This is a genomic window from Siminovitchia sp. FSL W7-1587 (genome assembly GCF_037963795.1).
In the GTDB taxonomy this organism is placed as follows: Bacteria; Bacillota; Bacilli; order Bacillales; family Bacillaceae_C; genus Siminovitchia; species Siminovitchia thermophila.
Genome location: NZ_CP150169.1, coordinates 2,191,514 through 2,241,833 on the forward strand (window position 1 = coordinate 2,191,514; position 50,320 = coordinate 2,241,833).

At 40.8% G+C, this 50,320-nt stretch carries 84 protein-coding genes and 1 pseudogene (2 of these 85 cut by a window edge); 12 read left to right on the plus strand and 73 right to left on the minus strand.

The genetic code is table 11. The features are described 5' to 3' along the window. The 4 genes and pseudogenes from NST31_RS10055 to NST31_RS10070 form a co-directional block, all read right to left on the minus strand. On the minus strand, positions 1-610 hold the 5' portion of the coding sequence (locus NST31_RS10055) for an ISL3 family transposase (protein WP_253191846.1). The gene continues 545 nt to the left of window position 1, outside the view; the window shows 610 of its 1,155 coding nt (coding positions 1-610); the start codon lies at positions 608-610; its stop codon lies beyond the left edge, outside the window. A 230-nt stretch (positions 611-840) separates the two neighbouring features. Further along, positions 841-906 (minus strand): annotated as a pseudogene (gene rpsI, locus NST31_RS10060) (30S ribosomal protein S9); the annotation flags it as partial. Between the two features lie 150 nt (positions 907-1,056). Beyond that, complete coding sequence (locus NST31_RS10065) at positions 1,057-1,335, minus strand: YolD-like family protein (RefSeq protein ID WP_339165344.1); 279 nt, start codon at positions 1,333-1,335, stop codon at positions 1,057-1,059. Positions 1,336-1,356: 21 nt separating this feature from the next. Next, positions 1,357-1,692, minus strand: a complete 336-nt coding sequence (locus NST31_RS10070) for a YolD-like family protein (RefSeq protein ID WP_339165345.1) — start codon at positions 1,690-1,692, stop codon at positions 1,357-1,359. A gap of 357 nt (positions 1,693-2,049) precedes the next feature. Between NST31_RS10070 and NST31_RS10075 the strand changes: the two genes are divergently transcribed. The 5 genes from NST31_RS10075 (at position 2,050) to NST31_RS10095 (ending at position 4,205) form a co-directional block, all read left to right on the plus strand. Further along, positions 2,050-2,274, plus strand: a complete 225-nt coding sequence (locus NST31_RS10075; protein WP_077114133.1) for a type II toxin-antitoxin system HicA family toxin — start codon at positions 2,050-2,052, stop codon at positions 2,272-2,274. 75 nt (positions 2,275-2,349) lie between these two features. Next, the gene (locus tag NST31_RS10080; RefSeq protein ID WP_253191977.1) at positions 2,350-2,670 is read left to right on the plus strand and encodes a toxin-antitoxin system HicB family antitoxin; all 321 of its coding nucleotides are present in this window, start codon (positions 2,350-2,352) and stop codon (positions 2,668-2,670) included. A 21-nt stretch (positions 2,671-2,691) separates the two neighbouring features. Beyond that, positions 2,692-2,895 carry a hypothetical protein gene (locus NST31_RS10085; protein WP_339165519.1) on the plus strand — a complete coding sequence of 68 codons (204 nt, stop codon included), beginning with the start codon at positions 2,692-2,694 and terminating at the stop codon, positions 2,893-2,895. A 120-nt stretch (positions 2,896-3,015) separates the two neighbouring features. Beyond that, positions 3,016-3,909: an ATP-binding protein gene (locus tag NST31_RS10090; protein WP_339165347.1), complete on the plus strand. Its 894-nt coding sequence runs from the start codon at positions 3,016-3,018 to the stop codon at positions 3,907-3,909. Continuing rightward, positions 3,903-4,205, plus strand: coding sequence for an STAS-like domain-containing protein (locus tag NST31_RS10095; RefSeq protein ID WP_339165348.1), 303 nt, complete (start codon positions 3,903-3,905; stop codon positions 4,203-4,205). The genes NST31_RS10090 and NST31_RS10095 overlap by 7 nt, the downstream gene beginning before the upstream one ends. 36 nt (positions 4,206-4,241) lie before the next feature. On the opposite strand, the gene NST31_RS10100 is transcribed toward NST31_RS10095, so the two are convergent. The 5 genes from NST31_RS10100 to NST31_RS10120 all read right to left on the minus strand — a co-directional run bounded on the left by NST31_RS10100 (position 4,242) and on the right by NST31_RS10120 (position 6,932). After that, on the minus strand, positions 4,242-5,186 hold the full coding sequence (locus tag NST31_RS10100; RefSeq protein ID WP_339165349.1) for a site-specific integrase: 945 nt from the start codon (positions 5,184-5,186) through the stop codon (positions 4,242-4,244). Beyond that, positions 5,183-5,695 carry a hypothetical protein gene (locus tag NST31_RS10105; RefSeq protein ID WP_339165350.1) on the minus strand — a complete coding sequence of 171 codons (513 nt, stop codon included), beginning with the start codon at positions 5,693-5,695 and terminating at the stop codon, positions 5,183-5,185. Before NST31_RS10105 ends, NST31_RS10100 begins: the two co-directional genes overlap by 4 nt. 5 nt (positions 5,696-5,700) lie before the next feature. Beyond that, complete coding sequence (locus NST31_RS10110) at positions 5,701-6,087, minus strand: hypothetical protein (protein ID WP_339165351.1); 387 nt, start codon at positions 6,085-6,087, stop codon at positions 5,701-5,703. A 100-nt stretch (positions 6,088-6,187) separates the two neighbouring features. Continuing rightward, positions 6,188-6,478, minus strand: coding sequence for a hypothetical protein (locus NST31_RS10115; protein WP_339165352.1), 291 nt, complete (start codon positions 6,476-6,478; stop codon positions 6,188-6,190). Positions 6,479-6,533: 55 nt separating this feature from the next. Then, a complete protein-coding gene (locus NST31_RS10120) occupies positions 6,534-6,932 on the minus strand; it encodes a hypothetical protein (RefSeq protein ID WP_339165354.1) in 399 nt (132 codons plus the stop codon). Between the two features lie 144 nt (positions 6,933-7,076). Here NST31_RS10120 and NST31_RS10125 point away from each other — a divergent pair, with 144 nt between their 5' ends. Next, positions 7,077-7,274: a helix-turn-helix transcriptional regulator gene (locus tag NST31_RS10125; protein ID WP_339165355.1), complete on the plus strand. Its 198-nt coding sequence runs from the start codon at positions 7,077-7,079 to the stop codon at positions 7,272-7,274. A gap of 155 nt (positions 7,275-7,429) precedes the next feature. Here NST31_RS10125 and NST31_RS10130 read toward each other — a convergent pair whose 3' ends face one another. The 50 genes from NST31_RS10130 to NST31_RS10375 all read right to left on the minus strand — a co-directional run bounded on the left by NST31_RS10130 (position 7,430) and on the right by NST31_RS10375 (position 37,473). Beyond that, positions 7,430-8,320, minus strand: a complete 891-nt coding sequence (locus tag NST31_RS10130; RefSeq protein WP_339165356.1) for an N-acetylmuramoyl-L-alanine amidase — start codon at positions 8,318-8,320, stop codon at positions 7,430-7,432. Positions 8,321-8,368: 48 nt separating this feature from the next. Continuing rightward, positions 8,369-8,758 (minus strand): phage holin family protein, encoded by a 390-nt coding sequence (locus tag NST31_RS10135; protein ID WP_339165358.1) that lies wholly within the window; start codon positions 8,756-8,758, stop codon positions 8,369-8,371. 42 nt (positions 8,759-8,800) lie between these two features. Next, entirely contained in the window at positions 8,801-10,798 is a 1,998-nt protein-coding gene (locus tag NST31_RS10140) for a phage tail protein (RefSeq protein WP_339165360.1), read from the minus strand. A 12-nt stretch (positions 10,799-10,810) separates the two neighbouring features. Continuing rightward, entirely contained in the window at positions 10,811-12,277 is a 1,467-nt protein-coding gene (locus tag NST31_RS10145; protein ID WP_339165362.1) for a serine hydrolase, read from the minus strand. A 62-nt stretch (positions 12,278-12,339) separates the two neighbouring features. After that, complete coding sequence (locus NST31_RS10150) at positions 12,340-13,272, minus strand: phage tail domain-containing protein (protein WP_339165363.1); 933 nt, start codon at positions 13,270-13,272, stop codon at positions 12,340-12,342. Beyond that, complete coding sequence (locus tag NST31_RS10155; protein ID WP_339165364.1) at positions 13,269-16,280, minus strand: tape measure protein; 3,012 nt, start codon at positions 16,278-16,280, stop codon at positions 13,269-13,271. Before NST31_RS10155 ends, NST31_RS10150 begins: the two co-directional genes overlap by 4 nt. 82 nt (positions 16,281-16,362) lie before the next feature. After that, on the minus strand, positions 16,363-16,605 hold the full coding sequence (locus NST31_RS10160) for a hypothetical protein (RefSeq protein ID WP_339165366.1): 243 nt from the start codon (positions 16,603-16,605) through the stop codon (positions 16,363-16,365). 80 nt (positions 16,606-16,685) lie between these two features. Then, on the minus strand, positions 16,686-17,075 hold the full coding sequence (locus tag NST31_RS10165) for a tail assembly chaperone (protein WP_339165368.1): 390 nt from the start codon (positions 17,073-17,075) through the stop codon (positions 16,686-16,688). Between the two features lie 51 nt (positions 17,076-17,126). Continuing rightward, on the minus strand, positions 17,127-17,645 hold the full coding sequence (locus NST31_RS10170; protein ID WP_339165370.1) for a phage major tail protein, TP901-1 family: 519 nt from the start codon (positions 17,643-17,645) through the stop codon (positions 17,127-17,129). Between the two features lie 11 nt (positions 17,646-17,656). Continuing rightward, complete coding sequence (locus NST31_RS10175; protein WP_339165371.1) at positions 17,657-18,049, minus strand: hypothetical protein; 393 nt, start codon at positions 18,047-18,049, stop codon at positions 17,657-17,659. A gap of 26 nt (positions 18,050-18,075) precedes the next feature. Then, positions 18,076-18,414 carry an HK97-gp10 family putative phage morphogenesis protein gene (locus NST31_RS10180; RefSeq protein WP_339165373.1) on the minus strand — a complete coding sequence of 113 codons (339 nt, stop codon included), beginning with the start codon at positions 18,412-18,414 and terminating at the stop codon, positions 18,076-18,078. Further along, entirely contained in the window at positions 18,404-18,715 is a 312-nt protein-coding gene (locus NST31_RS10185) for a hypothetical protein (RefSeq protein ID WP_339165375.1), read from the minus strand. Before NST31_RS10185 ends, NST31_RS10180 begins: the two co-directional genes overlap by 11 nt. After that, on the minus strand, positions 18,715-19,038 hold the full coding sequence (locus tag NST31_RS10190) for a phage head-tail connector protein (RefSeq protein WP_339165377.1): 324 nt from the start codon (positions 19,036-19,038) through the stop codon (positions 18,715-18,717). The genes NST31_RS10185 and NST31_RS10190 overlap by 1 nt, the downstream gene beginning before the upstream one ends. Continuing rightward, positions 19,031-19,210 carry a hypothetical protein gene (locus NST31_RS10195; protein WP_339165378.1) on the minus strand — a complete coding sequence of 60 codons (180 nt, stop codon included), beginning with the start codon at positions 19,208-19,210 and terminating at the stop codon, positions 19,031-19,033. The genes NST31_RS10190 and NST31_RS10195 overlap by 8 nt, the downstream gene beginning before the upstream one ends. 14 nt (positions 19,211-19,224) lie before the next feature. Continuing rightward, positions 19,225-20,154 carry a phage major capsid protein gene (locus NST31_RS10200; RefSeq protein WP_339165379.1) on the minus strand — a complete coding sequence of 310 codons (930 nt, stop codon included), beginning with the start codon at positions 20,152-20,154 and terminating at the stop codon, positions 19,225-19,227. A 14-nt stretch (positions 20,155-20,168) separates the two neighbouring features. Beyond that, the gene (locus tag NST31_RS10205; RefSeq protein WP_339165381.1) at positions 20,169-20,783 is read right to left on the minus strand and encodes a DUF4355 domain-containing protein; all 615 of its coding nucleotides are present in this window, start codon (positions 20,781-20,783) and stop codon (positions 20,169-20,171) included. 8 nt (positions 20,784-20,791) lie between these two features. Further along, a complete protein-coding gene (locus tag NST31_RS10210) occupies positions 20,792-20,950 on the minus strand; it encodes a hypothetical protein (protein WP_339165383.1) in 159 nt (52 codons plus the stop codon). An 81-nt stretch (positions 20,951-21,031) separates the two neighbouring features. Next, positions 21,032-21,262 (minus strand): hypothetical protein, encoded by a 231-nt coding sequence (locus NST31_RS10215; RefSeq protein WP_339165384.1) that lies wholly within the window; start codon positions 21,260-21,262, stop codon positions 21,032-21,034. Then, on the minus strand, positions 21,263-22,180 hold the full coding sequence (locus tag NST31_RS10220; RefSeq protein WP_339165385.1) for a phage minor capsid protein: 918 nt from the start codon (positions 22,178-22,180) through the stop codon (positions 21,263-21,265). Further along, entirely contained in the window at positions 22,173-23,636 is a 1,464-nt protein-coding gene (locus NST31_RS10225) for a phage portal protein (RefSeq protein WP_339165387.1), read from the minus strand. The genes NST31_RS10220 and NST31_RS10225 overlap by 8 nt, the downstream gene beginning before the upstream one ends. Before the next feature lie 13 nt (positions 23,637-23,649). Beyond that, positions 23,650-24,864 carry a PBSX family phage terminase large subunit gene (locus NST31_RS10230; RefSeq protein ID WP_339165520.1) on the minus strand — a complete coding sequence of 405 codons (1,215 nt, stop codon included), beginning with the start codon at positions 24,862-24,864 and terminating at the stop codon, positions 23,650-23,652. Positions 24,865-24,889: 25 nt separating this feature from the next. Beyond that, positions 24,890-25,648: a phage terminase small subunit gene (terS, locus tag NST31_RS10235; protein ID WP_339165388.1), complete on the minus strand. Its 759-nt coding sequence runs from the start codon at positions 25,646-25,648 to the stop codon at positions 24,890-24,892. Between the two features lie 51 nt (positions 25,649-25,699). Continuing rightward, on the minus strand, positions 25,700-25,975 hold the full coding sequence (locus NST31_RS10240; protein WP_339165390.1) for a hypothetical protein: 276 nt from the start codon (positions 25,973-25,975) through the stop codon (positions 25,700-25,702). A gap of 164 nt (positions 25,976-26,139) precedes the next feature. After that, a complete protein-coding gene (locus NST31_RS10245; RefSeq protein WP_339165392.1) occupies positions 26,140-26,589 on the minus strand; it encodes a DNA-binding response regulator in 450 nt (149 codons plus the stop codon). Between the two features lie 208 nt (positions 26,590-26,797). Further along, a complete protein-coding gene (locus NST31_RS10250) occupies positions 26,798-27,103 on the minus strand; it encodes a hypothetical protein (protein WP_160706702.1) in 306 nt (101 codons plus the stop codon). Positions 27,104-27,107: 4 nt separating this feature from the next. Beyond that, positions 27,108-27,281, minus strand: coding sequence for a DUF3954 domain-containing protein (locus NST31_RS10255; protein ID WP_339165395.1), 174 nt, complete (start codon positions 27,279-27,281; stop codon positions 27,108-27,110). A gap of 1 nt (position 27,282) precedes the next feature. Continuing rightward, complete coding sequence (locus tag NST31_RS10260; RefSeq protein ID WP_339165396.1) at positions 27,283-27,609, minus strand: hypothetical protein; 327 nt, start codon at positions 27,607-27,609, stop codon at positions 27,283-27,285. Further along, positions 27,602-27,802, minus strand: a complete 201-nt coding sequence (locus NST31_RS10265) for a hypothetical protein (RefSeq protein ID WP_339165397.1) — start codon at positions 27,800-27,802, stop codon at positions 27,602-27,604. The genes NST31_RS10260 and NST31_RS10265 overlap by 8 nt, the downstream gene beginning before the upstream one ends. Further along, positions 27,786-28,157: a hypothetical protein gene (locus NST31_RS10270; RefSeq protein ID WP_077114101.1), complete on the minus strand. Its 372-nt coding sequence runs from the start codon at positions 28,155-28,157 to the stop codon at positions 27,786-27,788. Before NST31_RS10270 ends, NST31_RS10265 begins: the two co-directional genes overlap by 17 nt. 21 nt (positions 28,158-28,178) lie before the next feature. Further along, complete coding sequence (locus NST31_RS10275) at positions 28,179-28,415, minus strand: hypothetical protein (protein WP_077114100.1); 237 nt, start codon at positions 28,413-28,415, stop codon at positions 28,179-28,181. A gap of 101 nt (positions 28,416-28,516) precedes the next feature. Next, complete coding sequence (locus NST31_RS10280) at positions 28,517-28,678, minus strand: hypothetical protein (RefSeq protein WP_171974059.1); 162 nt, start codon at positions 28,676-28,678, stop codon at positions 28,517-28,519. 530 nt (positions 28,679-29,208) lie between these two features. Beyond that, a complete protein-coding gene (locus NST31_RS10285; protein WP_077114099.1) occupies positions 29,209-29,625 on the minus strand; it encodes a RusA family crossover junction endodeoxyribonuclease in 417 nt (138 codons plus the stop codon). After that, positions 29,626-29,769, minus strand: coding sequence for a hypothetical protein (locus NST31_RS10290; protein ID WP_339161754.1), 144 nt, complete (start codon positions 29,767-29,769; stop codon positions 29,626-29,628). Further along, entirely contained in the window at positions 29,762-30,067 is a 306-nt protein-coding gene (locus tag NST31_RS10295) for a MazG-like family protein (RefSeq protein ID WP_339165522.1), read from the minus strand. The genes NST31_RS10290 and NST31_RS10295 overlap by 8 nt, the downstream gene beginning before the upstream one ends. A 149-nt stretch (positions 30,068-30,216) precedes the next feature. Then, entirely contained in the window at positions 30,217-30,528 is a 312-nt protein-coding gene (locus NST31_RS10300; protein WP_339165400.1) for a hypothetical protein, read from the minus strand. Next, a complete protein-coding gene (locus NST31_RS10305; RefSeq protein WP_339165402.1) occupies positions 30,515-30,850 on the minus strand; it encodes a hypothetical protein in 336 nt (111 codons plus the stop codon). Before NST31_RS10305 ends, NST31_RS10300 begins: the two co-directional genes overlap by 14 nt. Next, the gene (locus NST31_RS10310) at positions 30,847-31,068 is read right to left on the minus strand and encodes a hypothetical protein (RefSeq protein ID WP_339165403.1); all 222 of its coding nucleotides are present in this window, start codon (positions 31,066-31,068) and stop codon (positions 30,847-30,849) included. The genes NST31_RS10305 and NST31_RS10310 overlap by 4 nt, the downstream gene beginning before the upstream one ends. A 10-nt stretch (positions 31,069-31,078) precedes the next feature. Beyond that, positions 31,079-31,267, minus strand: coding sequence for a hypothetical protein (locus NST31_RS10315; protein ID WP_339165405.1), 189 nt, complete (start codon positions 31,265-31,267; stop codon positions 31,079-31,081). Beyond that, positions 31,264-31,446, minus strand: a complete 183-nt coding sequence (locus tag NST31_RS10320; protein ID WP_339165407.1) for a hypothetical protein — start codon at positions 31,444-31,446, stop codon at positions 31,264-31,266. The genes NST31_RS10315 and NST31_RS10320 overlap by 4 nt, the downstream gene beginning before the upstream one ends. Further along, entirely contained in the window at positions 31,439-32,224 is a 786-nt protein-coding gene (locus NST31_RS10325; RefSeq protein WP_253191973.1) for an ATP-binding protein, read from the minus strand. The genes NST31_RS10320 and NST31_RS10325 overlap by 8 nt, the downstream gene beginning before the upstream one ends. Next, entirely contained in the window at positions 32,208-32,948 is a 741-nt protein-coding gene (locus NST31_RS10330; protein ID WP_339165409.1) for a hypothetical protein, read from the minus strand. Before NST31_RS10330 ends, NST31_RS10325 begins: the two co-directional genes overlap by 17 nt. A 234-nt stretch (positions 32,949-33,182) precedes the next feature. Continuing rightward, complete coding sequence (locus tag NST31_RS10335) at positions 33,183-33,755, minus strand: YqaJ viral recombinase family protein (protein ID WP_339165411.1); 573 nt, start codon at positions 33,753-33,755, stop codon at positions 33,183-33,185. Then, on the minus strand, positions 33,739-34,386 hold the full coding sequence (locus NST31_RS10340; RefSeq protein WP_339165413.1) for a DUF1071 domain-containing protein: 648 nt from the start codon (positions 34,384-34,386) through the stop codon (positions 33,739-33,741). Before NST31_RS10340 ends, NST31_RS10335 begins: the two co-directional genes overlap by 17 nt. After that, positions 34,367-34,564 (minus strand): hypothetical protein, encoded by a 198-nt coding sequence (locus tag NST31_RS10345; RefSeq protein WP_339165414.1) that lies wholly within the window; start codon positions 34,562-34,564, stop codon positions 34,367-34,369. The genes NST31_RS10340 and NST31_RS10345 overlap by 20 nt, the downstream gene beginning before the upstream one ends. A gap of 58 nt (positions 34,565-34,622) precedes the next feature. Further along, positions 34,623-35,174 (minus strand): NUMOD4 domain-containing protein, encoded by a 552-nt coding sequence (locus tag NST31_RS10350; RefSeq protein ID WP_339165415.1) that lies wholly within the window; start codon positions 35,172-35,174, stop codon positions 34,623-34,625. 12 nt (positions 35,175-35,186) lie between these two features. Beyond that, the gene (locus tag NST31_RS10355) at positions 35,187-35,387 is read right to left on the minus strand and encodes a hypothetical protein (RefSeq protein ID WP_339165416.1); all 201 of its coding nucleotides are present in this window, start codon (positions 35,385-35,387) and stop codon (positions 35,187-35,189) included. A 108-nt stretch (positions 35,388-35,495) separates the two neighbouring features. Further along, positions 35,496-35,771, minus strand: coding sequence for a hypothetical protein (locus tag NST31_RS10360; RefSeq protein ID WP_339165417.1), 276 nt, complete (start codon positions 35,769-35,771; stop codon positions 35,496-35,498). Next, positions 35,762-36,025 carry a helix-turn-helix transcriptional regulator gene (locus NST31_RS10365; RefSeq protein ID WP_339165419.1) on the minus strand — a complete coding sequence of 88 codons (264 nt, stop codon included), beginning with the start codon at positions 36,023-36,025 and terminating at the stop codon, positions 35,762-35,764. The genes NST31_RS10360 and NST31_RS10365 overlap by 10 nt, the downstream gene beginning before the upstream one ends. Positions 36,026-36,423: 398 nt before the next feature. Beyond that, positions 36,424-37,221, minus strand: coding sequence for a phage antirepressor KilAC domain-containing protein (locus tag NST31_RS10370; protein ID WP_339165420.1), 798 nt, complete (start codon positions 37,219-37,221; stop codon positions 36,424-36,426). Positions 37,222-37,230: 9 nt separating this feature from the next. Then, the gene (locus NST31_RS10375) at positions 37,231-37,473 is read right to left on the minus strand and encodes a helix-turn-helix transcriptional regulator (RefSeq protein WP_339165422.1); all 243 of its coding nucleotides are present in this window, start codon (positions 37,471-37,473) and stop codon (positions 37,231-37,233) included. 170 nt (positions 37,474-37,643) lie between these two features. Between NST31_RS10375 and NST31_RS10380 the strand changes: the two genes are divergently transcribed. From NST31_RS10380 to NST31_RS10405, 6 genes are all read left to right on the plus strand, one after another. Further along, entirely contained in the window at positions 37,644-37,994 is a 351-nt protein-coding gene (locus tag NST31_RS10380) for a helix-turn-helix transcriptional regulator (RefSeq protein WP_339165423.1), read from the plus strand. A gap of 42 nt (positions 37,995-38,036) precedes the next feature. After that, positions 38,037-38,708 (plus strand): minor capsid protein, encoded by a 672-nt coding sequence (locus tag NST31_RS10385; protein ID WP_339165425.1) that lies wholly within the window; start codon positions 38,037-38,039, stop codon positions 38,706-38,708. A gap of 30 nt (positions 38,709-38,738) precedes the next feature. Continuing rightward, positions 38,739-39,515 carry an SHOCT domain-containing protein gene (locus NST31_RS10390; RefSeq protein WP_339165426.1) on the plus strand — a complete coding sequence of 259 codons (777 nt, stop codon included), beginning with the start codon at positions 38,739-38,741 and terminating at the stop codon, positions 39,513-39,515. 71 nt (positions 39,516-39,586) lie between these two features. Continuing rightward, on the plus strand, positions 39,587-40,189 hold the full coding sequence (locus tag NST31_RS10395; RefSeq protein WP_339165427.1) for an ImmA/IrrE family metallo-endopeptidase: 603 nt from the start codon (positions 39,587-39,589) through the stop codon (positions 40,187-40,189). Further along, complete coding sequence (locus NST31_RS10400; protein WP_339165429.1) at positions 40,189-40,569, plus strand: hypothetical protein; 381 nt, start codon at positions 40,189-40,191, stop codon at positions 40,567-40,569. Before NST31_RS10395 ends, NST31_RS10400 begins: the two co-directional genes overlap by 1 nt. Before the next feature lie 62 nt (positions 40,570-40,631). Further along, entirely contained in the window at positions 40,632-41,774 is a 1,143-nt protein-coding gene (locus NST31_RS10405; RefSeq protein WP_339165430.1) for a site-specific integrase, read from the plus strand. Between the two features lie 89 nt (positions 41,775-41,863). On the opposite strand, the gene rpsI (NST31_RS10410) is transcribed toward NST31_RS10405, so the two are convergent. From rpsI (NST31_RS10410) to map, 14 genes are all read right to left on the minus strand, one after another. Beyond that, the gene (gene rpsI / locus NST31_RS10410; protein WP_077111582.1) at positions 41,864-42,256 is read right to left on the minus strand and encodes a 30S ribosomal protein S9; all 393 of its coding nucleotides are present in this window, start codon (positions 42,254-42,256) and stop codon (positions 41,864-41,866) included. A gap of 22 nt (positions 42,257-42,278) precedes the next feature. Then, positions 42,279-42,716: a 50S ribosomal protein L13 gene (gene rplM / locus NST31_RS10415; protein WP_077111581.1), complete on the minus strand. Its 438-nt coding sequence runs from the start codon at positions 42,714-42,716 to the stop codon at positions 42,279-42,281. A 160-nt stretch (positions 42,717-42,876) separates the two neighbouring features. Continuing rightward, entirely contained in the window at positions 42,877-43,629 is a 753-nt protein-coding gene (gene truA, locus NST31_RS10420; RefSeq protein WP_077111580.1) for a tRNA pseudouridine(38-40) synthase TruA, read from the minus strand. Between the two features lie 18 nt (positions 43,630-43,647). Beyond that, entirely contained in the window at positions 43,648-44,445 is a 798-nt protein-coding gene (locus NST31_RS10425; protein WP_077111579.1) for an energy-coupling factor transporter transmembrane protein EcfT, read from the minus strand. Further along, positions 44,442-45,314, minus strand: coding sequence for an energy-coupling factor ABC transporter ATP-binding protein (locus tag NST31_RS10430; protein ID WP_077111578.1), 873 nt, complete (start codon positions 45,312-45,314; stop codon positions 44,442-44,444). The genes NST31_RS10425 and NST31_RS10430 overlap by 4 nt, the downstream gene beginning before the upstream one ends. After that, entirely contained in the window at positions 45,290-46,129 is an 840-nt protein-coding gene (locus tag NST31_RS10435; RefSeq protein ID WP_077111577.1) for an energy-coupling factor ABC transporter ATP-binding protein, read from the minus strand. The genes NST31_RS10430 and NST31_RS10435 overlap by 25 nt, the downstream gene beginning before the upstream one ends. A gap of 468 nt (positions 46,130-46,597) precedes the next feature. Next, entirely contained in the window at positions 46,598-46,960 is a 363-nt protein-coding gene (rplQ, locus tag NST31_RS10440) for a 50S ribosomal protein L17 (protein ID WP_077111576.1), read from the minus strand. A gap of 48 nt (positions 46,961-47,008) precedes the next feature. Then, a complete protein-coding gene (locus tag NST31_RS10445; protein WP_077111575.1) occupies positions 47,009-47,953 on the minus strand; it encodes a DNA-directed RNA polymerase subunit alpha in 945 nt (314 codons plus the stop codon). 160 nt (positions 47,954-48,113) lie between these two features. Continuing rightward, positions 48,114-48,503: a 30S ribosomal protein S11 gene (gene rpsK, locus NST31_RS10450; protein WP_077111574.1), complete on the minus strand. Its 390-nt coding sequence runs from the start codon at positions 48,501-48,503 to the stop codon at positions 48,114-48,116. A gap of 22 nt (positions 48,504-48,525) precedes the next feature. Continuing rightward, on the minus strand, positions 48,526-48,891 hold the full coding sequence (gene rpsM, locus NST31_RS10455; RefSeq protein WP_077111573.1) for a 30S ribosomal protein S13: 366 nt from the start codon (positions 48,889-48,891) through the stop codon (positions 48,526-48,528). Positions 48,892-48,909: 18 nt separating this feature from the next. Continuing rightward, positions 48,910-49,023 carry a 50S ribosomal protein L36 gene (gene rpmJ, locus NST31_RS10460; RefSeq protein WP_048601043.1) on the minus strand — a complete coding sequence of 38 codons (114 nt, stop codon included), beginning with the start codon at positions 49,021-49,023 and terminating at the stop codon, positions 48,910-48,912. 33 nt (positions 49,024-49,056) lie between these two features. After that, positions 49,057-49,275, minus strand: a complete 219-nt coding sequence (gene infA / locus NST31_RS10465; protein ID WP_077111572.1) for a translation initiation factor IF-1 — start codon at positions 49,273-49,275, stop codon at positions 49,057-49,059. Beyond that, positions 49,253-49,588 (minus strand): KOW domain-containing RNA-binding protein, encoded by a 336-nt coding sequence (locus NST31_RS10470; RefSeq protein ID WP_077111571.1) that lies wholly within the window; start codon positions 49,586-49,588, stop codon positions 49,253-49,255. The genes infA and NST31_RS10470 overlap by 23 nt, the downstream gene beginning before the upstream one ends. A gap of 15 nt (positions 49,589-49,603) precedes the next feature. Then, positions 49,604-50,320: the 3' portion of a type I methionyl aminopeptidase gene (gene map / locus NST31_RS10475; protein WP_077111570.1), read on the minus strand. Its footprint extends 30 nt past the window's final position; the window shows 717 of its 747 coding nt (coding positions 31-747); the start codon falls outside the window, past its right edge; its stop codon occupies positions 49,604-49,606.

Sequence of the window (50,320 nt, forward strand, 5' to 3'; positions counted from 1 at the left end):
CAATAACTGGCTTCCCCAACGCCTTTCGGACAGCTGCTTTAAAAGAAGGGCTCATATCCATAATGACCACTTCCACATTGGTTCCATGTTTTTGGAGATAATCCTTGATGGTCTTCTTTTTTCGGTTTGGCAAGATATCAATCGGTTCCTTTGTCTCCCCGTCAGCAATAATCAATTGATATTTTCCTTCCTTTGTATCTCCCTTGTACTCATCGATGGCGATCACCCTGGGCAGTTCTTGAACCTCTGTCATTTCCTTTACGGCCAAACGATCAAACCTGCGCATGACAGTTGATACGGAGACACCAAACTGCTGGGCAGTTTCCTTAAATGTCTTCGCTTGCACGATCCGAACGGATACTGCCTGATTCCACTCGATAGAAAGCCGTTGATATCGATGAACAAAAGGATTGTCCTCCGCAAATCTCTTCCCGCACGAACAGGCATAGCGGCGCTTTTTGTAGAAGAGGTACGTCAACCGTTCAAACCACTTTAAATGTTTGATCTTTTGGATCCGGTAATCATGAATTTTCTTAGTCCTTTCCCCACAGCTGGGACACTTATGTACCTTGACAGCCATTTCTACATGAAGCGCAATACGATCTTCCATTTTCTCCACTTTTGTGATCCATACATCTTCAAGGCCGGGGATTTTTATGGTAAAATTCACTTGCACGCAACTCCAATCTTTTCTTGTTTCTAGGCAATTCAAGTATAAAAGAATTGGATGTTTGCGTGTATATTTTTATGTGCAAATTATGTGGAAACCCCAACATTTAGTATAGAGCCTTTTTAATGAAAAAGCCTTCTTGGAATCGACATCCAAGAAGGCCATGGGTTTTAACGTTTTGAGAATTGCGGTGCACGACGAGCAGCTTTAAGACCGTATTTTTTACGTTCTTTCATTGCATGTTTATATTAGATAGTATATTTTTATATCAAGTGTATTTTCAAGGTCATACTCGTAAAATTAAATACATCATTTTATATGTGTTGATATAATTTATATGGTCAATTTGTGGTCAATATAAAACCCCTCACCTCAGAGGGGTTTCGTCATTTCACATCGACGATGATATTCACGCTTATTTTAATGTCGTCTATCTCTCCAATGTCCATGGTGAGCATCCTTGTATTAGGATTCCCCGACTTGATTACACCAGTGAATTTTTCAAATCTTTTGTTTCTGTAAGTAGTGATCGTGACCGTAGTTCCATATTCGATGGCATCTTCGATCTTTTCTCCGATTTCGATTAAATCAAACTCTGTAAGCTTTGGACCACTTGACGATGACTTTTTTGTAGTTTTTGGTGGTTTTGGTACTGCCAATGACATGATTATCAACCTCCATAATTTTTAATTTGAAAACTCGACACCGACAATTGAATCAAACTTAACCATTTGAACATTTTCGTATATATCCACAACGTGGACCATCTTCTTAACTTCATTAATATAATGAAGGATTCCCTCCACTTCCTCGAAAAATCCATCGATCCAAAGTGTAAACACAATTGGCAACCGATATTCAATCGCCGTATGTAACACTTCATTGATCTGCTCCCATCCCTGTTCATCCAGTTGGGGCTTTTTTACGCGTTCCATATCAATTTCAAGCTCTTTAAGCATCTGGACTTGTTCTGGCATCATAAACCCCTGCCACTTGATATTACCGCGATCTTTAATATCCATCACGCTCCCCTCCTTTGTCTAACCGGGGCTACAGATAATATGTTGGCCATGTTAAACGTGCGGAATTGTCTCTTGTGATAGCAGTAGGCTTTGACTGCGGAATCAGATAAAGAAATCACTTTTATCATGCGTTGAGACAATTGATTATTGTTGTTTATGTAGATCATTTCAAGTTTTTGTCCTGATCCCGCTGCACGCTTTAACAAGTTTTTCATATTCTCACCCCGAACGTTAGTTTGTATTTATTATATAAGAACACCCGTTCTTAATTCAACAGGAAATTTTTACGAAAAACACCATAAAATGCTTGCTTAATAGTACCATATATGATACTATAATAATGGAAGGAGGGAACAAATGGCGAGGGTTGAAAAGCTCATCGAAAAGATGAGAAACCGCCCTAACGGAATAAGGTTTAATGAGATCGTCAAAGTCCTTGAATCTAACGGATACATAATGGTGAGAATTAGAGGCTCACACCATCATTTCCGAAACGAGTACGGAGACGTCATCACGATACCTAAGCACAATCCGGTTAAGGCGGTTTATGTGGAAGATGTTTTAAAAAGGATTGGGGAGTAGGTTCCCCTTTCCTACCATCTATTATAGACAACTCCTCGCCTGTTTAAAATGGTAAAAAAAGATGTTAGTTATTACATGGAGTTACCTTATTCAATCGTTATTAAAAAGATTAACGATGGCAGCGGCCAGTATTATTTTGCCGATGTGCTGGAATTAGATGGCTGCCACAGCCACGGAGATACCGCTGAAGAAGCATACAAAAATGCCCGTGAGGCTATGGAGGGATGGCTTGAAACAAAACTGGAACACGGCGATCCCGTTCCAGAACCACGTGAGGATTACAGTGGGAAAATCAATCTTCGCATGCCAAAATCCTTGCATCAAAAACTGGCCATGTTAGCGGAGCATGAAGGCGTTAGTCTAAATCAATACATGCTGTATAAACTTAGTCAGTAGAGGAGTTTTTAAAAAATGAAAATTAAAATCGGCCCCCGTAAACCCAGCCTTAAAAAGCGTATCAGCGCCCGGACGAGTATCAAAAGACAGGTCGTCCATCGTGCCGGGCTTAAGATGCCGCGTGGGTATGGGTGGATAAGGAATCCTAAACGGTACGTCTATAATAAAGCTTACCAGCGTACTACATTTGATATATTTAAGTTAATAAAGAAGCTGTTTAAGTGAAAGCCCGGCCAGCGCCGGGCTTGTTTTTTAAAAAATAAATAAGAAGGGAAAAATGGACCATTTGTAGAATAGGCTATATGGCACATAAAATAACAGAATATTTAGGGGGACAATATAAAAATGGAAGTTGTTTTACCACCAAGATTTACCCGTCATTCTATGTATAGGCTTTTAAACGAAGTAATAGACAATGACTTGCATCCCAAAGCTCGTGAGATTCGCTTTAATTTCTGTGATTTATCTTTTATTGAGCCTGCGGGAATAACAATTTTAAGTAATTTATTTGAATGGCTACGCAAACAAGGTGTAAGGTCTAAAGTAATTTATCCTACAAACATAAACAAGGGGAAAAACTCGCCTATACAGTTTCTGGACGATTCAATGTTCTTTAAACAATACATTGGAAAGTCAATTACCAGTTATCCTGGTGTACGTCCGACCACTATTCCCTTAAAACTGGTAGCGTATAGTGATAGCACACAATGGTTAGAAAATGATTTCACTTTTTGGTTGTCAAATCAACTATCCATACCTCCAAACACCTTGACTACTATTAGAACGTGCTTCGGGGAAATTTTCAATAATATTAAAGATCACGCCCAGGAAAACATTGGATGCATCTTTGCGCAACATTACCCAAATAAAAACCAAATTAAAATCGCAATATCAGACTTTGGAATGGGCATACCAGATAATATTCGTCGTATTTATCCTTCCCTTCAAGATCATTTAGCAATTGAAAAAGCATCCGAAGAAGGCGTTACATCAAAAACTTCTCCAAGAAATTTAGGAGCAGGCTTACATACTTTGATTGAAAATGTGGTAAATAATAATAAAGGCGCTATTCATATTCATTCAAATTATGGTATAGTAAGCTGTATTAAGGGGAATGATGGTGTTGAAAAGCAAGCTACCTTAGAACGAGGTTTTTATCCCGGAACTTTTATTGAGGTTATTCTTAGGACCGATTTTATCGAAAATATTACTGATTTTGAGGAGGAGTTCAAATGGTAATAAATATTTGTGACCATGTAGGACGCTGTTACTCCAACGAAGACGGGAAAGTTATTCAAGACATTTTGCGCCATCATTTACAAAACAATGTTGTAGTAACAATTTCTTTTAAAAACATTGACGGTGTTACCTCTTCGTTTGTTAACACTGCTTTTATTGAGTTGCTCAATGACTTTAACTTTGATGACATCAAACGATTACTAAGGTTTGTTGATTCGACTAAGCAAATTAACGATATGATTAGAAATCGTTTTATGTTTGAAGTTAGTAGAAGAAAAAACTTAATACCGGTTTAAATGAATAGAGCCCGCAATAATCGCGGGCTTTTCTTTTTATTGATCAAATTTAGGCACTGTTATGTCGGAACACGGATCGCACAAGTCATAAGCTTGATTAAGATCCACTCCCCATAGACGGACATATTTGTCAGTCATCTGTGTGCTGGTGTGCCCGAGTATGCGACTCAACGCAATGGTATTGCCCCCTTTGGCTACCCACAGCCTGGCAAATGTATGCCGAAACGTATGAGGACTAACTCTCATACGATCAATGCCGTGTTTAGTCCCTAGTGAATTTTTTACTTTTCGCAGCGCGTCCCGCACCGAAGACGGAGACAGCGGCCGACCATAACGAGAAGCAAAAATGTATTCAGTCCTATCAATCTCGTATTTGGTGATATAATCTTGTACCGTTTTTGAGAAATCGAACGAGAAAGGAACCTCCCGCTCTTTATTCCCTTTGCCGATCACGAGCAACCTGCGCCGCTCGAAGTCAAAACTGATAGGTTGCAGCTCCAACGCCTCACTGATACGCAGACCTGTGCTGACTAATGTATAGAGCAACAAAACAAAACGCTCTTTGTATTGTGGTGTCGCACGTACATTACGGATTGCATCAAAAATTGCTTGCAACTGCTCCGGAGTGAAACTCTGTATTGTTGTGTGGCGTGGAACCGGGCGGCGTATCCCTTTTGTAATGTCGGGGTCATCAATAAGGCCTTTTTCACCTAAGAAATTTCCCAGGTGAATTAAAAAGTCATAATGCTTTGCTCTTGTGCTTGTTGACAGCCTCTGCCCCTCCTTTTGTTTGTTGGGGCGCTGTGCCAGATTCGCCATATACAATCGGCTGACCTCAACGTTGAGACAATCAACGGTAATATTATGTGTCTCGCAAAAGTCAGCAAACTCGTAAAAACGAGAACGGAAATAAGGAAGGTTGCTCGGAAGCAACCCCTCTGAAATGATCCATTCTAAAAAGTCGTCCACTAAGTGGATCACTTGAACACCACCTTATTATCGAGTGTCCAAGGATGCTCACAACGGGAGTTGACCATTTGCGCTATCTCGCTTTTGCTCATAACAGGTCTTGTTGCCGCTTCCCATGGCGACCACCCCGCCTTTTTGACTCTGAAATAATAGGTATCACGGCGAATGCCATTTTCGAGAGCCATTTGTAAATACGGGTCGTTATTTTTATTTTTGGCCAGGCTTGCCCTCCTAGCCTCTTGCACATTCATTTTAGGCGTGGTTGCCGCCTTTTTCGGCTCCCAACCATTTCGTATCCGCTGACTTAACAGCGGAAAGGTGATGCCGTTTTGTTCCGCAAGATCACGTATCTCTTGCGGTATTTTTGATTTCTTGGGCTTTGGTGGCGTTGTGATAGCTCTCTCTTTGTCCCAACATAAACGCCGGACACGCTCGCACAAGAGTGACCGGCTCACGCCGTATTCCTCGGCGCGAGCATAATCCTCAAATGTAATGTAGTAATCATAGATATTTATGGCCATAACAATCACCACTCCAAGCTGTGTTGATTAAGTATTGTTTTTTCGTTATCGCCTTCGTGTCGGACGGCGAATCCGACAACATATCCGTTATCATCCATATCTAAGCGCAAATGATTAGAGCTATCTTTTAGTACGTAGTCTGCATGTTTACGCTGGATGACCACAATCTGACGGTCAAAGTCAACACGAGACTCGTCGTCAGCCAATTGCGTGACATGTATAACATCACCGGGAGCCGGGATGCGTCCGCGTTGAAATTTGAATACGATGCCTTGTCGCTCCGTCAAATTAGGAGCTTTTAGCACATACGTGTGCTTGCCGATCTTATATAAATCAACCTCATTAAAATCAATCTCACATACTGCTAGAAATTGGTTGTGTATTACAAACATTTCATTTCCTCCTATGCCCGCCACCTTTGTGTGGCCGCAGCGAATTATGTTATATTAGGAGGTGAGACCGGAGCCGCTTACTCCGTCTCACCAAAAGGTCCTACTCTGCCGGGTGGGCCTTTTTTAGATATTTAATTCCTTGCGATGATACAAGTGCTGGAGTTTTGCCTTCGGCATATAATTCACAGTACATGCCTTGGGGATCAAAGATCCCTTTTAAGCCGAATTTAGTTTCCCCTACCAAATAACCCTCGGGAAGATCATACTCTTCCGCCTCGTGTACGTAGGTAAACTCACCTACAGTAAAATCCGAACCCTCAATTGCGAATGTGTCCCTAGTAAACGGATCATCCTTACGCGTCTCAATGAACTGCAATCTCACTTTTTCCATTTCTATCATCCTTTCAATTTTTTTATTTATATCAACGACATTTGTCGGTGATACCTTAAGCAACTACCGCCATTACATCTTGCTCGTTAATGCGCTCGACCTTGCTACTTTTTACTTGGATGAAGTAGCGGTTTCCGGCGTCGCAAACCTCGTAAACACCGTTCGCAAGATCGAAGTTGATTTCATCATTCGATTGGCTTTCAGCCTTTACAAAAGCTCGCTCATACTTGTATGTGGCATCTGAACCATTGATGCGAGCAACCCAAGATTTACGGAAATAACCTTTTTCAACCTTTAGTGTCAAGCGAGTCTTTTTAACTGGGCGCTTAACATTTTTACCTTTGAACTTCCAAGCCATCTTTAAAGACTCTGAAAGGTATTCAACCGGACTGCCACCAAACTTTTTTGCTCCTTTTTTAGCGATGGACCAAGCCAGTTTCATAACGCTTTTCATTTTAATCACCTTTTTGAAAGTATTTTTGACTTCTTGAATATATTGTACATGATAATAAAAATAAACACAATACTTTTTCGAAATTTTTTTCGAGATATTGAAAATTATTTTATCAAGGTGTACGATATTAATGAGGTGATAAAGATGCTAACGTTTAAACCATTAAGGGTATTACTTGCTGAGAGAGATATAAAGAGGATGGATTTTATCAAGGATGTCGGAATTTCGTCCGGAACCGCAGCGAAATTATGGAAAGATGAATATGTTTCCCTTGAAGTGATAGACCGCATCTGTGAGGCTCTGGACTGTGAAGTCCATGAGGTTGTAGAGAGAAAAAAATGAGAGAAGAACGTAAACAGCAAAAACCCCCGCTAAATAAGCAGGGGCTTCGTAAAATACAGTATATTTTAACATATATTTCAATCCACACGTCCATTGCGGACGTGACCGTAAATAGAATATAGCACATTCAAGAGGGCTGGACAAGCCCTCTTTATTTATCCGCGCATCTTCTTCAGCAACAGTGAATTTTGCGATCCGGTACCGGTATAGTTTTTAATACCATATTTGGCCGCAAGCTTTTTCCGGTTAGCAAAAGATGAGTCAACGCCGATCGACTTGAGATAATCGACAATGCTACCTGTCTTTTGATTGCCTTTTTTGGCGGTTACGGGCTTGGCCGCGGCGGGTTTGCCTGCTCTCATTTTGTTGAGTAGCTGCGTATTTTGGGCGGCAGTGCCTTGATAGCCGCTGATACCATATTGTGCGGCCAATTTAGCCCGGTTAGCATAGCTGGAATCCACACCAATGCTTTTCAGGTAGTCAACGATACTGCTACCGGTGTAGCCGCTGGATGGCTTGCTGGCGGGCTTTGATGCTACAGGTTTGGCTGCACTTGCACCTTTAACCATTGCAATAAAGTTGCCCCAATTGATCCCCTTTTTGCCATTCCGCAAGTATCGAGGGCAGTCTTTCCCGCTCCATCTGTTATGCTGTACGACATTGCTTATAGGGATTTTGTGACGAGCCATTAACACCTTGACCAACTCTGCGGCGTTTTTGACAGCCTTATTAAAATCTCCATCTTTGTTTACACATATCTCTATATGAATCGACTGAGTGTTCCCTGGACCTTTCCCATCTCCTCCGGCCCAACATTTTATATTATCAGGAAAGGATTGAATAACCCCTTTTTCGTCAACCTGATAATGCCAGCTTGCTTGACGAGGGTTAAGTTTAGACTGCAAGTTTGCATGACTTTGGGCATTGGCTCCCGTACTCTCGTTAGCCGTCTCATGTATTGTAATAAAGTTACACGGATTGCCTGCGCCGAAAGTTCGATTGTTGATGACGTTTTGTGATGCCAATTGTTGTTTGATTGCTACCATGTTAAATTCCTCCTTGTAAAATAAAAAAGAGCAACGCTTATGCGTCACTCATCTTTGTTTGCTAAATATCTTTTTAAAGAAATCAACAAATGGATCCACTGTCTTATCATCCTCTGCCAGCTTGAAATGATTTAGGACTGAATTAATTTCACTTGCTAAATATCCAATGTACAGCACATATAATGCGCTAATCCCAAGTGGTTCCGGCATCAGTAATGCAACAGGAATTGTGTAAACAAGCAGAACAAATAAAAGCAACTTCCGTGCTATACCGAAAATTGCTTTTGAGCTTGAAAATTTAATTGCTGGATTCAGTTTTGCATTTAACCATCCAACCATAAAATCAATAATGTTTGCCCCCATAATCAATGCGAGGATATAAATTAATTTCGTATTATCTGACTCTAAGAAACTAGACAACCACTGAATCATGTCCATCTAACTCACCCTTCTATTTAATATTTAAGCAAAATAAAAGCCCTAATCGGGACTAAATGTATGCTTTACCACGCCATTGACAACAAAAAAGACATAACCATTATCATTAATGGTTATGTAAGTATTATCACTAACGCCAAATCTGGCGGAGTTTGATGTGCTCGATACATATGCCTTTTCGCCTGCTTGCAGTTGCCTTACCCACCATCTGTCCTTCTGGGCCTGAGCGATCAATTGGCTTGTGTCTTCGCTATCATTATAGATGACTCCAAATGTTCCAGCCTTTCGTGCGCCCGTTTCACTTCTGCCGCCAAAAAACAGGTGGGTGTTGTGCTCTGTCGGCGTCTGCTCAAAAACCATACAAGCCTGGTCTGTACGGCGATTATTTTTCCATAACTCGGCATCCGTGTATAATCCCAAAAAACTTTTACCCGCCCATGCCTGTGGACCAGCAACGGCTGTATAGTTGTTGTCTATATTAAAAGCTGCTGTTCTGAATGCGAAATTACGGACATCATTCCGTAAATGAATGATGTCAAAAAATGAGTTGGCAACAAGCAAATTAAGTCCCCGGGCATAGGTTGATCCATTGCTCATGGGAATAGTTCCACGACCGAAACTTCCGATCAGACTCTCATCTGTATGGTAAAAATCTAATGAATATTGACCAAAATTCATCGTCAATTTATTTCCAAAATAAGACCAAATTGAACCATCAGAAATATCGATTCGCTTATTGCCACCTGCTGTTATCGTCCCAGCAAGAATATGCTCTGCTAGTATGCCTCGACCAGTAATAGCGTTGCGGAATGTCTTACCACCATCCTGTGACACGCCTAGCCCGGCGCTTGTAAGCATAACGACCAGGTTAGGGTTGTCAGGATCCCGGGCAATGATGCCATTTGTAAAATCAAGTTCCGTTTGGGCAGATAAAATGGCTTTGGTTACGTTGGCAACCTCGCTAGCTAACGCATTTAAAGGCAGTTTCTTTCTGCCGCTGAAAAGCTCATTTACTGCCTTTGCCGCATTGGAAAGACTCGCCTGATGCCGTTTGACAATATCCTGTGATCCAAACGTCAACCGAATATCAAGTATATTTCCGCGCCAGTCCCTAACTACTGATTTATTGACGACACGAACCTCTTCATTTAATGAAATGCGTTCATCGATGAGAAATACCCTGTCACCAACATTTGTCTGGGCGATAGGGTATTTTTGCTTGGTTAGATCGTGTATGTCAGCGGTCACGCTGATTTTCAGTGATTCATCCACTAGCCTTTTTAAATTGGCATCCATCACAGAGGCGATTTTAACCCGTCCATCCTTTATAGGCGGGGCATGTCGCTTGCCAATACCAGGGATATTTGCAATGGGAGAAGTGTATTCTCGAATAAGTTTAGCATCTTTCCAATCTCCTGCTTCTTTGTCACCCTCGTAATCACCGTATCCTTTGGCATATGTCCAAAAGCTCGTTGCGTCAGTCTCTTGTACGATATTTGAGGCATTGAGCCGGTGACGATACATGACGTTTAAGTCCTCACCGATTAGCTTCTTTATGAAGACAGTTTGTCCCATGACGGTGAACTCTGCTCCGTACCGGTTGAGAGCGTCCTGGAACATTTCTAAGCGCGTGGATCCACCACCAAACCCTTCCCAGTCTATTGCATAATAGTCGCCTGACATTTGATAAAAATAGCCACTGCCAGCAAAGATGATGTCAAATGCAACTTTCGCTGTGAGCGATCGATTATATTCCTCATATACCCGGTCATTGTCAAAGTCATCGTAAAATGATGGAATGGCTCTGATCTCTGCGGATAACAGTTTCCCTTCCCCTTGCTTTTTAACAAAGACGACTTTGTAAAAGTTCTCGTCATCGTCTACTAACGTCCACATTTTTTCAAGGTTTTCCAAAAATACAAGATTGGGTTTAGTGGGTTTAATGACCGCAGAAAATACCTTATTTCCGTTTAAATCTTCCTCAATCTGATAAGTCATTTGAGTGACATAATGCCGGTTGTTTAAGTCGATAAGATACACGACATCACTCCTTTACGCATAACCTCTTGCTTTCACAATCCGCTGTCCTACAGCGCGTGCAACCGCTTTGGCTGTTGTATTATGTGAATGCAACATCATGAGGTACAAAGCATCTTTAAATGTAATGCGATCACCCTCATTAAAAACAAGCGAATCTTCAACCTTGTCACTGGCTTTAAAGCTGAACGATTCGTTTAAATCGGGAACACTTTCGATTAAAACCAAACTTGTTAAGATTTTCGTCGTACTTGCAGGAGATTGTCTCTCTGTATTTCCTTTAAGAAAAAGCTCATTTAATGGGGTCCCTGTATGCAATAAAGGATTCGCAGGCAATAAAATAGCACAAGCCCCTACTGCGTCAATGGTAGGACTTGCGCTTCCGTTATTTTCTATAATTTTTATCGCTTCATCGAATAACTGTTTCATTGCGATCCATCGATCACCGTCTGCCTTTAATATTGTACCCGCTAATACATGGCCTTTTTGCTTATGCTGTACGACTAGACATAAATTGTGGACCACACCTAAAGTTCCAGTTTTTCCACCTAAAATCGTATAGCTTTGTTCAAATGCAGCATCTTGCACTGACGAAGTAATATTAATAGTTCGTGCACTGGATCCTTTAATGGCAACCTCATAATTTTTAGTTCCCCAAACTTTGGTTAACTCCGCAATCCCTGCAGCATGTCGAGTAATCAATGTCATATCCTTCGGGCTTGTCAATTGGCCCGCAGCTGATAACCCGCTTGAGTTCTTAAAATTTGGGTTATCACACCCTAATCGAGCTGCCTTTTTATTCATCTCGGCAATGAAGACTTGTTCTGCAACTTCATCAGAAACAACATTACTATCAGGTGGGCGGATATCTGCAACGTCTCTTTCTATTTCCTCAAAACGTGCTTTAATGTTTGTAAAATGCTTACCTTTTGCATCACTTGTTTTAGCTTCACTTACATCCTTAATGTCAATTCCGACCAGCGTTTTCATATATGGTTCATAAGGCGTTAATGCATTACCTTCTTCAACCTGTAATCCACTGGCTAACGTCCGATTGACTGAAATTCGGATATATACTGCGTTATTTTCCGTTTTCAGCGTATCTCCTTTAGCAACGTATAAAAATCTAATGAAACTTTTATCTTTATCATACTGTGCCGTATAGATCGGGTTATTCGTTATATATGTTTGCCCCTGTTTGATCAATTCATAATCTGCAGTAACATTAACTCCATCGTCGATGATTTCACCGGTCACACTAACCCGGCCACTGACTGTATCATGTTGATTAAATAGATTTTTTCCTGCCTTGATGAAACTTGTCTTTTCAGTTGTGATTGCCCCATCAGGGATATAATCAGGCAAATTCCGTTTAATTTCATCTTCTACTTTTTCTCCCAGGTCAAACAACTCCCGGAAGTTATCATTAATATTATTTCTAGTTTCCCTATCCCATAAAACGCTAATTAATTTTATTGCCATTTTTTCTCGCTCCTTTTGACATACAAAAAAGAGAGGTAGCTATCTCCCTCCCACAATCTTCTCTATTGGTAATAAAAAGGAAAATCGAATGCAATCGTAGCACTGTTACAGTTGTAGATTTGGAATAAGTTCCAGCCTGGCGACAACTCAATAAAATTTTTCCGAGTGTCTCTTAAAAACGCTAGACTATTCCGTGTCACGTTTGGTCCGTCATAAATTACTTTGTCCGTATTTTTGAGTGGTACATCGATCCTTGATCGGCTGCCATTAGTCAAATTCACCAATTGGAATAACTCTGTGCTGCCGACCACATTACTAATCGTTATTTTCAAGTCCTGCTCAAACGGATGGATAGGCACGTTACCAGCATTAAAAATCCGGAAAGTGTTGCCGGCAATTGCATTATGCGTGTAAATCAATGTCTCTTCTACCGACTCAAGCCCCATGCCGAACCCCCACAATCCAGAGTCAGCGCTGATGCCATCACGTTGTATGTCCTGAGTTGTGCCGATGGACTCGGCGAAAGGGAGCGCAGTGGTTTCGAAAATCAACTCCCCTTCACCGTCTAACTCCATTTGTTCCAGGTCAAATGTATTCTGTAACCGCACCAAATAGCGTTTACCGCCTATCAGTTTGTTTTCAGTACTTTCCTGCATCCTCGGTGCTTCGTTCGTGTCTACAAAGGCATACGCAAGCTTCTTGGCCCGGCGCATTTCTTGGATGTAGAAAGGCTCCTTGTCGTTTATCTTTTCAAATAAAAAATCTCTTAATAAGGGATAATCATGTAAATCATGTGCCCTGGCTACAAACGGAACTTTTATAGTTCTGGCATCATATGTCGCTCCGTAATCAACACGCCTGTCGGATCCCTCTGGCTTTGCATACACAGGGTCAAGAGGGATTGACGACACAATAAAGTCCTTCACTATAATTCCGTATTGCTCAAAAGTGAAAGACTCTCCGTTTTCTTTCTTTATTTGAATGTCAATCGTCAAAACCTCCTTATCTGTGCATCAATCGCGTTATGCTCGTTGACATAAGCTCTTACAGCTTCTTTGTTGTCATAGATGTTTACAATAATCGGCTGCCTAAAAACGCTCAGTTCGCTTGTTACATTATTCTGCATCTGCGCACTCGCCGTTTTGTTTATACTTGCCACTTGCCCTCCGATATCAATAGGCTCAATATCTGGGATTGCCGCAAGTGCCAGTTGGTCTGCGGCTTTGGCCACATATTTGACCATACTTAAGATACCGCCAACAAACCCTTCTCCTGTCCAGCTTCCCATGCGCTTAAGCAACTTGGATGGAGATGCAATTTTTAATATGCTTTTTATTTTTCCGGTAACTGCGTCTGCTGCGTCTTTTGCCGCTGCTTTTACATCTTCTATTTTCGACTTGATACCATTGATGAAACCTTGAATAGCATCTTTTCCAATTTTCACAAGATCAATGTTCTCTAAAAATGCTTTGGCTTTGTTCCACGCGTCCTCAATGTTCTGCTTAGCTTTCTCCATTTTCTCTTTGGCCGAGTTCTTGATGTCGTCAAACTTTTGTTTAACATCATTCCACATATTGATGAGTTTTTCTTTTGCGATATTTTTAGCGAGTTCCCACGCTTGTCCCGTCTTATCCTTCATTTCATTGATCTTGTCGATTGCCCACTGTTTGACCTGTGCAAATTTTTCTTTAACGATTTCCCATACAGCAATCAAAACTTTCTTAAAGATGATCTTAATGTTCTCCCAAATAACTCCAAGAGTTTCTTTTGTAAGGGACATTTGTTGGTCAATGAAATCTTTCATTGTTGAAAAATCCCCACGAATCAAAGCCATAATAAACCCTACGGCATTGGAGAAAGTCTCGCTTATGAATGTCCATACGACATCAATAATGTTCCAAACAGCTTCCATAGCATCCTCTATGGCGTGCTTTATTTCCTCGAAGTTGTTAACGGAATCCCCAAGAATCCAGCTTAAGGCCTCTCGCCAAAGATTATCAATGAATTCCCAGGCAATGATTAGGACGTTATAAATGGCATCCATCCCATTGTTAAAGGCTTCTTCCCACGATAATAACTGCTCATCTATCTTGGTTTTGATGTTTTCCCAAATATTTCCGAGCGTCTCTTTTACAGAATCGAATGCCCCTGTTATTGTCTCTACCAGTCCAAAGAATATTTCCTTGGCGTTCTCCCAAACCATGGTCGCATAGTTGATTATAATTTCTTTGATATTTTCCCAAATCTCGCCAGCCGCAGTTGAGATATTATCCCAAATCGCCTTTAGATTTTCCTTGAAACCTTCGAAATCTCCTGTTACCAAGTCGATAAGCAAAAGGATTGGCCCAAGGATTACGTTTTTAATAATCTCCCAGGCAGATTCGGCAATTCCTTTGATGTTCTCCCATGTGCTGGATAAAAAGTCTATTAACCTTTCGAAAACATTAGTACCTATTTCAACTATTCTCTCCCATGTATCTGAAAAGAATGTAATTAAAGGTTCGAAAGTGGAAGTAATATTGTCATAAACTGTTTGCACACGACTGACAATGCCATCCCAAATGTCAGTGGCTCCTGAAGTTATTGATTCCCATAAACCCGTAAAGAAAGTTTTAACCGATTCCCAAGTTTCCTTAACGGTATCTACAATGCCATTCCATTTGTTTATTACGGAATCCCATATATTAATTGCAGTAGTTTTGATAGATTCCCAAAGGTCCGAAAAAAACTCTTTCACAGACGACCACGCTTCTTTGACCCATTCTACCGCGGTATTCCACTTTTCTTTTATTACATCCCATACTTTTAGGCTGACTTCCTTCACTTTTTCCCATAGTTTTTTGAAGAATTCACTGATTGGATCCCAGTATTTATAGATTAAGACCGCCGCCATAATGACAGCCCCAATAATAAGAATCCAAGGATTTTTCATCATAACTTTATTTAATGCCTTGAAAGATGTCTTAACTCCATCAATAATATTTTTTGCTGTGTTAAACGTGGACCACGCCGCCACCATAGCAATAACCGCTGCTCCAACAGCTTGAATCAATGGCATCCACGGCTCTAATTTGTCATAGATTTCTTTTAGCTTTTCAACAACGACAGGAATGGACTCTGCTGCTTTTTTAAGAACATCCTCAAACTTTGACCCGAACTCGGCTACCATTTCCCGCATAGTAGGAAGACCGTTAGATGTAAGCATCTCGTCAATGTTTTGGATAATGGCAATTACACCACGGGCAACGGCCGCGCGCATGTTGTCAAAAGAACCAGTCCACGAGGCACCTGCTTCTTTTGCCGCCCCATCAATACCTTTAAAGTTTTTTGTGCCGTTAAGAAGCGCATCGTTCATGACATCGTGGAATTCTTCTGCACTAATCTTTCCTTTGGACATCATGTCAGCCACTTCTTCCACCGATTTTCCTGTAGCATCAGCGTAAATCTGCATGACAGGAATCCCGGCTTCTGCCAGCTGGTTCATGGTATCCATCTGAATTTTCCCAGTGGCAGTTGCTTTTGAGAGTGCATCAGTTACTCGCCCTAACGTATCGTTTGTACCGTCACCATAAAAAGCAACTGCGTCTGCCCATGCACCAAATGTTTGGGTGGCCTTGTCCACTTCCATGTTTGATGTCACAAACCCTTGGACAGCTTTCGCTCCAACATCAAGGCCATATGCCGTTCCTGATACCGTTTCATTGACTTGATCTAAGACAGATTTCGCCTTTTCAGAAGAACCTGTCATAGTAGTCATAACTCGCTCAAACTGCTCCATAGTGTCGATACGCCCAAAAGCTCTGCCAACAGAATCTCTGACCATATCGAAGCCTTTGGAAAGTGCGGCGGTGATTCCGGCAGCTGTTACTAACTTCCCGACAGTAAAGTTATTTATCTTTTCCTTCACGTTTTCTACAGCCTTTTGCGATTCTTTGAATGCTTTAGCGAAATCGTCAGCTCCGGAAGCTTTTAATACCGCCTCTACGACGTGCGATTCAGCCATAATTCAACCTCCTTTCCGCAATATTTTGGCAACAAAAAAAGAACATCTTATTGGATGCCCTTGAATTATTGAGTTTGGTAACTTACTGCCCCTCATTCGCCTTTTTGGCTATTTGCGCCAGCCTGATCAAATGCGGTTCTGTCCGTTTGGTAGGAGTTTCAAGTTCTCGCAACCGCTTTTTATAGTCAAAGAAGTCCTGAAAGTCCTTATAAACAGAAACGACCTTCTTGCCCTGCTCTTTCGTCGCCGTTGCCGCATGATTGAGCCAGGCTTGAAGGTGAATGTCATATTCTTTATCAACCCTTTTGAGGTTATATGCTCGCATCTGCATTTCATACTCATAAAGGGTCATGTCCTCAATCTCAGACAGCGAGCGATAGCCCAAATAACGAAAACAATTAAGTATTATTTCTTCGTAGGTTTCGATAGATTGGTTTCGGCGTCTTGAGCGTTTTTGTGCGCTTCTTGAATCGCCTTGATTGCCTCTTGAACGACTGGTGACTTTCCCAATTCTTCTTCAACTTGTTCGAATAATATTTTCAGGCCGCCTTCTTTTTCCGCATATTCCTCCACTGCATCATCGATGTCGTTTTGGTGGTAACTCCCTTTGACAGCAGCGTGGATAATGTCCGACAGCGTGGTAACGCTCCTTTGGGCAAGCCCCATTTGTGCGTACATAACCCCCATACCAAATTCCATACCTTGGAAATCTATCTTGTATTTCTCATCCATTAAACGGCAGAATTTTACACCAAATTTAAGTTTTTCATTTTGTCCGTTGATCTTGAATTGCATAAAATCTCCCCCTGTTAATCAAATATAAAAGAGAAGGTATTAACCCTCTCTTTAAGCTCCATCAGGCATTTCTGCGGTTGTATCTTTAAATGCATATTGAACGGCTTGTTCTTGTTCTGCTGTTAAAGTCGCACGACCAAACTGTGGTTCCATTTCAACAGTAAATGTACTTGATATAGTTACGTTTTCTTCTACGTTGGCCGGGTCTTCCCACTCACTTAAATATCCTTGTGCATAAACAGCAGGATATTTTCCTTCTGCGTCTTTTAAATCCTCGTCCACCGTTACTTCCCACAATTCTAGTTTTTCACCTTTAATGACAGATTGGCGCAACAGATCAAATAATGGATCATCTTTAGCTTGTATAGCATTGATCCCCACTTCTGATTCAAGTCCACCAACCCGAATTACGTTTCCATCTTTTGTGAGAATGGCCTCCAAGTCACGAGAGTAACTAAAAGTATGCTCTGTTTGAAAAGCCAGTTTTGCAGCTTCTTTATTCTGGTCAGCTAGCCTTCTAAATAACAAAATCTTATTCTTACCATGTTGCATTTGTTTTTCTTCTGACATGTATATCCCTCCTAATGGAATTGAAATTCAACTTCGATAATGCCGTGCAATAACGGCTCCCCCGCAGAATCGTCAATCAGTGTTTGTGAACTGATATTTCTGCAAGTGACATAAAAATTTTCGGTTTGTTTAAGTTTACGGCAACGAACTTTTAAGGCGTCTATCATTGTCGTTAATTCTCGCCTTTTCTTGTAATTGTGGAATATGTGGATCACCTGCACCACATTTCCATAAATATTACTTTTTGTTCGTAAGTCAAAATCATGTTGTTCCCCAACATAAACAAAGGGATAACCGACTTCATTTGCTGGCAAATAATCAAATGTTCGGTATCCCAATTTAAGAGAGGATGCAAAAATTGCATCAAATATTTGTTGTTGTGGGGACTTTAAGTCAGCTGTCATTTCTTCACCTACTTCATAAGGCTAGGCTACTCCATAAGGCGTTTCATATCTTTCAAAAACTTTTGTTTCTGTTGATGGTAAGCGGGGCCGACAAAAGGTTGGGCTGCCATAAATCTTGTTCCGTGTTCCAGATATGGACTATACTCTGTGCCTGGCCCCACCTTCACAGCGAAACCTCCATCCGCAAACTTTAATTTTATTGATCGCTTGGTTGTTCCTGTTTGATAACCTCGCGTAAAGCTCGCCTTCCGCATCATGCCTCGTTGTAGCTCCGAACCATTAAGTTTAACAACTTCTTTCACATCGTTTAGAGTCGCCTTCTTTTTCAGCGCCCCAATTAATTGATCCGCTCCTCTAAATTGCATTTACGGCAACGCCTTCCAAATAAAAAACGCCTTTCCGATAATCGGATTGGCGCTTTACGTTGTATTTCTGTCCATTGATAGTTACATGATCAAATTCCTTGGTATAAGGACGTTGTAACCTTGCAACAGTGATGACTTTATCAATCTGCCCAAACAGTTCGTTCGTCCTGTCAACACCCATCTTTGACAACATACAGGGCTTTGTGTCTTTTATTGGTTCTCCTTCCACATACTCGCCCTTCTCTGGATCATAATACGATTCAGTTTCTTTTACAAAAGTGATCCTATCGGCAAACCTCATCAGATAAACACTACCTTTCCGCGTCCGGGCTTCTCTGATGGGTCTTTGTGTGCAGCAATTATAGATTCGTAGGGCACGAATTCATCTTTCAAATCGTAAAAGTTAGTATTATGCCCCTCTACCGATTCAGACTTCATGCCCTCGGCTCCTAGTCTGTTGAATCGCCTAATGCTGATTTCCTCGACAATAAAATGAAGCTCCGTCGGAATATCCTTTCCAAGTAAAGCTTTTAAATGGCTTTTAACATTTTCGATAATGATATTGAGGACTGGATCCTGCAAATTGTCCTCAATACCTAGTAATGTTTTAATTTTCTCAAGCATCTTCCTTTACCTCTTGTATTAATGGCTCCCCGCGCTTGTTTTTATTTGTGGAAAGTTCTTCAATTCGCTTTTTAGTTGTTTTACCCTTTCGGGGGAACTTATCCCCCTTGAGGTAAATGTGGTTATTGTCCTCTAGGTCTGTAAAATCTTTAATAACCTCATATTTAGCCATTAGTGATTACCTCCTTATGCCCCCTCTGGTGTTTCTGGTACTTCGGCAGGTTGTATTTTGGCAAAAGCATCATCTTTCAAGACCATGAAACCAACATCCATAGTTGCACGAATAGCAATTAATTCGCGTTCGAACAAGTTAATTGGGTTGCCTTTTTCATCCACGATAGAAGAAAGTTGCGCTTCCTCTGAAATAGCGTAGTTCAGATTGTAAGGGATGCCGTAACGGACATAATTAAAGTTCCCCGCAAATAACTCACCTTTTTTCATTTCGTTTGATTCAAAGTCTACAACCGGTGAACCATCTAACGTGTTGTTTGTACGGTCATATAATCGCTGCGGGTCTGTAATTGTGCCATCTTTTTGCTTGTAACCATCAACAATATTACGTAGCAATGACCTGTTTTGCTTTTTAGATACAAACGCATTTATGTCAAAGCCTGCATCATTGACAAAGTCTGTCAACTTAAAGAAAGTATCACCGCTAATATCCCCCTCAACTATATGTTCAGAAGATGCAACGGCTTGTTGTAATGATTGAGTAAATGGGTTGTCAACATTCAAAATAGTAGCTTCGTCAAATTTTTTATAAAAAGCTTCAGCGATCAACGGACGGACTTCAGCGAAAAATGAGCTTAGAGTGTATTTTAAAAATTCGCGTGACACCGGAACAATAACACCTAGCTTCTTGGCCACCATCTTAGCTGTTAGCCATTGAGGCTTGGAGGTACGGATGACTTCACCCTCACCGACCCAGTAAGCCCCAACTCCTTCCGCTAAATATTGAAATTCTTTTTCCTGCTTCGTCATTTCCTCATACTGCGCTAGTTGCATCATGACAGAGTTCGAAATAATGTCTTTTAAGACAAGCGTTCCCTGCTCCTTTGGGATTTGACCTGTTTTTGCATTTTGTAATAGTACGTTATCTGGATTAAAAGTAGGCATATTTTATATTCCTCCTATTTTATCAATCTGTGTTTTTGTGCTAATTCAGCTACTGATGGCGTGTTAGAATTATCCATCCTGCCACTACTAGACTTTGGTGTGTCCTGTCTCAATTTCTCTTTCACAGCTTCATTGACAGCTTTGTCAAACGCCGATTTAAAATTATTGATGTTTTCCAAAGTGTTTGCAGCATCCTCGGCAAGTAAGAAATCAGCAAATTCAGCAGGGAGTCCCTTATCAGCCAAATCAGACACCGCATCAGCTTTCAGCTCTTTTAGCTCAATTTCTTTTAAGCGCTTTTCAATTTCTTGCTCTCGCTTGGAGAGTTCTTCGTCTTTGCGTTCTTTTTCGGATAACTTAGACAAACGTTCCTTTTCTTTTAGAGCCTCTTGAATCTTTTGTTCTGTTAAGGAATCCCACTCTTTTTGTTTCTTCTCAAGAACCTTTGCGAGTTTACGATCTGATTCAGCTTCGATTTTCTTCTGCAATTCCTCTGGTGTAAGTTCAACTTTTTCAGGTTCCCCACCTTGAGCTCCATTTGGATCAGCAGGTGGATCATTTGGTGGATCCTCCGCAAAAAACTGTAAATCAAACGGTAAAAATGTATGTTTGTTCTCAATAGTCATCATTTTTCCTCCTATCCCACAAACACCTTATCCCCAATCAATAGAGACACGACAAATAAGCCCCAAAACGCTTTATAAGCCCTTTGACGCTTTTTTGAAGTTGTTTCTATTCGATTGTTTGTAAAGTCCTTGTACGATTGATTGATTAATTGCATCGCCAACCATATCAATCCGATGCACCCCTACCCACTATGCTTCAAAATGTAGGTTTCCGTTGAATTGTTTATAACCTCTATTGGCTAAAGACAAAATTATTCTCGCATTTCATCAATGATTTGCATCTTTCCAATCTCAAGTAATCCGATGTGTTCTGAACGCAAACCATGACTGAAAGTTGTATCAATGTCACCCGCTTTGGTTTTTATGACACATACCATTAATTCACACTCATTCTCTTCTACAAACTTCATTAAACTTTCGGCTAATTTATTAGGAGTTACTTTTCCTTCTTTTTTAGCACGGTATTCATTTAGAGAGATCATTTACAATCCCCTCTCTCTCAATTTCCTATCCCACTCTGCCCGATCCATAGCAGCCGCCTGAGAGCATCGGCAGTTTGGATGCATTGGATATGCATTTACACCTGGTTGTGCATCTGACAATTTAAAAATTTCCCCGTCTATTTTTTTACAGGTGGGGCATGCTTTTGGTTCGGCAATAAACTCGTAAGCATCAAAATCGGCTTGCTCCATGCTGTCCTGAAAGACATCCTGCTGAACTCGAGCCATTTCGGTGCGTAATAACCTTTCGGAATTACTGATGCTTGTGTCAAACGTCTTTCTTAAGTCCCGTGCCAGTTCCCTTGGATTCTTTCCTTGTATGACGCCCTTGTTTAACAGTCTGTCCAGTTGACTTCTTAATGCATCCTGATTATCCCAAAGCCTGTCGCTCCATGTAGCATTCAAAAAGGACGAATTGACAATGGACTTAATGTTCTTCTCGTTATAATTGAGGGATTCTCCAAGGATGGCAGATTGCCTTTTAAACTCTTCCCAAGCCATTTTGGTCAATTCCTCATACAGGATTCTTTCCTCATCACTAACCGCGGCAAGTAGCTCCAATTCGATATTAAGTTTTAGCAATTGGAGTCTGTTAATCTTCATCGTCACGTTATAAAGCCGCATTTCCTCGTTTGCCCGTTTGGAAAACTCTTTATCACGGACATATCGTTCTGCTTTCTCCTTGTACTCTTCGATGTCTACTTTGCTGACGCGTTTTCTAGCTTCTTCCATGGTTATGCCCTCGGCATCAGCATATCGTCCATAAAAGGCCTCTATTTGCGTCTGAATCTCATTCATGGCCTCCATGTATTTCTGCCGGATGCGCCGGGCGATGACAGCATCATTTTTGATTTGCTTACGAATATGGTCGAGTTCTCGCTTGCGCCAGTAACTACTCATCGTCTGTCACTTCTTCTTCCTGTTCATCATCATCATCCTGTTTCGGAAAATCATACGAAACAGCTTTTGTCTGCGGATTCTCATTCTTGATCTTTTCAAGTTCCTCCTGCGGGTTCTCAATGATGGACAGCATGCTCAGTTTCGTTTCATCAGATAGATCACCGCCAAGCTTCACGAATGCCTCGATTTCATCTTTCAACGACTTTGGCAAGTTTGGTGTGAAGATGATGCTTATCTCATTCACGTCAAAACTGCCTTCCGCCGCAATGCTCATGATGTTGTTAATCAGCCGGTAACGATCACGCAATGACTTTTTGAACAAACGTTCTTTGGTCGATCTCTTCAATTCCAGCCCAAACAGCTTATACTTTAATGCTTCGCCCGACTGATTTCCTGAAAATTTTTCATCGTCCGTATTAGGTGTGTGGGTAAACATATGAATGTCATTTTTAATACGGTCTTTGTATGCTTCTGTGCCTTGGACATCATATTTTTTGTAGATGTAGTCTGCGTCAGCTTGTGAGTGCCTTCCTTCGGCATCTGGTTCGGTTTGAAGCATTAAGATATTATTCTTTTTCATTTCCTTAGCCTCTTCGGCATCAATGTCCAAGTTACCCACTATTTTAAGCATTGCGTCATTGAAATCGGACATGTAATTACTAGTGTCTGATTGCGCTTCGTCGTATAAATCTATTAAGTTAAGAACTCTCTCAAAGTCCCCTCTTCGAAATTTGTTATTTTCATATTCGATAATAGGCACACCCTTGAAGGCATGTGCAACTTCATCCTGATGAGTTAGCTTAAAATCATCACCTAGAGCATAAGTGATTATTACATCGCTAGTGTACAGATAAACTGTAACATCATCCTTAAATTGGCTTTTTATATACCGAACGCCAGCAACCGGATTACGCTCTATTGTTTCATCATAAATAACAAAAGTTTCCAGAACATCAGAAATCGAAAATCTTATTTCATCTTGTCGGCTTCTATACAATAGCTCATATGCTCGTCCATAAATAGACTGATCGAGTACCAAGTCACTGTTATGTTCATCGGCATCATTCGTTCGGTTCATATCCCTTATTTTTTCGTTGATGTCATCATCTGGATATTGTGTTTTTAAAGGGATCCCGACCATATAACCCTGCATAAAGTTAGAAACATATTCACCAAAAGCATGTATTGCTCTATGGTCTGCTAGATGCTCTTCTCTTCTTCGATTATTCCTTAAAATAGTTTCGTTTTCGGCTTCGTAGTAGTTTCTTAGTGTTTTAAGCCGTGGTACTTGATGTTGCATATGGTGCTGGATGATTTCGCTTAATGATTCAGTATTTTTTATCAACTCGTCAGCGCTTGAATAGCGATAATGCATATTGGCTTCTGGTGAAAAGCGACGCTTGCCTTTGCTTGAATAAGCATAAGTTGCCGTTTCAAACTCATTAATCTTTGCCATGTTATCCCCCTTTCTACAAACCAAGCAATTGCAGGGCTTTGTATTTCTCTTTCTTAGGCGTTCTGTTGGATAATGTAATATCACTAAGAACTGCATATCTAATAGAGTCCAAAACATCATCAAACTCTTTTACTGGCTCATCTAACGTCTTGTGCCATACATATTTGTATATTTCTTCTCTGAATCTCGGCATTTCATCATAATTAACATAGAATTTATTTGATTTAATTAAGGTTGCTACAGATTCAATACCAAGCATTACCTTTTTGTTTGCATTAATTGCATTTAATTTATTCTTGGTGAATTTAACAACGTATTCCGGTCTTGCTGAGTCACAATAAAAAGGTATATTGCCATACTTCGCAACAATTTTTTTAGCAATTGGCACCCAATCTTTTTCAACATCCAAATGCTGATGTGCATGTTCTTCGATGACATAATAATTACCTGCGGCATCAACGCCAACAACAACAATAGACCCAAAGTGCTCGTAACCCCAGTCAACGCCACAAAAATACCTAACCATTTTAATTTTGGCTAGGTCTTCTTTCGTTACCGCATGCTTTTCTTTATTAAAATCGGCATATACAACTCCGTCACCGGATACCCATTTCCCGTAAATGTTCCTGTCTGTAAACATACCTGATGGAGTGGTTTCTATGATGTTTTTTCGATAGCGTTCTGACAAGAATGTATTATCATCCAATTGAAAAGAATAACTTATGATACCTGGCGCATCACTTTGTATATAGTCTTTCAATAACCAATGTTCCGGATTGTCTGGGTTGGTGTCCACCAATATTCTTGCTCCTTCACCAGAACAACGTGACTTAATCTCATCAAACACTTGTTCATTAGCAAGCGACGCTTCGTTGATGTATGCTCCAAACGCTGTCATTCCTCGTATTTTCTCTAAATGAGCAATAGTGGAATGTCCAGCTTGCACGCAATAAACACCGAATAAAGTAAAGTTATTATGTTTATCAAATGTAAATTGAATACCGTATTTATTGGTTATTTCAGTTAGAATATTGTTTTGGATTGTCCCCAATGTTGCGCCAGAAACAATATACATCGGTTTTTCAATGTCTTGTGATGATGCTATCTCTTTTACTCTGATTAACTCTTGCAAAAAGAGATCGTTGTTTAATATCGTCTTACCTGTACGTTTAGCGCCATGATTAATCAACATAAACCAATCATCGTTAACGCAACGCTTGTATATCATTTGCTGTTTTTTTGTATAAATAGCGTCAAGATTCACGGAATGCACTTCCTAACGCTTCAAAATATGTTTTAAGCTTATCTTCTGTTGATGTGTCTGTCTGTAAGTCTTTTTCAAGTTTCTTAATTTCAGCCTTAGTCTTTTCAACACCTAGTTGCATCTGCTCAAGTTTCAGCCTGCGTTCGTCATTATCGCTAGCCATTTCGTTAAACTGTTTGATTAGATTGCGGAGTTCGGACATAGCCCGGCTTTGAGCATTAAGAAAAGTGGCTTGTCTGTCCCAAGCAAACTGAATTTCCCATTCTTCTTTTTCATTGCTATATAGTTCGCCATCTGATTTTTCGGTTTTCCTTACTTCTTTAGCCATATCGTCTTTGTCTTTGACGAACATGATTTCTTGCGCTCGAATGATAGCCGCGTACTGAATCTGTATCTGATCCCAGATTAAATCAGCAGGATCATCCTTATCAAGCATCCCCATGATCTCCAGTGTCTCTTGTGGAATGTACCGACTGAACAAACCATGCTTCCTTGCCGCTTGGTTCCGTTCTGTAAATTGGTTTTTAGGGTTCTTGTTTCCTGGATGACCGTTTGGATATCTTGGGCTTTTCGAGGTTGCAACCTTTTTGTTGTTGGTTGCAACCTTTTTAGTTACATCCCTTGACCAACCTTCACGGCTTTTCCTGCTTTTTAAGGTGCCGAGTTTCACATCATGCTTTTCTGCCAATGCAGCTAATGTTATCTTGGTTGTTTCCCACTCTTTTCTGATTTCATCCCAGTTAGGCATCTACATCAACTCCACCCCCGTTATGGTTTTAGGCATAAGAAAAAGCACCCACTAAGAGTGCTTTTTATCTAACTTCTTTGCAAGTTCCTCGCCCTCTATTTCATCCGTCACTTTCACGTATGAAACAAACGCCTCTACTGGGTCGTCATCACAAATTTCAACCCAGCCATAATGTTTATTGGTTTGTGTTTCATATCCAATTGCTAAATATTTATCAGGTTTTCCATTTCTTTTTTCTAAACAGATAAAATCAACAAGATAGCAATAACCACTTTCAATTTGTATCATTTTTCTATCAACATTATTAAAAACTTTGTACTTTTTCATCCCATCGTCTCCTCCCATCGAACCTATTCGACAAAAGGAGATATTTTCCTGCAACAATTTACCTAAAAAAATTGCGCCATCCTTTTCCAAGGGACAGCGCCGACAGATACGTAAGGTTATAGAGGATCAGCCAGAACATATCCGCGCCGAACCTCCCTCCCATTTTAACAAGCGCATTTTTCTTTTTTCAACTTTGTAACATCTGGAACATTTGGAACATCTGGACTCAATTGATCCACGATGCTTTCTTTTATTCTTCTGATATGAGAATGAGACAGACCCATATGTGCGGCAATCCACCGATAACTTCTCCCTTCCAGGAGCCAGTACAGAACCTCGCATTCCCTCTCGTCATGGACTTTATGAAACAGCCCCTGAAACTCCAGTATCTTTGCTTCGAACTCTTGTATTTTCTTGACTCTCTTACTCCTTCTGACAACTTCTTTATAAACGGGATCACTCGTGGCGCCTTGTGCCTTTGGCATAGCTGCTTCTAATCCGTATTGGGCTGTTATGCCTTCCCCTGCGTATTTAAGGGATTCCCTCATGATTTTGATGCTGTTGATCATCCAGTGATAGTCTTTTAAGATTTGCTCGATTTCATTTCTTTGCATGATATCACCCCTTTTTTTGATCTACCGTGAACCCAAACCTTTTAATACAGCGAACAAAGGGACATACGCCCTCGGCTGTTATCCATATACACCCTTTGCAGTGGTTGTCTGATACTGTTACCTTCATGCTGTCTCCCCTCCTAAATGCAAAAAGACACCGAAACAAGCGTTATGCTCGTTCAGTGCCTCGGTTTTTCCGATAGCGTTATTAAGTTTTTAGTGGTTCGGTTATCTTTGTGAAATGTGTATGATAACCCGGCCAGTGTTCATCTAGTGGTGAACCTACATATGGCGCTTCTTCAATCGGGAATTTCCACCACAGGCAATCTCCATCATCTTCATGCCACTCTTCGATTGATTTAGGTTCAAGGGCATCTTCTAGCTCCCCAAGTCTTTTTACTGCCATCATGTAATTGAAAAAAGTATCATAATGGGCAAACTCACCAGTTATTGGCTTATGATCTTTCAATGAATATTTAAAACAACCAGGCGATTTCCTTGTAATTCGTTTCATCCCCTCACCTCTTCGTATAACTCACTTCATAATGAGTCGGCTTCCCGTTTTGCCAGGTAATGACTTGCTTTCCGAATCCATCCCCAGGCTTGTCTACCTTTTCCAGTTTTCCGTCTACCACTCTGTATACCGCATTTTCAAGAAGATTAATAACTGCCTTCGTTGCGTTGTCGTGCATGTTAGTCCTCCTGTCGTTTTAGTGCTTGCCGGGCAATTTGTTTTAACTCAAACATGTCTGCAAAAGTGCTTCCTATTATCGGACTGCCAATCTTCTCCAACGCTTTCCGCAACCGGTCGTTTTCAGCTTTTTCTGTTTGCATTTCCGTGAAATGCACATCCTGCAAAGTTTCTACATATTTTTCAAGCCGTCCTATTTCCTTCTGCTGTTCCTTCACGGTGGAGACAAGCCAATACAAATCGCTGACTTCTATCCCGTGCCCGCTTAAACCTCCGCCTAATGGATTGAGATTATCTTTTATCCTTTCCAACCGTTCTTGATTAGTCATTCGTCTTCCCCCCCTCCATTCTCCAACCGCCATCAGTATAGTTATATGCCCATTCGCTCCATTCTGCATCGAGAAAATCTTCTAAATCTGCATGATACTTTGGATCGTACCCTAGCTCGTCAAGAGTAAATTCATCTTCCTGTACACATCCTACCAGACCAATTCTTAAAGTAAATTTAACCTTTCCTTTCATTGGACTCTACCTCCACTCCAACAGATTTTAATGCGGCTAAACAGATTGCGAGTGGTGCTGTTTTTGCTTCAACTGAGGTATACGGCAAATAATATCCGTTATCATCTTCATACCAAGTATCAACAGTGCACCTTTCTTTTTCCGGGCAAATGTTCAAGTAAGTCTTTTTATTTTTTAACTTCTCAACCACCAACCAAGCGTCAGAAATATCACTTGATGGCGCCCATTCGTTTGCATCGCATGCGCTAAAGAATAAATGGTCCCCATTTTCCGTAGTCCACGATTCACCATCTTCGTAAAATTCCCACCCCATCACCTTTTCAGCGATAAGGCGGTCAATCTCTATTAAATCCAATTCGTGCCCCTCCTTTACTTCTTATTTCCAATGAAATTTACCTTTTTTTATCTCAATCCCTTTAAAACTTAGTTGTTGTTTGTCCGTAAAGTCAAAAGGTGTGCATTGCGCCCTATCGAAAAAATCATTTAATGCACAGTTATAATTACAGTAAAACTGACTATAAAATCGACTATATTCAACATCGGTTTTAGTGGTTATGGGTTTTCCACAATTTCCACAAGTAATTTCCCGCAGGCCTTGATTGATTTGTTGCATGGGATCACTCCTTTATCGGATAAATGTCCCTATAAATGTCTTTTGGGACATTTAAAATGTCCTTTAATGGGTTTTATGGCGTTAAATTATCGAAATGTGTATCACTTGTCATCTGAAAATATTGCGTTGTCTTCACAATAAATAATGATGTCATTGTCTGTTTTCTTAAACCAAACATTTGACCATCCTTCGCCATCGCTGAAAATAATCATCTTATCTTTGTCTTCTTCTGTTAATCGTTTCAAAAAATCGTTTACCGTCATTTGTTTTCCTCCTCTCAATCTGAAAGGATTGCTTACGCGTTCAACTATTCGGTATTTCCGAATCATTCATAGCGAGGTTTGGAAAAATCTGTTGTAACCCTCCCACCACACGAGCAATCCAATCTAAACACGTCCCAATTATGGCTTTTTTCTTTTTCAGGCTCTTTCCCACACCTATCACATTTCATTGGAAACATAAGCTTTTTCTTTTTCATCAAGTCCAGTCACCTACCTTATTGCTACAATCAGCAAAATGGTTGTTGCACATAATGTGTCAATTGCGCCTATATTGATCTGGATGTTGCAGCTGGTACCGCCTACCACTCACATAGATGACGGTAGGCACTCCCTTTTTAGTTTTGAGGATATGGACGATGGGCCGATACTTTTCACCTTTCTTCCTCATGCTATCCTCCACCCCTGCTTAATACGTGCTTTGACTTCGTGATTTTGCATGTAACCATACTGCCAAACGTGATCTCGTTCCTCTTTCCGATAGAGCAGGTACCAGCCTGCCCTGTATTTGCGTTTCATGGGATCACTTCCTCCACCCTTATTTCAACTCTTGGGTTGTAAGAATAATATTTTTCAACTTTGCTAGTCACGATTTGAGAATCATCGTGATAAATCACTCCGTTTAAAGCATCCTCAATCCCTTTTAAGTAATTGCTATTATCAGGCTTCGTAATCGGTCTATATAATCCGGCCTCCGCTTCGTTTCTGCGCTTCATGCTGAATCCTTTTAACATTGGTCTATAAATCTTCACTGTCATGCTTACGGCGCCTTCCAATGGCTTTTTCGGGGCATGCTGTCTCGCTACTAATTGGACAAAAGTCTTGTAGTTTTTGGATTTAGCCGGATCGTACATCCTTACTTTTCCGTTTCTAGTAGATGCCCGGGGACGGCCTTGTGCTACGGGTTCCCCAGGGATGGTAAACTCTATCACTCACACCATCCCCTGACCTTCCAGCACTCGCTCACAATACAGATCGTATAGCTTCTTGATATGTAGTGATCGAAGGTATTTTTCGTTGTAACCAGTTACTCTTAATAATTCATTGACATAGAATTCTTTGCTTTCGTCAGACATTCAAATCATCCTCCTTGATAAACACGCCATTAACCATTTTTCCTTTCCTGTCCTTGATTTCGTCGTATGCCATTTCAATACATTCTTCAATGCTCATTCCCAGTTGCATTGCCAAAATAGTAAGTACTACGTACATGTCTCCTATAGAGTCTTTAACTTGATCCGGGTTGCCCTTGGCTCGTCCTTGGCATAACTCTCCAAATTCTTCGCCAAGTTTTAATATTTGTTTGTTTGGGTCTGCTGTATGTAAATTCCGTTCAACTGCCCAAGCTTTTATTTTGATTGTTAATTCTTGCATCATTTTATTGGTACACATCCTTCACAATTTTCTTTCCACGATCCATGTAGATATGAGAAATGCTTTCTGTCGTAGCAAATCTCGTTTCGCATTTAAAGCATCGTCGATTTCTTTTGGTGAATGTTTCATAATGCCTTACATCAATCACCCTAGTTTTCATCCCGCACTCTGGGCATTTCACCGAGTATTCCTCCTTTTCTTGGTCCAATTCGTCCTTTTGTTCCCCGGTCAAGGGCAAGGATAAGGATTTCCTCCTGCGGCCTGCCAAAATATCGGGCTAGTTCGTCAAGCCGTTTGCCCTCTGCCCAAAGACATTCGAAATCGAAAATTTCTTCTTTGGTCCATATAAAATTCAAGTCCTCACAAGCGATGTACGTTTGCCCTGCCTTGTTTTTCAAGTATTGCCACTCTAATTTCCGGAGGGCATTTTCATTTGCCGACACCGCACTAAATCCTCTCATTTTGATCATCCTCCGCCTTTAAAATTCCATAACCCGCAACATCTTCCCAAGGATTTTCTCCAAATGCATCTTTTTGGGTAGCAATCCGCATTAGCTTGTCAAACACACGTACGATAGCAAGCATGTCATCATATTGATCCGGATTGACTCCATCTGGGTAAAGGATTTTTAAAAACTCGCTGGATTTATTAAAAGCATCACCGTATGCTTTGTTCTTTTGGTCTACAAGTCTTCCTATAGACCGACCGATGTTTTCGTATTTGCCACCAAGTGATCCCGTCAAGTCGGCTTCAAGTTCTTGAAGGAATTGGTCTTGGTTCATTCCGCCGCCTCCAATAAATCCGGGTTTTCAAATATAGTTCCTATCTTTTTGTTTCTATTTTCTTTGTCGTGATAGATTTCCCAAAACTGTCCCTTGCCGTCTGTCACTTCGATTGTTTTCTTACTATGCCGTATGAAAATACATTTACGCATTGGATTGTCTGGGCTTGCCCAACCATTTTCAATAATATCGCCGAACTTAAATCTTTCTAGCTTCATTCCACCCCTCCTAAAACCACGCATTTTCACTGTTTTCCGTGTCGATTTCCCGGAAGGCCATCAACACCGCTTGTTCTTTTAATTCCTCGTAAGACAGGTCATGGACTGACCTGCCGTCCTCCGTGCGTGTCCAGCCTTTTGAAAGGAGCTCTTCCAGGACAAACTTCCGTTTTATATTTTCCGGAATGCACGTTCTCACGCCGATCCTACCCCCATCCCAAATTTCGCTTTGGCTTCTTCTAGCCGCCTCAATCTTTCTGCCCGTTCCTCTGCCAATTTCTCCGCCTTTTTCGGCCCACATACGGGGCATGCGTGGAAAAAAGCCAATGCCCCGCCCGCGTCTTTGATCACGTGGGTTCCTCCGCAAAAATTACACATCCCGTTTACCCCCTTTTAAAAACTGTCTCCTACGGTAGTCTTTTCCGTTCATTACAATCGTTTCGGTATTCATCATCATCCGGGAGAAAATCCTTCTCAGGTCTTTTGTTATTTCAAATTCACCGGATGACAGATTTGTTGTGTAAACATTGTGCTTACCAGCCCTTTGGTCGATTACTTCAAAGATTTTTTGTATTGCCCATCCGGACGCTTCACCTTCTGCCCCGATATCATCAAACACAACCAAATCGACTTCTCCTATGGCATTTAAAATACGTTCCTCGCCATATTCGCTGTTCTTGTTGTATGTATTCCTAATTTTCGTTAACAGCTTTGGAGTGGAAATAAAAATTGTTGTATATCCCTTTTCGGTTAATGCTTTAGCAATTGACATGGACAAATGGCTTTTTCCCGTCCCGAACGTCCCTTGAAATAACAGATTCTTAGGGTTTTTAATATCAAATTCTCCGACAAACTTTTTTGCTTTTTCATACGCCTTCCTAAATTCAGCAGGTTCAAAATTATCAAATGAAGCATCTTTCAAAGCAGGATTAATTAAGCTGTTTTCCTCAAATATCCGTTTGAGTCTTGCCTTTTTAGCTTCCTGCTGCTCTTTCTTCACAATCTCGTAAACTTCACATTCGCAACCTTTTTTCCCTTCAAACCATTCACCTTTTTTAGGACCAAATAAATGTTTTGCCCTAATTACCGATACTTTATTTCCGCACCCCTCGCACACATAAGTTCTTTTGACCTCACCATTAAAATCCGTAGTCATATTGGCTATCGTCCCCACTGACTGCATTGCCTAGTTCACCGCCTTTATTTTTCAGCTTGATTAAACCCCTTCGAGCTTCATGTTCATTTGTGTGCCTTAAGATTCCAAGCGTGTACTGCTCTTTCTTATCGTCATGCTTTTCAACGTGATTCCAGATCGCGTAATTAATCTGGTTCGCAGAGTATTTTTGTAACTTTTCAATGAAATTGACTAAGATATTCGCTGAAATAGTACATGTCTGCCTTGTATGACGTATACAGTCAAAATACGAGACTAGCAATTTATGATTAACTCCCACTGGTATAGCGTTGGTTCGCGAAGCGAAATCAACAAAGATTTCTGCATCTTCGGTAGAGGACAGATTTTTGTTTTTTACGGGAGCTTCGGCGATATATTCTTTTAATGTTTTATTGATGTTATATATGTTGTTTATAAATGCTGTTATAGTATGTGGAATCTCATGTGGATTCTCTTGTGGTTCCTCATGTGGATTGCTATTTTTTGACATGTCTTCCTCCTTACTGCCGCAACGGTTTGGCGCTTTGCTCTCATGTGGATTCTCTTGTGATTCCTCATGTGGATTCTCTTGTGGATTTTTTGACTCTTTTTTGTTCCTTTTTTCATAGGTGGCAAGTGATTGAAAATCCTTGTAATGACTGACTGTAATTAACATTCCTCGCTTTTGAGGGAGAGTTTTAACTGTGATGTATTTCGATTCCTCCAACCTGTTCAAGCATCCTCTGATCACGTCCCTTGACCATCCAAGTTCCTTGGAAAGATCAGACATAACGATAATTGTTTGTCCGATTTGGCAACGTTCAGACGGAATATAATTGGCTTCATCTATTAAAAATTGGTACATCATTTTATCTTTGGTGCTTTGGAACTTTAATCGGGGCTGGATGACAAACCCCGATGTCTGTATTGATTTTTCCTCCACCATCGCCCCGATCGCTCCTTATTTTGGAAAAACACTTATACTCTTGCAGTGTTCCAGGTAATCAATCTTTTGTTTGTGTACTGTGATTTCGTCCGTTGTAACAGGTACCATGACTTCAAATAGTTTGCTGGGGGCAAGTTGATCAAAAGGGTTTATCATGAGTGCTTTGTCAACCTGGTACGCAATTACGGACGCTTCTCTTAAGTCAAAGATGTACATGTAATGAATCAGCTGGCGCTTGTAATTCAATGGGACCTTTTCTTTCAAAAACCATTCAAATGCTTTTTTGGTTGCTTTAACGTCTGACACTTTATTCCCCAAGATATAGTCCGTGTTTGCTCTGGCAATCCCCTTTACCTTCTGCGCATCTCGAATGCCTTTGACTTTATTGATTCGTTCGTATAGATCCAAGATGTCATGCTCCAAAATCGTTCCTACGGACATATGAATGTTTGAGAAAGAATCACTAGGTGATTCGGATAGTTTGCTAGCCCACCATTTTTTAAAACTGGTAGATTCATAGTTCATGTAAATCATGTTTGCTTCCGAACCACCTATGAATTGATTCCTGTCATCAGTTGTTTTGATCATTCAGTATCACTTCTAACTGGCCGATTAATATCTTTTTGGCAGCATGGTCATTTGATCTATAAAGCTTGTGAATTTCTTCTTTGGTAGTTTGCAAGACTGTGTAAAGTTCGTCTTTGTCACCAACTTTTTGAAGTGCTCTTGCAAATAAAGTTGTGATTTGATCGTTTAATGTGGCCGCTTCATTCTGATTGAGTTCTTTTTGGATTTCTTGATCCGTGTTAATCAATTCTTCTTCCTTGATCCAAAGACTTAACCCCAATCCTGTGTTAATGGCTACAGCCTTCACAAATCCCCTCTGCTTGGCTCTGTTTATGTCTAGTTGATTCGGGTTACTTACCGGGTATATGCCATTAACAACTGGATAATCTTCCTCATATCGAACGCCATCGATTTCCACCCACACACTTACAAAAGGCGATTCGCCGTTAGGGTTGTAAAAACAAGGGTAGTCATTATCGTTCTTTTTCATCCCGTACCTAACACTTTCAGCCCCATGCTGATATAACAGCTTGATGCAGTTGGCCCATTCTAGGTAGTCTAAAGTGAGTGGTGAATTTTTCTTTACTGGCCTTTTGGCTACTTCATTTGACAGGTCGACTTGAAATAATTCATTAAACGGCTTTAATGCCAATTACATCTTCCCCTTTGTCTCTTGTGTCATATTCCAAGGCTTCATATACTTCCCTAAAATCTTCAAATACCGGACTCCCTGCAAGTGTGGGAGCATGTTTCCGTAGTGCTTCGTAAAATGATCTAAGCATCAAATTTTCCGGTTCCCATACCGGACCGTTAGGAGTGTTGAAATTCATTCCGTTTCCTCCTTCAGTGTGTTATAATCGGCTTAACATATATTTTTAAATTACATTTTTATGGCCGTGTTGCAGCACGGCTTTCTTTGTGCCTCCAGATGTATCCACCTGCCGTTTTACGAACGCCTCTACAAACCCTTTTTATGCCCATTCGATCAATCCCGGTCTCACGTCCCGCGCTATAAACCGATGGAAACTCTTGTAGGATTTCTCCTGTTTTTTTGTCTATTTGCAAAACCCTCTTTCCTGCATTTTGACTGACTGGTACTTTTGCAAGTCCATTTTTATAAGCGTGGATAGAGTTCTCGGATGGAGTAACCCACTCTAAATTACCCAAAACGTTATTTCCCTTTACTCCGTCCTTGTGGTTCACGTACTCCTTATTAAGAGGATTATCAATAAACGCTTCTGCAACTAACCTGTGAACATGATGGTGCTTCATTTTTCCATTCAAATACAGAGAAACTTTTTTATAACCTTTTGAATCAAATGTCTTTAAGGTAATAACTTTTCCGAATTTGATTGACCTTACATTGCCTAGATCAGATACTTCATACTCGCCCTCATAACCCTTTACAGGCTTCCAAACTTCTGAAACACTGTTGTTCATGCAACCCCCTCCTTATGTTGCATACGTAAATTTCGCATTTTGATACTCTGCAAGGTAATCCTCCAGGTTCGATCTAAGTACAACTTCTCCATCAATCTCAACAATGGGATCTCCCTCCATGATCTCGTCTCCCATAGCATCTACACCCCATACTTTTTCAGCGTCATCCCATAGATGATCAAGCACCATCGGATTTTCGATTGGGTATGGCATTTTGCTTGCTCCTTTCCGAAAAAATGAAATTTGTTGTGTACAAGATTCCAATGGCTATAAACGGCACTCCGAAAAACGTGAAGGCTGTCCAAAAGTTATCACCTAGCATCAGCACCACTTTCCTCGCCATATAAAATGCTCTACATTAACCCCTTGTGCTTGCATTTCAGTGATTAAGGCTTTCAATTTATCCTTCTGTTTTTTCTTTTCTTGCATTTCTTCAAGTGATTTAAGTGATCTTACTACATGCTCTGCGGCTGTTCGTGCTTGTTTATAATCTCCGTCAAAAAATGCTGATCTCATAGTAAAGAGACAATTGGTGGCACAAACCATTTCTTTGTATGCTGGAATTTGATCCGATTCAAGAAAATTTTTTAAATCCATATGATGAGACCTCCTATTAATATCGTTATATTTTGCAATATCGTTGTGACGTCGATGCCGCATAACATTGCCGCAACAACCTCTGAGGCGTGAGTTGCTTGACCCCACCGAACAGCGTCCTCAACTGTTAATTTAAGTCTGTTGTTTTCCAGTCGAGAAACCGCACTGCGGGACAAATAAATTTTATCTGCCAATTCTTCTTGACTAAGCCCCGCATTTAACCTCACCTTCCTTAAAATTTGTCCAAACGCCATTTCTTTGCTCACCTCCTTGTTGCAGAATCTGCACATGTGCAGAACGTGAACAGTCAAATGTCTCAAAAACTAGTAAACTTGTATTAAGAGATTCCTTTGAAGTAGTTGGTTTTGTAATGGACATACTCAATGTTTTTATTCATCCATTCAAAAACTTCATCCCTTGGATAACGGGCTTGAACAACTTTTGACTTCGGAAAGCCCTCCATCCGAATGATGTTCTCAACAGTGGGTAGTGCCACTTGGAAAATTTCAGTTAGATGCTTTTTCTTAAGCAAAGGAGGATATGAATGCTTTTGACGAGCATCATTCAGGCCTTGCTCGTACGCCTTTTGGAGTGTATCTTTAAGCATTGTTTCCAAAAGGGTTGTATTTAGCGATTCGGAAGTAGGTAACATTTAGATCACCGACCTTTCTGGCTTGAATTCCCTCAAGAGTATCTGGCACAGCTTGACCTGACCTTTGCCAGTAATTAATGTAGTTAGCTTTTCAACGTCACCAGACGATCTGCTAACAACTGTAGGCTTGACTTCGAATAATCCTTGTTCGATGTATAGCTGCTTTGGATTATTCTTTTCTCTACCTGATTTGATAAGAAATCCTTGCTCACGTAACCAGTCGAACATTTTGTTTCGCCCAAGATTAATGCCGTGTTTTTCGTACACCATCTTTGAGAAAGACCCTACATTGATGGATGTGCTTGAATTAGACACAACCTTACCAAAGCTTGTATATGGCGCATCTAAACGTTGCTGCTCGATTACCATTGCTTTTTCTTGTTCAGCTCTCAAACGTTGTTCTCGCTCTACTTTCAATGTTTGAAGCAATTCAATCCCGAAGTCAGGGTTACTGATAATGTTCTCGATTGTAGTTGGTGTTGCATATAATCCGTACTTTCTGATAGAGGGTAATACTTCCGAAGTAACCCATTTCCTGAACCGTTTCGCTTCTGGTTTACGACTATCGAGAATGACATCATACAGACCATCTTCGTTTACAAAAGTGGCTTGTTGGATTCCGCCAGTAGTTTTAAGGGGGTGTTTTGAAACCACATCCTTTTCCAAACGCCTTGCTACTGTCGCTATGTGACCAAGTCCTAAAATTTTGCAAACATCTTTTAGTAAAAACTTAGGTTGGCCTTGATCACTAATTATTGTTAGTTCCTGACCGTCAAACATTTTGGTTAACTTATTCATGGTTACCTCCTATATGGCTTGTTTTGATTTAGTTTCTATTTTGGAATATTCATCTGATAAAAAAAGTTGGTTCATTGGTATTTGAAGGATTTTAGCCACCATCATGACTTCTTCCGCTTTGAATTTATATTGGCCAACTTCTCTTTTGTAATACATAGAACCGTTGGTGAGATTAAGCTTTTTGGCCATATCGTCGATGGTGTATCCTTTTTTCTTACGTTTTTCTAGGATGATGTTTAAGTTGATTATCATGTTTACACCTCACTTCGGAATATTCTATTTTAGAAATCTTAAATAGAGTATACATATTCCAAAATAGAAAGTCAACGCGTTTTCGAAATTCTTTTTTAGAAATTTTGTTGTTTTCTATTTTAGAAATTATATAATGAGGTTAAATGCTGTAATAGCAAGGAGAATCCATTATGGATATTGGAAAAAGAATAAGAAAACTGAGAGAAAGAAGAGGGATTGAACAACTTGAACTAGCAAAGATGATTGGTATCTCTCAAAGCAAAATGAACAAAATAGAAAGTGGTTTTCAAAAAAGAATTGAACCGGATATTCTTGTTGATTTATCTAACGTTTTGAACGCTACTGTCGATTATTTAGTTGGTAAATCGGATCAGCCTCACTTAACAGAGGAAGAATCCTTTGAAGAATTTATAAATGATCCTGAATTAAAGCGTTGGCATCGAGAATTGCCAAAAACACCAGAAGAAGATTTAAGGAGGCTTCGTAAGATGTGGGAGATTATGAAAGAAGATAGGAAATAACCTCATGTGGAAAGAAGTCCAATTTTCATAAAGGGTGATCTTATGAACTTATTTAAGTTATTTAAAAAGAAACATGTGTCCATATCTCGTTACAAGGATTATCCTGAACAACCTTTTATATCCTCAGATAGAGATATAAAGGAGTGGTTGAAACAAGCTGAAACGTTTCCTGATCAATCGTTTGTAAAAAGAGAAATGATGGTCAGAAATGAGGATGGATTGCTACCAGGACACATTTATATGTTATATTGGCTCAACAAATTTACAAATAAGAGAATCCCGCAATATTTTGAATATGAGTATGGTATTGATTTCGAAAAAGAAGTAATTCTATTGCGGGATCGAGAATTACTTGATAAGTCTTTGAAACCAACAAATAATGGTTTGAACATAATGAACAAATACCAATATATTATTGAAAAACACAATATGAAGAATAAAAGGAAAACAACAGAAGAAATATACGAATCTGCAATAAAAGAAGCGCTTACTCAAAAACAGTCCTTATTAGAAGGTGGATTTTTTCAATATGAATACATAGGTGGAAAGGATTCCTGTCCAACTTGTAATAAATTAGACGGCCAAATATTTAATATTAATGATATGGTTGTTGGAAAAAACGCCCCGCCAATGCATAAAGATTGCCGTTGTACCATTGCTGCACATTCTGATCGAGTAGAATGGGATAGGAAACTTAAAATGAGAGGATTGTAATTAATATATTAATTAATCAGGAGGGACATCATGGTTTTTTTTAGTACAAAAGAGGAGTGCGCTATTTGTGAAAACGAAACTGGCAAACGGAAAATAGCAGATAATAAGTGGGTATGCTCCAGCTGTTTTAAAAAAGCAGACAATAAAAAGCTTGAATCTTTAAATAAGCCTGTTAAAAAGTTGACAGTTGAAGATATTAAGGCTGCCATTGAAGTTAAAAAAGCGAATGATAATGAGCTTGCTAATTTTAATCCAACTAAAAAAATTGATACCTTTATGGAGTTTGATGATAATCAACAAAAATGGTTAGTCTTATCATCATTTCTCGGAAAAAGGAACAAATCTACTGTTTATAATTACAGCGATATCATAGATTTTGAGTTGTTAGAAGATGGAGAATCGGTTGCATCTGGAGGTTTAGGTAGAGCTTTGGTAGGTGGTGCTCTATTTGGAGGTGCTGGTGCTGTTGTGGGTGCAGTAACTGGCAAAAAGAAAACTAAAGGCGTATGCAATAGTTTGAAGCTAATAATAACCGTCAATGACTTTAACAATCCAACTGTTTACGTAAATTTTATTGAGTCACCAACTAAAAGAGATGGATTTGTTTTCAAAGAAATGTATCAGAGCGCCCAGGAATGCTTATCAACCCTTCAATTAATCTGTGATAGGCAAAAAAATAACAGTAGGCAAATTGAAAACAAAACGTCCGATGCAGATGAAATAAAGAAATTCAAAGAGTTGCTTGATGAGGGCATCATTACACAAGAAGAATTTGACACCAAGAAAAAAGAACTATTAGGTTTATAAGGTTTTCGCCCATTTTTGGGCTTTTCTTTTAAACACAACGAGAACATACGTTTGTGAAGCAGGGGGTCATTATGATGATTTACAGCAATTTAGAAGACTTCGTAAAAAATATATACCGAAAAATAGGGATATTAACGCCAAATGAAATTGATATGCAAACAATAGCAGATTCATTAAATATTAAGCTCCGTTTTTGGGATGAGCCAAGCGAGGCAATAGAAAACAATGGAGAATACTGGATTCTTCTTAATGAAGATTTAGGGCCAACAGAACAATGGCAAGATTTTGCCCATGAATTATGTCATGTTTTGCAGCATGAGGGTTATCAACAAAACATGCCAATAAGTTTTAGACTTTATCAAGAGGTTAAAGCAGAAAGCTTTATGTATAACTTTTGCGTACCCACATTCATGTTGGAAGGTTACGAGATTGCTAATTATTACAACATCGAGGATGGAGTGCCTATTATAGCAAGAGATTTTAATGTCACAGAGGAATTTGCCAGGAAGAGATTAGTTCACCTAAGAAATAAGATTTTACAGGCGAAATCGGATGAAGAACACCGCCGGTTTATGGAAAGGCTTTATCCAAAGGCTCCGCCTTATAATGACGAGACTAATAAAGTGTTAGATCAATTAAATGCCATACTAAAAAAGAAAGGAGTAAAAGCATAATGCCACAGCAAAGACTTTACTATGACTATGTTGACGGGGAATTGATTCCTTTTTGGTATGTTCTAACCTTTCAACACCGTGAATTAAACTGGGACAAGCCTATCCATTACTATGAAGCATACAAGCCTTTTGAGTATGTGGAACGGGATGAATTCGATGGGACAATCATTAGTATGACAATTACTCTCGCTGATTTTATATTCAATAGACAATCACCTATAAGAATCGGCTTAAATATCGCTGTCATAAAAAATCGGATCATGAGATATGGTGTTGATCCTGACGTTGTACGGCAGTTTGTTTTGTCTACACCAGAAATAGATGATTTATTAGCGTTGCTGCCGGCCGAAAGAAAAATCAGCTTAGTTGTTGGTTCTTAGTTTTAATACCTGGATTGATAATCGCATAAAAAATATATCACCTTATGAAAGGAGTAATAATTGTGGCTTCATTTCAGAAGTACAAGACTAAACAGGGAACGCTTTGGTTATTCAAGACTTATGTAGGGATTGACCCAAAAACAGGAAAAAGAAAACCCACTACCAGGAGGGGGTTTAAAACAAAAAAAGAAGCGCAGGAAGCTGCTAGGATTTTGGAAGACGAAGTCAAGTCTGGAATTTATCACAGAAACAATCTTACTTTTAAACAGGTGTTTGATGAGTGGTGGTCCTCACATAAAAACACAATAAAATTAAGTACACAAAACGCAAAATTATCAAAGTTCAACAGACATATTTTACCGTGGTTTGGTAATGTCAAAATGGTAGATATAACTAAACAGTATTGCCAAAAATTTGTAGATGAATTATCCAAAAAAATTAACTCTGTCACTGATATAAAGATTCAAGCCAATCTCGTATTTAAGTATGCATTGAAACATGACTACATTACTCGTAATCCTATGCACTATGTTGAAATACCAAAGAAAGATGAAGAAGAAATAATTGAAGAAGGTGAAGTTAGAAATTTTTGGACAAAGGAAGAGTTAGACAAATTCCTTTCCCTTGGGTTAAAACATATGACAACACAAAATTATGTTTATTTTTATATGTTGGCTTATACAGGAATGAGGAAGGGAGAGTTAATCGCACTTGAATGGAAAGATGTTAGCTTTGAGTCCAATACTATAAGAATTAATAAAACAATGTTCTTCAAAGATGGAAAGGAAATTATTCAAACTACAAAAAAATATGCATCAAGAAGGACAATAGCTATTGATAGTGATACGCTCAAATTACTCAAGAAGTGGAAAATAAAACAAAAAGAAAATTTCTTGTCTGATGGAGTTACCGAAAACATTATCAATGTTTTTACAAGAGAAGATTTAAGACCATTAAGATTGGCCATGCCAAATGACATCCTTAAAAGCTTTATCAAGAAGCACAAACTAAGAAAGATTACTGTGCATGGACTTAGACATACTCATGCATCAATTCTTTTTGAAGCAGGAGCAACTATTAAAGAAGTACAAGAGAGGTTGGGGCACAAAGAAATCGAAACAACAATGAACGTCTATACCCATGTATCTAAATTTGTGGCCAAAAAGACAGCAAATACCTTCAGTGATTACATGAAAAAAATATAAATATGGTCAAAATATGGTCACGAGTCTATTTTGATCATATAAAAAGACCCTTTCCACATAAGTGAAAAGAGCCTTTGACCGTTGATATATTAACGCTTCGAGAACTGCGGTGCACGACGAGCAGCTTTAAGACCGTATTTTTTACGTTCTTTCATGCGCGGGTCGCGTGTTAAGAGTCCGGCGCTTTTCAGAGGTGCACGGAATTCTGGATCAGCTTGAAGCAGCGCACGGGCGATGCCGTGACGAATGGCTCCTGCTTGACCAGTGTATCCGCCGCCGTTTACATTGACCAATACGTCGTAGTTGCCCAATGTTTCAGTAGCCGCCAACGGCTGTTTAATGACTTCGCGCAATGCTGCGAATGGAATGTAGTCTTCTACTTCACGATTATTAATAACGATACGGCCTTCGCCGGGTACTAAGCGTACGCGGGCGACTGAGCTTTTACGTCGGCCTGTACCATAGTATTGAACTTGTGCCAAAATAATTGCCCTCCCTTTCAAATTATCCGCGAAGCTCGTAAGTTTGCGGTTGTTGTGCGTGATGTGGATGTTCAGGTCCTGCGTAGACATGAAGCTTTCTGTACATTTGACGTCCTAAAGGTCCTTTTGGAAGCATGCCTTTGATGGCGAGTTCAAGCATTTTTTGTGGTTGCTTTTCCTTCATTTCCTGTGCGGTTCTTTGCTTGATGCCTCCGAGGAAGCCTGTATGGCGGTAGTAAATTTTGTCGCTCCATTTATTACCAGTTAGTTCGATTTTTTCAGCATTTACGATAATCACGTGATCGCCTGTGTCAATATGAGGTGTGTAAGTTGGTTTATGTTTGCCGCGCAAAATGCTCGCCACTTCAGATGCAAGACGGCCAAGCGTTTTGCCTTCAGCGTCAACAACGTACCATTTACGATCGATTTCTCCGGCTTTAGCCATATACGTAGTACGCATTTGTTACCCTCCAATTTTGCAAAAATTAGCTGTTGTTATTTTCATCACAATAAGTTTCCGGGGCTTATCGTGGAATTGAAAAAATAATACCATAGGATATTTTATCGGTTTTGGCAAGTGAAGTCAAGAACAATTTGTACACCTGGGCAGGTTGTTATTATCAACATGGCCGTTTTCCGTAATAGACTTCCCACAAATAGAGTCCTTCGGGGGGAGCAGTCTTCCCTGCCAAGCGGCGATCTTTCGCCGCCAAAATGTCTTTCATTTCCTCCGGGGCCCTTTTTCCTGCTCCCACTTCCAACAGCGTTCCCACTATAATTCTCACCATATTATATAAAAATCCGTTCCCGGTAAAGGTGAATATGATTTCCTCATGACGCTCTTCAATGTCAAGACGCGAAATGGTTCTCACTTTGTTCGCCATTTCTGTTTTTGCCGAACAGAAACTTGTAAAATCATGGGTTCCTTCCACAAATCGTGCCGCGCTTCTCATTCTTCCAATATCCAGGTTTCGAGATACATGAGCATAATAATGGCGTTTAAAAGGGTCTCGTGTCTCACGATTGTACAGATAGTACTTGTACGTTTTTCCGACTGCGTCGAAACGGGCGTGAAAGTCGGGCTCTGCCGCTTCCACATTCAAAAAAGATATATCTTGCGGCAGGAGGCCGTTCAACGCCTTCACCCATCGTTCTGGAGGCAGGGACAGCCCAGAGTCGAAGTGAATGACTTGTCCGCGCGCATGGACCCCTGCATCGGTACGTCCTGAAGCCGTAACCGCAATATGGCGTCCCTTATGCATTTTTGCGAGCACTTTTTCAATTTCGGCTTGGATCGTCCGTCCCTTCGGCTGGATTTGGTAGCCGGAGAAGCCTGAACCGTCATATTCAATCGTTCCTTTATAACGCTGCATGTACTGTAACCCTCTTTTTTAAGATCTCCATAAAATTAGCAGTATGGCCAGTATGATGAAGGCACATCCCGCGAAAACATCGCGCCGAGCCCATTTCAATAAACGGTATTTTGTCCTGCCTTCTCCCCCGCGGTATCCCCGCGCTTCCATGGCGGTCGCAAGTTCTTCAGCCCGTTTAAAGGAACTGACGAACAGGGGAATCAACAGCGGAACGATCGATTTCAGCCTGTCCTTTATGGGACCGCTGGAAAATTCAACGCCCCTGGCCATTTGCGCTTTCATGATTTTATCCGTCTCATCCATAAGCGTTGGAATAAAACGCAATGAGATGGACATCATGAGCGCCAATTCATGAACTGGAAACTTGATTTTCTTGAGAGGTTTCATCAAGCTTTCAAGCCCGTCTGTCAATGTAATCGGCGTTGTTGTCAACGTAAGCAACGTCGTGACAAACACGAGCAGGAAGAAGCGAAGCGAAATAAAGATCGCCTGGCGAAGCCCTTCTTCGTATATGTTAACATTGCCGATACTGTAGATGACATCCCCTTCTTTGTTGAAAAAAAGTTGCAGGAAGAAAGTAAAAATGATCAGTATGAGAACGGGTTTTAAACCATTGATTAAAAACTTCACATTCATTTTGGACAAAATAATCAATAAAAAGACAAACAGAACAAGCAAACTATATGTCAGCGTATTATTCGCCAAGAATACAATAGCGATAAATCCGAACACAAACAGCAGTTTTGTTCTCGGATCCAATAAGTGAATGACCGATTCACCGGGAATATAACGCCCAAAAATCATTTTTTCCATCATGGGAGCATGCCGCCTCCCTCTTTTAGCTCTGCCAGCAGGTCGGACAGTTCTTTGATGGAAAGACATGTTTTTCCAAGCTTTTTATTTATTTTTTGCTCTAGCCGATATTGAAATTTGACGACTTGGGGTACATCCAGCCCCAGTTCAAGAAGTTCTTCCGGATTGGAAAAGATTGTTCTCGGATCGCCGGTTTTTTGTATCCGGCCTCTATGCATGATAACAATTTCATCGGCATATTTCGCCGCATCTTCCATGCTGTGCGTTACTAGAATGGTAGACAGGCCCTTTTCCTGATGCAAGCGGTAAAACATCTCCATAATTTCCGTTCGGCCGCGCGGATCAAGCCCCGCTGTTGGTTCGTCCAACACTAATACTTCCGGTTCCATCGCCAGCACTCCGGCAATGGCAACCCGGCGCATTTGTCCGCCGGAGAGATCAAACGGGGATTTTTGCAATATGTCTTCATCCAGACCTACTTCTTTTATTAGTCTTCTTGCCCTTTTTTTAGCTTCTTCTTCAGAAATGCCGAAATTCATCGGTCCAAAACAAATGTCTTTTTCAACAGTTTCATCGAAGAGTTGATGTTCAGGAAATTGGAATACGATGCCGACTTTTTGCCGGATGCTGCGCAGGTTCTTCTCTTTCTTTCCCGCTGTAATCGTTCTGTCGCCGATTGTAATTTGCCCTTTTGTCGGCTGCAGCAGAGCGTTTAAATGTTGGAGAATGGTAGACTTTCCGGAACCGGTATGGCCGATCAAGGCGATGAATGAGCCTTCCTTGATACGGAGGTTGATGTCTTGGATGGCTAGGCGTTCAAACGGTGTATTGGCTGAATACTTATATTCTACTTCTTGAAGTGTAATTTCCATAGATCATTCACCAACTCTTCATCTGTCAAATACAATTTCGGCAAGCCAAGCCCCACTTTCCTAAGCGTATGGCTCATTTTAACTGGGAAAGGAATATCAAGCCCAAGAGTAATCAACTCTTCCTCCAGTTCAAAAATCTCTTCCGGTTTGCCGTCTTTATACACCTGGCCCTGGTTCAGAATGATCATTCTATCTGCCTTGGCGGCTTCTTCCAGATCATGCGTAATCGATATGACTGTCAATCCTTGTTCATCTTTTAATTCTCTTACCGTCTGAAGCACTTCCTCACGCCCCAGCGGATCGAGCATGGATGTCGCCTCATCCAGAATGATAACATCCGGCCTGAGTGCAATAACACCTGCTATAGCCACGCGCTGCTTCTGGCCTCCTGAAAGATGATGTGGCTCCTGGTTGAGAAAATCATACATATGCACCCGTTCGAGTGCCTCTTTTACACGTACGGTCATTTCTTCATGTGGAACACCGTTATTCTCCATCCCAAAAGCCACATCATCTTGTACGGTCGTACCGACAAACTGATTATCCGGACTTTGAAAAACCATTCCGACCATTCTGCGGATATCCCAAACCGTCTCTTCGTTTAAAGGAAGATTCTGAACTTTGATCATCCCGTGTTCAGGAAATTGGAGTCCATTCAAAATTTTGGCCAATGTCGACTTTCCTGAACCGTTATGGCCCACAATAGCCAGCCATTCGCCCTCTTCTATAGAAAACGATACATCTTTTAAGGCGTAGGATTCCTGTTCTTCATACCGAAAAGAAATATTTTCTATGGAAATGATCGGTTTAGCCATCCTTTGCCCCTCCTCCAGCAAGCATTGACGTTTGCTGATTCGTCCATAAACAGAAAAAAGCCTGCACCTTTCTCCAGGTCACCGGCTGAACCGGCGCCTCACCCTTGCGGATGACCGTGGGAGAAGGTGCATGAAGCTAGACAGGGTCACAAACATTGTGCCTATCGTAACGCTCTTTTAAGCTTTAAAGAAAAGTGCAAGCGCCTGGACCAGCCCCCACTAGCAGAAGACGAGGCTGCTGATTTTAATTCTTGTGAAGCTTCATAAAATAAGCCTCATGCGAGCTTGCCACAAAGTAAGCAACCCTAGGAATAATAGCTTTGGGTAGTCTGCTTCCCTGCAAGTTTCTGCTAGCGACCTCCAGGGGCTAGGCGCTGGATCTGGACATCATCCAGCATATGAAATGACACATTATTTAAAGAAAAAGGGCATTAGACGTACGCCCTGCCCTGTAGTTTTTCTTTTGAATTACACTAATTCAATAATAACCATTGGAGCTCCGTCTCCACGGCGTGGTCCGAGCTTCATGATTCTAGTATAGCCGCCTTGACGTTCTTCATATCTAGGGGCAATATCGGAAAACAATTTTTGTAATGCATCTTGGTTCGCTTCGGCATCTGCCACTTCTTTACGAATGAAGGCGGCTGCCTGGCGGCGGGCATGTAGATCTCCACGTTTTCCAAGAGTGATCATTTTTTCCACAACAGAGCGAAGTTCTTTTGCACGCGCTTCTGTTGTTTCAATCCGTTCGCTGATAATTAAGTCAGTAGCCAAGTCGCGAAGCATGGCTTTGCGTTGCGCGCTTGTACGTCCTAATTTACGATAAGACATTTCGTTTCCCTCCTTTGTTGTGGCAAATTCATTATGTCGTTTCTCTTTTTAATCGTCTTTTCGAAGTTCCAGCCCAAGCTCTTCCAGCTTGCCTTTTACTTCTTCCAGCGATTTTCTTCCCAAGTTTCTTACTTTCATCATGTCTTCTTCGGTCTTATTGGCCAACTCCTGAACCGTGTTAATGCCGGCCCGCTTGAGGCAGTTGTAAGACCTGACGGAGAGATCAAGTTCTTCAATCGTCATTTCAAGGACTTTCTCTTTTTGATCTTCTTCTTTTTCGACCATGATTTCAGCATGCTGGGCTTCGTCCGTCAACCCAACGAAAATATTTAAATGCTCTGTTAAAATTTTGGCTCCAAGTGAAATAGCCTCTTCCGGACTGATACTTCCGTTTGTCCATACATCCAATGACAGCTTATCGAAGTTTGTCATTTGGCCGACACGTGTGTTTTCCACTTGATAATTGACGCGCGATACAGGTGTATAAATTGAGTCGATCGGTATAACGCCAATCGGTAAATCATCGCGCTTGTTCATATCAGCGGGCGTATATCCGCGGCCTCTTTTGGCTGTCATGCGAACTCGAAAGTTGCCGTTTTCGGCTAATGTGGCAATATGCAGATCCGGATTTAGTATTTCTACATCACTGTCATGCATAATGTCCGATGCTTTCACTGCGCCTTCGCCTTGTGCATCTATTTCCAACGTTTTTTCTTCGTCAGAATAAATCTTGAGAGCTAGTTTCTTAAGATTAAGGATGATAGAGGTAACATCTTCGACGACACCTTCTATGGTTGAAAATTCATGCTGTACCCCTTCGACCTGAATCGAGGTGATCGCTGCACCTGGGAGTGAGGATAATAGAATACGACGCAAGGAGTTACCCAATGTTGTACCATACCCACGCTCAAGCGGTTCGACAACGAACTTTCCATAATTAGCATCATCGCTGATCTCAATCGTTTCTATTTTCGGCTTTTCAATCTCGATCATTCACATATACCCTCCTTCAAAACGTCGAAATTCCGGCGGCCCGAAATTCCCCATGCTACATTTGTCTGTGCAACAACTTGATGAGGAACAAATTGAATGTAACCATAAATTCATATATTACCCCATTATAGACAGGTAATACCGAATTTATACAAATTCATTATACACGACGACGTTTTGGCGGACGGCATCCGTTATGAGGAACAGGTGTTACATCACGGATTGCTGTTACCTCAAGTCCTGCGGCTTGAAGAGCACGAATTGCCGCTTCACGGCCTGCACCTGGTCCTTTTACAGTAACTTCCAAAGACCTCATGCCATGCTCCATCGAAACTTTCGCAGCTGTTTCTGCAGCCATCTGGGCAGCAAATGGAGTAGATTTACGGGAACCTTTAAATCCAAGCGCACCAGCTGAAGACCAGGAAACGGCATTTCCTTGCGCATCTGTAATCGTTACGATTGTATTGTTAAATGTAGAGCGAATATGCGCGATCCCTGTTTCTATATTTTTTTTCACACGACGTTTACGAGTATTCGTTTTACGTGCCATTGTATATAACCTCCTTTACCTATTATTTTTTCTTGCCCGCTACAGTTTTACGAGGGCCTTTTCGAGTCCGTGCGTTATTTTTCGTGTTTTGTCCACGCACCGGCAGTCCGCGGCGATGGCGAAGCCCCCGATAAGAGCCGATTTCCATCAAACGTTTAATGTTTAAAGACACTTCACGGCGAAGGTCTCCTTCAACTTTTAAACCGTCAACGATATTACGGATTTTATCCAATTCGTCATCCGTCAAGTCTCTAACGCGTGTATCTTCGGAAACACCCGCTTCCTTGAGAACTTCGATAGCTGTATTTTTTCCGATACCGTAAATATATGTGAGCGCAATAACGACGCGCTTTTCACGTGGAATGTCCACTCCGGCTATACGTGCCATAAGTTTTGCACCTCCTTATTATCCTTGTTTTTGTTTATGTTTCGGATTTTCACAGATTATCATAACTTTGCCTTTTCTACGGATAATTTTGCACTTCTCGCAGATCGGCTTTACTGATGGCCTTACTTTCATTTTTTTAAAACCTCCTTAACAGCCTGAAGTGCACTACTTAAAGCGGTATGTGATTCTTCCCCGTGTCAAATCATATGGAGAAAGCTCTACAGTTACTTTATCACCAGGCAAAATACGGATGAAGTGCATACGGATTTTACCCGATACATGCGCAAGTACCGTATGGCCATTTTCTAATTCTACCTTAAACATGGCATTTGGCAAAGTGTCTACTACCTTGCCTTCAACTTCAATGACGTCTTCTTTCGCCATCCAACTCGTCTCCCTTCTCTAAGTCTTCCAAAACTTCTTCCACAAATTTTCCAAGAGCCCATCGTAACTTCCCATTGGTGACCCGCCCAGTTTCCAACAAGCTTCTGCGTACTTCTTCATTCATGTAGTCTTGGCACTGAAGATGTTGAATGTTTTTCTTTTTGGGACTGTCAAATTTTCTTTTTTCCCCATCCGCGATGAATACAAACTTATCATCCAACCGCTGGATTACAACCGCGTATTGTCCCGCATCCCGTCCTTTTTGGATCTGGACAATCTGGCCTATTTGGGGATTCGAATCAGACTCTTTCAACGAGATCACCTGCGCTCACAGTTTTGTCAAAATCTCAAAACCGGTTTCCGTAATGGCTATTGTATGTTCAAAATGCGCACACATTTTCCCGTCAACTGTCACGACAGTCCAATTGTCCGGAAGCGTCTTTACATAGCGGCTCCCCGCATTGACCATCGGCTCAATAGCCAGTGCCATTCCGGGCTTCAAGCGCGGTCCTTTATCAGGTGGACCATAATTGGGAATTTGCGGATCTTCATGTAAGCTTTGACCAATCCCATGCCCTACATACTCACGGACAATGGAAAAACCTTCTGCTTCCACAAATGTTTGTATCGCATGAGAAATATTTGAAAGACGAGCGCCCGGCTTGGCTTGTTCCAATCCCATATAGAGGGATTTTTCCGTAACATCGAGCAGCTTTTGCGTTTCATCATCGATCTTGCCCACTGCATAGGTCCATGCCGAATCACCGTGGTACCCGCTATATTCGGCTCCAATGTCCAGGCTGACGATGTCACCCTCGTTCAGAACACGGTCTCCGGGTATGCCATGGACAAGCTCCTCGTTGACCGAAACACAGATGCTCCCGCTAAATCCGTTATAGCCTAAAAAAGAAGGATGTGCACCTTGTTGCCTGATAAAGCTTTCAGCAATGCTATCTAATTGTTTCGTCGTAATACCAGGCTGAATATGCTTCTTCAACTCTTGATGAGTCATGGCAACAATTCGTCCGGCTTCTCTCATTAATTT

Excerpts from the sequence above, each read along its gene's own strand:
- NST31_RS10125 (WP_339165355.1), top strand. The coding sequence starts at position 7,077 with ATGCTAACGTTTAAACCATTAAGGGTATTACTTGCTGAGAGAGATATA.
- NST31_RS10305 (WP_339165402.1), bottom strand. The coding sequence starts at position 30,850 with ATGAACCAAGACCAATTCCTTCAAGAACTTGAAGCCGACTTGACGGGA.
- NST31_RS10105 (WP_339165350.1), bottom strand. The coding sequence starts at position 5,695 with ATGGCCATAAATATCTATGATTACTACATTACATTTGAGGATTATGCT.
- NST31_RS10240 (WP_339165390.1), bottom strand. The coding sequence starts at position 25,975 with ATGAAAAAGTACAAAGTTTTTAATAATGTTGATAGAAAAATGATACAA.
- NST31_RS10245 (WP_339165392.1), bottom strand. The coding sequence starts at position 26,589 with ATGCAAAGAAATGAAATCGAGCAAATCTTAAAAGACTATCACTGGATG.
- NST31_RS10135 (WP_339165358.1), bottom strand. The coding sequence starts at position 8,758 with ATGGACATGATTCAGTGGTTGTCTAGTTTCTTAGAGTCAGATAATACG.
- NST31_RS10075 (WP_077114133.1), top strand. The coding sequence starts at position 2,050 with ATGGCGAGGGTTGAAAAGCTCATCGAAAAGATGAGAAACCGCCCTAAC.
- NST31_RS10095 (WP_339165348.1), top strand. The coding sequence starts at position 3,903 with ATGGTAATAAATATTTGTGACCATGTAGGACGCTGTTACTCCAACGAA.
- NST31_RS10160 (WP_339165366.1), bottom strand. The coding sequence starts at position 16,605 with ATGCGAGCATATAACCTCAAAAGGGTTGATAAAGAATATGACATTCAC.
- NST31_RS10225 (WP_339165387.1), bottom strand. The coding sequence starts at position 23,636 with ATGGCAAAGATTAATGAGTTTGAAACGGCAACTTATGCTTATTCAAGC.
- NST31_RS10080 (WP_253191977.1), top strand. The coding sequence starts at position 2,350 with ATGGAGTTACCTTATTCAATCGTTATTAAAAAGATTAACGATGGCAGC.
- NST31_RS10310 (WP_339165403.1), bottom strand. The coding sequence starts at position 31,068 with ATGAAGCTAGAAAGATTTAAGTTCGGCGATATTATTGAAAATGGTTGG.
- NST31_RS10145 (WP_339165362.1), bottom strand. The coding sequence starts at position 12,277 with ATGGCAATAAAATTAATTAGCGTTTTATGGGATAGGGAAACTAGAAAT.
- NST31_RS10335 (WP_339165411.1), bottom strand. The coding sequence starts at position 33,755 with ATGATCAAAACAACTGATGACAGGAATCAATTCATAGGTGGTTCGGAA.
- NST31_RS10400 (WP_339165429.1), top strand. The coding sequence starts at position 40,189 with ATGCCACAGCAAAGACTTTACTATGACTATGTTGACGGGGAATTGATT.
- NST31_RS10290 (WP_339161754.1), bottom strand. The coding sequence starts at position 29,769 with ATGTCTGACGAAAGCAAAGAATTCTATGTCAATGAATTATTAAGAGTA.
- NST31_RS10195 (WP_339165378.1), bottom strand. The coding sequence starts at position 19,210 with ATGGCTAAATATGAGGTTATTAAAGATTTTACAGACCTAGAGGACAAT.
- NST31_RS10350 (WP_339165415.1), bottom strand. The coding sequence starts at position 35,174 with ATGAACAACAGTGTTTCAGAAGTTTGGAAGCCTGTAAAGGGTTATGAG.
- NST31_RS10250 (WP_160706702.1), bottom strand. The coding sequence starts at position 27,103 with ATGAAACGAATTACAAGGAAATCGCCTGGTTGTTTTAAATATTCATTG.
- NST31_RS10220 (WP_339165385.1), bottom strand. The coding sequence starts at position 22,180 with ATGAGTAGTTACTGGCGCAAGCGAGAACTCGACCATATTCGTAAGCAA.
- NST31_RS10090 (WP_339165347.1), top strand. The coding sequence starts at position 3,016 with ATGGAAGTTGTTTTACCACCAAGATTTACCCGTCATTCTATGTATAGG.
- NST31_RS10255 (WP_339165395.1), bottom strand. The coding sequence starts at position 27,281 with ATGCACGACAACGCAACGAAGGCAGTTATTAATCTTCTTGAAAATGCG.
- NST31_RS10110 (WP_339165351.1), bottom strand. The coding sequence starts at position 6,087 with ATGTTTGTAATACACAACCAATTTCTAGCAGTATGTGAGATTGATTTT.
- NST31_RS10355 (WP_339165416.1), bottom strand. The coding sequence starts at position 35,387 with ATGCCATACCCAATCGAAAATCCGATGGTGCTTGATCATCTATGGGAT.
- NST31_RS10380 (WP_339165423.1), top strand. The coding sequence starts at position 37,644 with ATGGATATTGGAAAAAGAATAAGAAAACTGAGAGAAAGAAGAGGGATT.
- NST31_RS10425 (WP_077111579.1), bottom strand. The coding sequence starts at position 44,445 with ATGATGGAAAAAATGATTTTTGGGCGTTATATTCCCGGTGAATCGGTC.
- NST31_RS10280 (WP_171974059.1), bottom strand. The coding sequence starts at position 28,678 with ATGACGGTAAACGATTTTTTGAAACGATTAACAGAAGAAGACAAAGAT.
- NST31_RS10260 (WP_339165396.1), bottom strand. The coding sequence starts at position 27,609 with ATGACTAATCAAGAACGGTTGGAAAGGATAAAAGATAATCTCAATCCA.
- NST31_RS10320 (WP_339165407.1), bottom strand. The coding sequence starts at position 31,446 with ATGTGTAATTTTTGCGGAGGAACCCACGTGATCAAAGACGCGGGCGGG.
- NST31_RS10165 (WP_339165368.1), bottom strand. The coding sequence starts at position 17,075 with ATGCAATTCAAGATCAACGGACAAAATGAAAAACTTAAATTTGGTGTA.
- NST31_RS10265 (WP_339165397.1), bottom strand. The coding sequence starts at position 27,802 with ATGAAAGGAAAGGTTAAATTTACTTTAAGAATTGGTCTGGTAGGATGT.
- NST31_RS10190 (WP_339165377.1), bottom strand. The coding sequence starts at position 19,038 with ATGCTTGAGAAAATTAAAACATTACTAGGTATTGAGGACAATTTGCAG.
- NST31_RS10300 (WP_339165400.1), bottom strand. The coding sequence starts at position 30,528 with ATGAGAGGATTTAGTGCGGTGTCGGCAAATGAAAATGCCCTCCGGAAA.
- NST31_RS10205 (WP_339165381.1), bottom strand. The coding sequence starts at position 20,783 with ATGATGACTATTGAGAACAAACATACATTTTTACCGTTTGATTTACAG.
- rpmJ (WP_048601043.1), bottom strand. The coding sequence starts at position 49,023 with ATGAAAGTAAGGCCATCAGTAAAGCCGATCTGCGAGAAGTGCAAAATT.
- NST31_RS10115 (WP_339165352.1), bottom strand. The coding sequence starts at position 6,478 with ATGGAAAAAGTGAGATTGCAGTTCATTGAGACGCGTAAGGATGATCCG.
- NST31_RS10230 (WP_339165520.1), bottom strand. The coding sequence starts at position 24,864 with ATGATATACAAGCGTTGCGTTAACGATGATTGGTTTATGTTGATTAAT.
- NST31_RS10170 (WP_339165370.1), bottom strand. The coding sequence starts at position 17,645 with ATGTCAGAAGAAAAACAAATGCAACATGGTAAGAATAAGATTTTGTTA.
- NST31_RS10185 (WP_339165375.1), bottom strand. The coding sequence starts at position 18,715 with ATGAGGTTTGCCGATAGGATCACTTTTGTAAAAGAAACTGAATCGTAT.
- NST31_RS10360 (WP_339165417.1), bottom strand. The coding sequence starts at position 35,771 with ATGGATTTAAAAAATTTTCTTGAATCGGATCAAATTCCAGCATACAAA.
- NST31_RS10435 (WP_077111577.1), bottom strand. The coding sequence starts at position 46,129 with ATGGCTAAACCGATCATTTCCATAGAAAATATTTCTTTTCGGTATGAA.
- NST31_RS10155 (WP_339165364.1), bottom strand. The coding sequence starts at position 16,280 with ATGGCTGAATCGCACGTCGTAGAGGCGGTATTAAAAGCTTCCGGAGCT.
- NST31_RS10295 (WP_339165522.1), bottom strand. The coding sequence starts at position 30,067 with ATGCAAGAATTAACAATCAAAATAAAAGCTTGGGCAGTTGAACGGAAT.
- NST31_RS10200 (WP_339165379.1), bottom strand. The coding sequence starts at position 20,154 with ATGCCTACTTTTAATCCAGATAACGTACTATTACAAAATGCAAAAACA.
- infA (WP_077111572.1), bottom strand. The coding sequence starts at position 49,275 with ATGGCGAAAGAAGACGTCATTGAAGTTGAAGGCAAGGTAGTAGACACT.
- NST31_RS10395 (WP_339165427.1), top strand. The coding sequence starts at position 39,587 with ATGATGATTTACAGCAATTTAGAAGACTTCGTAAAAAATATATACCGA.
- rplQ (WP_077111576.1), bottom strand. The coding sequence starts at position 46,960 with ATGTCTTATCGTAAATTAGGACGTACAAGCGCGCAACGCAAAGCCATG.
- NST31_RS10065 (WP_339165344.1), bottom strand. The coding sequence starts at position 1,335 with ATGTCATTGGCAGTACCAAAACCACCAAAAACTACAAAAAAGTCATCG.
- NST31_RS10070 (WP_339165345.1), bottom strand. The coding sequence starts at position 1,692 with ATGGATATTAAAGATCGCGGTAATATCAAGTGGCAGGGGTTTATGATG.
- NST31_RS10120 (WP_339165354.1), bottom strand. The coding sequence starts at position 6,932 with ATGAAAAGCGTTATGAAACTGGCTTGGTCCATCGCTAAAAAAGGAGCA.
- rpsM (WP_077111573.1), bottom strand. The coding sequence starts at position 48,891 with ATGGCACGTATAGCCGGAGTGGACATTCCACGTGAAAAGCGCGTCGTT.
- NST31_RS10390 (WP_339165426.1), top strand. The coding sequence starts at position 38,739 with ATGGTTTTTTTTAGTACAAAAGAGGAGTGCGCTATTTGTGAAAACGAA.
- terS (WP_339165388.1), bottom strand. The coding sequence starts at position 25,648 with ATGCCTAACTGGGATGAAATCAGAAAAGAGTGGGAAACAACCAAGATA.
- NST31_RS10375 (WP_339165422.1), bottom strand. The coding sequence starts at position 37,473 with ATGATAATCAACTTAAACATCATCCTAGAAAAACGTAAGAAAAAAGGA.
- NST31_RS10325 (WP_253191973.1), bottom strand. The coding sequence starts at position 32,224 with ATGACTACGGATTTTAATGGTGAGGTCAAAAGAACTTATGTGTGCGAG.
- NST31_RS10345 (WP_339165414.1), bottom strand. The coding sequence starts at position 34,564 with ATGAATTTCAACACTCCTAACGGTCCGGTATGGGAACCGGAAAATTTG.
- NST31_RS10215 (WP_339165384.1), bottom strand. The coding sequence starts at position 21,262 with ATGATCTCTCTAAATGAATACCGTGCTAAAAAAGAAGGAAAAGTAACT.
- NST31_RS10385 (WP_339165425.1), top strand. The coding sequence starts at position 38,037 with ATGAACTTATTTAAGTTATTTAAAAAGAAACATGTGTCCATATCTCGT.
- NST31_RS10130 (WP_339165356.1), bottom strand. The coding sequence starts at position 8,320 with ATGGTAGCAATCAAACAACAATTGGCATCACAAAACGTCATCAACAAT.
- NST31_RS10430 (WP_077111578.1), bottom strand. The coding sequence starts at position 45,314 with ATGGAAATTACACTTCAAGAAGTAGAATATAAGTATTCAGCCAATACA.
- NST31_RS10180 (WP_339165373.1), bottom strand. The coding sequence starts at position 18,414 with ATGCAATTTAGAGGAGCGGATCAATTAATTGGGGCGCTGAAAAAGAAG.
- NST31_RS10370 (WP_339165420.1), bottom strand. The coding sequence starts at position 37,221 with ATGAATAAGTTAACCAAAATGTTTGACGGTCAGGAACTAACAATAATT.
- NST31_RS10275 (WP_077114100.1), bottom strand. The coding sequence starts at position 28,415 with ATGCAACAAATCAATCAAGGCCTGCGGGAAATTACTTGTGGAAATTGT.
- rpsK (WP_077111574.1), bottom strand. The coding sequence starts at position 48,503 with ATGGCACGTAAAACGAATACTCGTAAACGTCGTGTGAAAAAAAATATA.
- NST31_RS10175 (WP_339165371.1), bottom strand. The coding sequence starts at position 18,049 with ATGACAGCTGACTTAAAGTCCCCACAACAACAAATATTTGATGCAATT.
- rplM (WP_077111581.1), bottom strand. The coding sequence starts at position 42,716 with ATGCGTACTACGTATATGGCTAAAGCCGGAGAAATCGATCGTAAATGG.
- NST31_RS10365 (WP_339165419.1), bottom strand. The coding sequence starts at position 36,025 with ATGGCGTTTGGACAAATTTTAAGGAAGGTGAGGTTAAATGCGGGGCTT.
- NST31_RS10445 (WP_077111575.1), bottom strand. The coding sequence starts at position 47,953 with ATGATCGAGATTGAAAAGCCGAAAATAGAAACGATTGAGATCAGCGAT.
- truA (WP_077111580.1), bottom strand. The coding sequence starts at position 43,629 with ATGCAGCGTTATAAAGGAACGATTGAATATGACGGTTCAGGCTTCTCC.